Source organism: Mesorhizobium sp. 1B3 (assembly GCF_050958605.1).
Lineage (GTDB): Bacteria > Pseudomonadota > Alphaproteobacteria > Rhizobiales > Rhizobiaceae.
Map to the genome: position 1 here is coordinate 226,800 of NZ_JBJHDO010000010.1, position 55,500 is coordinate 282,299.

Consider the following 55,500-nt stretch of genomic DNA (forward strand, 5'->3'; position numbering starts at 1 on the left):
ACCGTGCTTACGTCGGTCTTCAACACGGCCCAAGGGGCGGGTTCCCTGCCGGGCGTCCTCGGCCCGCTTTCCTCCTTCGTGCCTTATCTCCAGCCCTTGATGATCGGTCTGGCCATTTGGGGCGGCTTCGGCAAGTTCGACAAGTGGTTCAAGAAGGTCCCGAGCTGAACCCGATAGATACGAGCGCCCGCGCCTTCATTCGAACGTCGTCTGCTTTGGATTCGCACTTTCTTGAGCAGCCGGCCGCGGGGGGTGGCGCCCTTCCTCTCCCCCCGCGCCAAGCGCGGGGGAGATGGGGCTCGGCGAGGCCGAGACGGAGAGGGGGATCTGCCAAGCAGGGCTGTCGGGGCCGTTCACGATCTGTCAACGACTGACCGGGTTTGGTCACGCCTTATTCGTCGATCTCCTCGACCAGCACGGTCGCGGAACCCTGGTTGTTCCGATAGAAGTAGTTCGACAGGCCGGGCAAGGCGACCATCGCGTCATTGACGAATATGTAGAGCTCGCCAGAGGTGCGCGGCGTGACCTCGGCGACGAGCGTGGTGTTCGCGGATGCTTCCTGCCCGGGGCGCGTCCGCACAGGAGCCAGCACATATTCATCGTTTCCATATCGCCCGACGCGCACGATCGGCTTGAACCAGGGTTGGCTCCACCAGCGCTTCATGAGTGTTCCCAGATAGTGTGCCCATCCGCCTTTCACGCCGAGCGTGCCGGCATCGAGCCCGGCGTCTGCCCACGGTTTGTCTATCGTGACGGTCACCTTGTATCGCATGCCGGCCTGAATCCAGTTTTCCGTGTCCTGGCAGATCGAGCCGGTCGAGAACGCGACCGGCCTGCCCGCCAATGGCAGCGGGTCGTCGTGGTTCTGCAGCGGCGCGGGGCAGTAAGCGCCCGCGGAATTGGCGCCCTCGAAGACCAGCTTGTTCGCCATCATGGCTATCAAGCCGAGGGAAAGGGCCAGGAAAGCGGCCGGCAGGATGTATTCCTTCAAGGCGTTGTAGAGCCAATTCGCGAAGCGGTTCATGCGCACGGCGCGCGCAAAGGCGAGCAGGGATGAACTGTCGTCGTGTCTTGCAGGTCGCAGGCGCTGGAACAGGAAAACCGACGCACAGGCGAGGCAGCCGATGAGGAGGCCGAGCGCGCCGCGATTGCCCGCCAGGCCTACCGCCGCGGCGGCAATGCCGAAGGCCAGCGTTCCCGACAGTGCGACGCGCTGCAGAGCCTCCTTTCGCTGCGACGGCGCGGACGCCGCCACGACGTTGCCCCATGCGGCCGCCGCACGGTCATGTATGCGCTTTCGCAAGACCGCGTTCAGGCCGAGGCAGGCGCCGAACGCAGCGGCCAAAAGGATAGCCTGCGCGGGATGTTGCCGAATAGCATCCAGCCAGGGAGAGGCAAAGCCCGGCAGAAGCCCCTTGAAAAGACCGACGACCGGACCGATCAGGCCGCGCGATACCACGTCTGCCTGATCGATGATCTTATGGGTGAAGTAACCGGCGAGGAGCGGGTAACTTGCCGCCAGCAGAGCCAGGCCCAACATCACGTAATAAAGGCCGCGGCGCCACCATACGGTGTCACGCATCAACTGCACCCGCTCGCCATGACCGAATGCGCCGGCCTGCTCCAGCTTCGCCAGAACGTCACGAAACTTCTGTTCCATCTGGGCGAGGTCGCGCTTGCGGCCGGCCGGCAATGGCAGCTTGTCTTCCGCGGTTGCATCGTCGGTTGTCGCTGCTGCTTCCGCAGGGCCGCGGAACGGCAGTTTGTCGCCCGTCGGGGATAGAACCTCCATTTTCCTGGGAAGGGAAAGCGGTGCGTAGCTGTCCGCTCCTTCGGCCATGCGCATGAGCACGCTGGAGTCGACGAGCGGCACGGCCGACCTGCCCATCAGCCAACCCGCGGCGCGGGGATGGTAGCGATAGAAGATGCCAAACCCGGCGCGCGAATCGTAGATGCGGCCGCTGGTCGAGGCGTAGTCCCAATAGTCCGCGACAATGTCCGGTTTGAAACGGAGGCCGCTTTCCGCGGCCTCGCCGATCATCCAGCACAAGGGTATGTGGGCCAGCCGGTCATCCGGATACCCGCCGCCGATGTTGGAGTGGGAGCCGGCGAACCAGACCTGGCGCAGCCGTGGCGGAGCGCCGTCCACGCTCGCCGTATCCCTTGTACTCTCGTCCCAGCGGATCGGGAAGAAAGTCCGCCTTTCGTCGTCGATGCTGAAGGCCTGGCGGGCGCGATCGACTGAGTCCAGCAGGTTCTTCCTCTCGAAGGTCATCGGCCAGACCCATTTGTCGACCGCTTTCGTCAGTTCATCGACCGGAAGGCCGTATGCAGCGACCGTGTCCCAGACGCCGAGAAAATGGATTCGGATGCGCTGGCCCGATCGCAAGTCCGCCGGCTTGGGTTTGACGTCTTCGTAGTTGCGGCTGCCTGTCAATTCGCTCCAGGCGGCGACGGCGTTGTCGCGAACGAGTCGGCTCAGCCAGACCCAGAACTGCCATTTCGGAACGGGAAAGGCCTTCGGTCGAAAGGCCCGATATGCGGCCAATGCGTTGCGATCGAGCTCTTCCTCCGACTTGAAGTTCACCAGGCCTTCCCTGGTGATCAGTCCGACGAGGACACGCACGGTGAAGGCGCCACGGCTGAAGCCGAATGCATAGATCCGATCGCCTTCCCGATAGTTGAGGCAGAGGAACTTGTAGAGCGCCAGGATACGTCGTTTGACGCCGAAGCCGAGGGCAAGGCCGACAACCTCGAAAGGCCTGAAGCTGGACGTGCCAACCCCGTCGGCGAAAACCGCGATCTGGTCGCCATCGCTCAGATCGAGCGCCTGATAGAGGCGCCAGACATTCGTCTTGAACAGCTTCGCGGCGCTGTTGCCGGTTCCATCGGCCAGTACGACGAGATTCCTTCCCATAATCGGCCTCGTGTGCACAGGCAGGACTGGGAAGATCCTGCTGTTATGAGTGCTTTATTCTATCACATCGGCGGCCGGGCGATGAATATTTCTGGATTTATTACAGTTCATGTACTTAAGCTTTAAGATATAATCTCGTACGGATTTACGTCGAAAGACGAGAGACATCTACCAGGGATGCTGATGCGTTTCGGGCAGTCTCACGCGTGTATCGAGTTTCGCGAGTACAGAAACTTGTTGCCTTCACTTCCTGCAATTTCTAGCATTTCGCCCATGGCCGTTTGGCTTGGATCAATGTGTCTCTCTGTGCGGCTCGTGTAACCCTGCGAATGTCGTTCACCAGACGAGGAGATGCGGAATGCCGAGTGTGAGGCCGGGGAGGGTTCGCCCATATCCGTCCCCGACAATCTCTGCCCTGCTGTTTCCCCGTCGTGCCCCCGTGGTGCGCCCCAAACTTTCTCATACGTGCCGACAGAGGATCTATGTGACGGCCGTCCGGCCGTCAGGGATGCAAACGATCTGGCCGGATCGCCGGCGACACGGAAAGGGCCGCCTCGATGACACATACCCGCAAAAGCTGGCTTCTCGCCGCCCTGCTCGCCATCGTCGCCATCGCTGGCTATTATGCGTGGCAGACGTTCAATAGCGGCGGTCTGCCGGCCGGCTTCGCCAGCGGCAACGGACGGATCGAGGCGGTCGAGATCGACGTATCGACCAAGACTCCGGGGCGCATCAAGGAGATCCTCGTCAACGAGGGGGATTTCGTTCAGGCCGGCCAGACGCTCGCCCGCATGGACACGGAGCAATTGGAGGCGCAGCGCCGACAGGCAGAAGCGGAATTGCGGCGCGCCGTCATCGGTGTCGACACAGCGAAAAGCGTCGTTACGCAGCGCGAGGCGGAGCGCACGGCAGCCGAAGCAGTCGTTGCGCAGCGCGAGGCCGAGCGCGACGTTGCCGACAGGCGTTTTGCTCGCTCCCAACAGCTGGTACGTACCAACACGATCTCGCAGCAGGTGCTGGACGATGACCGTGCGACCGCTCAGGGGGCCAAGGCCGCCCTCGGCGCGGCGCAGGCCCAGCTGGCGGCCTCTGAAGCCGCGGTGGGCGCCGCCAAGGCGGCTGTGGTCGATGCCGAGGCCGCAGTCGAGGCAGCCAAGGCGGCTATCGACAGCATCACCGCCGACATTAACGACGCGACGCTCGTTTCGCCGCGCGACGGCCGTGTCCAATATCGCGTAGCCCAGCCGGGTGAGGTGCTGTCGGCAGGCGGTCGCGTGTTGAATCTCGTCGATCTCGGGGACGTGTACATGACGTTCTTCCTGCCCACTGCGCAGGCCGGACGGGTGCCGATCGGCGCCGAGGTGCGCCTGGTTCTCGATGCGGCGCCCCAATATGTAATCCCCGCCAAGGTGAGCTATGTCGCCGATGTCGCGCAGTTCACGCCGAAGACTGTCGAGACCGAGGAGGAGCGCCAGAAGCTCATGTTCCGGGTCAAGGCCCAGATTTCTCCGGAGCTGCTGCGCAAATACATCCAGCAGGTCAAGACCGGCCTTCCCGGCATGGCCTATGTCCGGCTCGATCCGGAAGCCGAGTGGCCCGGCAACCTCGGAAACGTCGTGCAATGAGCGGACCCGCGCCTGACGGAACGTCCGGCGATGAAGGTCCGGTCGTCCGCCTCGATGGCGTGGGACTTTCCTACGGCACGACGCGAGCGCTCGACGGTATCACTCTCGACATGCCGGCCGGATGCATGGTCGGGCTCATTGGACCTGACGGGGTGGGCAAGTCGAGCCTGCTGTCGCTGATCGCCGGAGCCCACGTCGTTCAGAAAGGGCATGTCGAGGTGCTTGGCGGCGACATCGCCGACGCGGGTCATCGGTCGCGTACCTATCCGCGCATCGCCTACATGCCGCAGGGTCTCGGCAAGAATCTCTACTCGACGCTTTCGGTCTTTGAGAACGTCGATTTTTTTGGACGCCTCTTCGGGCACGACAGGCGGGAGCGGGAGCGCCGCATCGCCGAACTTCTGCGCAGCACGGGGCTGTCGCCTTTCGCGGACCGGCCTGCCGGCAAGCTGTCGGGCGGCATGAAGCAGAAGCTGGGCCTTTGCTGCGCCCTCATCCACGATCCCGACCTCCTGATCCTGGACGAACCCACGACCGGTGTCGATCCGCTTTCGCGACGCCAGTTCTGGGAACTCATCGACGCGATTCGGAGCAGCCGTCCCGGCATGAGCGTCATCGTGGCCACCGCCTATATGGAGGAGGCCGCGCGCTTCGACTGGCTGATGGCGATGGATGCGGGCCGCGTTCTTGCTACCGGCACGCCGACCGAGCTGCTGGAGAAGACCGGCGAGCCCAATCTCGATGCGGCTTTCATCGCCCTTCTGCCCGAGGAGAGACGCCAGGGGCACCACGAGGTCGTCATTCCTCCGCGCCAGGTGGGTGCCGACAGCGATATCGCGATCGAGGCGGAACACCTCACCATGCGCTTCGGCGATTTCACGGCCGTCGACAATGTCAGCTTCCGCATCGCCCGCGGCGAGATATTCGGGTTTCTCGGCTCGAACGGTTGCGGCAAGACCACGACGATGAAGATGCTGACCGGGCTACTCCCGGCGAGCGAGGGCACGGCGCGCCTGTTCGGCCGGGAGGTGGATCCCCGGGACATGGAGGTGCGCCGTCGTGTCGGCTACATGTCGCAGGCTTTCTCGCTTTATTCCGAGCTGACCGTAAGGCAGAATCTCGACCTTCATGCCCGGCTCTTCGGCATGACGAACGAAGCCATACCCCAGCGCATCGACGAGATGGTCCGGCGCTTCGACCTTGTCGAGGTCGTGGACAGCTTGCCGGACGCGTTACCTCTCGGCATGCGCCAGCGCCTGTCATTGGCCGTGGCGTTGATCCACTCTCCCGACATCCTCATCCTCGACGAGCCCACCTCCGGCGTCGATCCTGTGGCGCGCGACGGCTTCTGGCAGATCCTTTCCGACCTTTCGCGCCGGGACAATGTGACGATTTTCGTCTCGACCCATTTCATGAACGAGGCCGAGCTCTGTGACCGTATTTCCCTCATGCATGCGGGCAAGGTGCTCATCTCCGACACGCCGAAAGCGATCGTAGAGAAGCGGTCGGCCGCGACACTGGAGGAAGCCTTTGTCGCCTACCTCGAGGACGCGATCGGCGAGGGCGGCGCACCCGCGCAAGCCGTGCCGGAGCCAGAACCCGTAGTCGAGGTGGTTGAAGAGCATGACGAGCGAGGCGGTTTCCGGCGCTTTTTCGACCCGCGTCGGATGTTCGCCTATACCCAGCGGGAGGCTTTGGAGTTGCAGCGCGATCCCATCCGCGCGACCCTTGCCGTTCTGGGCAGCGTCATCCTCATGTTCGTGATCGGTTATGGCATCAACATGGATGTCGACGACCTTACGTTTGCCGTGCTCGACCGCGACGACACGACGGTGAGCAGGGACTATGTGCTGCAGATCGCCGGATCCCGCTATTTCATCGAGAAGGAGCCGATCACCGACTACGAGGATCTCGACCGGCGCATGCGCGACGGGGAGATCAGCCTCGCCATCGAGATCCCACCCAATTTCGGGCGGGACGTGACGCGCGGCCAGAATGTCGAGATCGGCGTCTGGATCGATGGCGCCATGCCTTCCCGTGCAGAAACAGTGCGCGGTTACGTGCAGGGGCTGCATGCGACCTGGCTGACCCAGAAGGCGCGCGAGCTTTACGGCGATGCGGCAACCATCGGAAATTTTCAGCTCGAGATTCGCTACCGCTACAATCCCGACGTGCAGAGCCTCGTCGCCATGGTGCCTGGCGTCATTCCGCTCCTGCTCCTCATGATCCCGGCCATGCTCGCAGTGCTCAGCGTCGTGCGCGAGAAGGAACTCGGTTCGATCGTCAATTTCTACGTCACGCCGGTGACGCGCCTGGAATTTCTCCTCGGCAAACAGCTTCCATACGTTGCACTCGGCATGCTGAACTTCGTGATGCTTACGGCCTTCGCGGTGTTCATCTTCCGGGTGCCCTTCACGGGCAGCCTGCTGGCCTACAGCGTGGCTGCCTTTCTTTACGTCATCGTCACGACGGGCATGGGGCTGTTGATCTCCGCCTTCATGAAAAGTCAGATCGCGGCGATCTTCGGAACAGCGCTGATCACCCTCATCCCCGCAGTCCAGTATTCCGGGCTCATCGATCCGGTTTCGTCGCTTCAAGGGGCGGGAGCCTTTGTCGGCAAAATCTACCCGACCACCTATTTCGTGACGATATCGAGGGGCACCTTCTCCAAGGCTCTGGAATTCGCCGACCTCTGGTCGTCGTTCATTCCGCTCCTTATCGCCATTCCAGTGCTGCTCGGACTCGCAGCGGCGTTCCTCCGGAAACAGGCGGGGTAACCGGCATGCGCATGAGGAACATCGTCCAACTCGGCATCAAGGAACTGCGCGGTCTCTCGCGCGATCCCATGCTGATGGTGCTCATCGTCTACGCCTTCACCTTGTCGATCTACACAGCGTCGAGGGCGATGCCGGAGACGCTGAACCATGCTGCTATCGCCGTGGTCGACGAGGACCAGTCGCCGGTCTCGTCCCGGATACTGACGGCGTTCTATCCTCCCTATTTCACCGTGCCGCAGCTAATCACTCAGCAGGAGATGGACAGCCGCATGGATGCCGGTCTCGACACGTTCGCCCTCGATATCCCTCCCAACTTCCAACGCGATCTGCTCGCCGGGAAATCTCCGACCATCCAGCTCAATGTCGATGCCACCCGGATGACGCAGGCCTTCACCGGCGGAGGCTACGTCCAGCAGATCGTCACCGGCCAGGTCGACGAATTCGCCGATCGCTATCGCAGCGTGTCCGTTCTGCCTGTCGAGCTGGCGCTGCGCGCCCGGTTCAACCAGGAGCTGAACAAGGGCTGGTTCGGCGCGATCACCAATGTGATCTCGTCCATCACCATGCTGGCGATCGTGCTGACAGGGGCGGCCCTGATCCGCGAACGCGAGCACGGCACGATCGAGCACCTGCTTGTGATGCCGGTGACGCCGACCGAGATCATGGTGAGCAAGATCTGGTCGATGGGACTGGTGGTTCTGGCGGCGGCAGCTTTCTCGCTGATCTTCGTTGTCCAAGGCCTGCTCGAAGTTCCGGTGCAGGGCTCGATGGCGCTCTTCCTGTTCGGCGCCGCGCTTCACCTTTTCGCGACCACCTGCATGGGCATCTTCCTCGCGACGATAGCCGGCTCGATGCCACAATTCGGCCTGCTGCTGATCCTGGTCCTTTTGCCGCTGCAGGTCTTGTCGGGCGCCACGACTCCTCGTGAGAGCATGCCCGACATCATCCAGAACATCATGCTGGCGGCGCCCAACACGCATTTTGTGATATTGGCGCAATCGATACTGTTCCGGGGCGCCGGGCTCGCCGTGGTGTGGCCGCAGCTGCTCGCGCTCGCGGTGCTCGGCATGGTCTTCTTCCTCTTCGCGCTGACCCGCTTCCGGCGTTTCCTGAGGTGACCTTCAGCCCGCGAAGGGTTATGACCCCCGCGGGCGGCAACGCCGCGAGGGAAGGGAACCGGCCAGGCCCATGCTCGAGAGGCGCGACAACTATCGGGATCTCTATGGCGACTTCCGCTGGAAGATTCCGGAACGTTTCAATATCGGCGTTGCCGTATCGGATGCATGGGCGGTGCGCGATCCCGAACGCATCGCGCTTTTCGACTACCAACCGGCGGGCGAAACGAGGACGCTGAGTTTCGCGCAGCTCGCCCAGCAATCCGATGCCTTCGCCAACGCGCTCAGGGCTCGCGGCGTCACGCGCGGGGATCGTGTCGCGCTGCTCCTGCCGCAATCCTTCGAGACGCTGATCGCCCATGTCGCGGTCTACAAGCTCGGCGCGATCGCCGTTCCTCTGGCGCTGCTGTTCGGCATCGAGGCGTTGGAATACCGGATGCAGACGGCAGGGGTGAAGGCGGTGATCACCAACGCCGCCGGCCATGCCAAGCTCAAGCCGATTGCGGCCCGGCTGACCGCGCTCGAGTTTATCGTGGCGGTGGAAGGCGCCGACGATGACGCGGCGGGTTTCCGCCAGCTCGTCGCGGATCATGCCGGACCTTTCCAGGCCGAGGATACGGGACCGGACGATCCAGCGATGATGATCTTCACCTCCGGAACGACCGGACCGCCCAAGGGTGCCCTGCACGGCCATCGTGTTCTGCTTGGACACCTTCCCGGGGTCGAGATGGCTTATGATTTCCTGCCGGCGCGTGGTGACCTCATGTGGACGCCGGCCGATTGGGCCTGGGCTGGCGGCCTCCTCAACGCATTGCTGCCGTCGCTCTATCTCGGCGTCCCCGTGGTCGCTTCGCGCTTCACGAAATTCGATCCCGAGGCGGCGCTCATGCTCATGGAGAGGATGGGGGTGCGGCTCGCCTTCATTCCTCCAACCGCGCTCAGGATGCTGAAGAGCGTCTCCGGCATAGCCAGGCGTTTCCGGCTCGATCTGCGCGCCGTATGCTCGGCCGGCGAGGCGCTCGGCCGCGAGACCTATGATTGGGCGCGAACCGAGCTCGGCCTCGTCGTGAACGAGTTCTACGGGCAGACCGAATGCAATCTCGTGCTCGGGTCCTGCGCCTCGATCGGCGTCACCCGTCCCGGCGCCATCGGCCTGCCGGTGCCGGGACACCGTGTGGCGATCATCGGCGAGGACGGGCGGCGCGTGGCGCCGGGCACCCCCGGCCAGATCGCGATCGCGCGGCCGGACCCGGTCATGTTCCTCGGCTACTGGCAGGCGCCGGAAGCTACGGCGAAGAAATTCATCGGCGACTGGATGATCACCGGCGACCAGGGCATCGAGGATGAAGATGGTTACGTGCATTTCTTCGGCCGCGACGACGATGTCATCACCTCGGCTGGCTTCCGCATCGGGCCCGGCGAGATCGAGGACTGCCTCACCGGCCACCCTGCCGTGGCGCTCGCGGCCGCCGTCGGCAAGCCCGACGCGCTGAGGACCGAGATCGTCAAGGCCTATGTGGTGCTGAAGGATGGTTTCACCGGTTCGCCCGAACTGGGCGACGAGATCAGCCTCTGGGTGCGCGAGCGGCTTTCCGCGCACGAATATCCGCGCGAGGTCGAATTCGTCGACTCCATGCCGCTGACGACGACGGGCAAGGTCATTCGCCGCATCTTCCGTGACCGCGCCAGCCGGGAGGTGGATGGTGAGTGAGCAATCAGCTCTTGCTTGATTGCGTTTCTATCTTTTGGTTGCAATGCAATCAAATCCGGAGATGAGCTCATGGCGTCGATTACCGTCAGAAACGTGCCGGACGAAGTCCATCGCGCCCTGCGGGTGCGCGCGGCCATGCATGGCCGCAGCGCCGAGGCGGAAATCAGAGCGATCCTGGAAAGCGCGATCCGGCCGGAGGGGCGTATCGAGCTGGGTAGCTTGCTGACCGAGATTGCTCGCGAGGCTGGAGGGGTCGAGCTGGATATCCAACGTGACAAGACGCCTTCCGAGCCGATGAGCTTCGAATGATCCTGATAGACACGAATGTGATTTCCGAGCCTTTGCGCCCAGCGCCCGATCCTGCCGTCGTCTCATGGATAGACGCACAAAATATCGAGACCCTTTACTTGGCCGCTATCAGCCTAGCGGAATTGCGTTTCGGGGTCGCCGCGCTTCCCGATGGAAAGCGCAAGGACTCTCTGCGTGAGAATGGAGCGCCGCGTCGTCTCTTTGTTTGCAGGCCGCATCTTGCCTTTTGACGCCGCAGCCTCGCAAGCCTATGCGGAAATCATGGTGCGAGCGAGGGGCGAAGGAAAACCCATTGGAAAGGCGGATGGTTACGTCGCGGCTACTGCGGAAGCGAATGGATTGACCGTTGCCACGCGTGACACGGCGCCTTTTGAAGCCGCGGGGCTTATCGTCATCAATCCTTGGAGTCGTGGTTGAATTTGGCAAGACCTTGATCGGCTTGTCATCTGCGGCCGAGCATCTCCCTCATCCTGCTGCGCAGGACACGCACGAAGTTGCGCGTCTCGCGATAGAGATGGAGCTGCGAGGCCGCCTGGCGGGCAGCGCGGTCGGCGCTGGGCGTCAATCCGATGACCATGGTCCCGAGGGGCTTCCTCTCGCTCCAGATCCGGCTCATCACCGGGTGGTCGGGCACTGCGCAGGAATCGGTGAGCGCGATGTTGGGATCCTCGAGATGATGGCGGGTGACCTCGATCATCAGCAGGGTGCCGGGCGAGAAGGCGGCATAGGCCTCGTCATAAGTGGTCTTCCATGTGTAGGCGACGCCGGCCTCGACGAAGACCACCACGCAAGCGATAATTTTGCCGTTGAGCGCCAGGGAATGGACCCGGCACAGATCCTGCTCGCCGAGCAGGTCGATCGCCTCGCGGGCGAATGCGGCGCGGAACCGGTCTATCGCCATGGCTGTGCGGCGACGGCCTTTCCAGCCGGCGGCCTCGAGCGCCAGGAACGCTTCGATGCCGAGCCTGATCTCGTCGGCTGTGCGGGCCACGCGGTGCTCCAGCTCGCCGAGTTCGCCGAGCCGCCGCTTCAGCCGGCGGAACTCGCGCAGGTGATGCGGCCTGAGCGAGTTTTTGAGATATGAGTCGCCTTCCAGATCACTTTCGAGGAAAGGGCGCTCGGTTTCGCCGGTGACCGCCAGCGGCAGGTTCCGCGCCTCGGCAACCGAGCGAAAGAGGCTGGCGACCGGGCCGTCGAGGCGCATGTCCGGCAGCACGAAGACCTTGGGCAGCTTAAGATGCGGCCGCGCCAGGATGGAGAAGAAATCCTCCAGGACACCGGCCGGATCGTCGCGGTCGAGCAGAGGCGTGCCGAGCGGCCCGAACGGGCTCGACCAGGTCCGCAAGATCGGCACGCCCAACGGGATCGCCGGCTTCTCGACGGAGAAAGGCACCAGCAGCCGCAGCCGGCTCTTGAATTCATCCCCGTCGCGGATGACGGCCAGGCGCACCTCACGGTCCTCGAGGCGGGGCATGGCCGGCGCGAGGAAACGCGGATTGAAGAAGATGTTGGGTTCGACCGTTCGACGGCAGAGGTGATCGAGTTCCCCGACCAGGTCGAAACCGGCATCGGCCGGATAGATGGCGAGCTTGCGCGCCGCGGCGCGCTCGCCCATCGGCTCCACGTGGGCCCGTTCGCCCGGATCGGTGCGCAGGCCCGCAAGGCTGGCGACCATGGGGCCCGATGCGCTGCCGGTTGTTTCCTCGAACAGGGGGACGGCCATCAGGCAGATTCCTTTGCGGTATTAGCGGTTTTGGCGGGCAGAAAGATCGCCATCGAGATGCCCAGCCGGCGCCAGACGGTGAACGACAGGGCGGCGGCTTCGAAGAGCGTCGCTACCGCTGTTGCGATCGCAGCGCCCCATAGGCCGATGGCGGGAATGAGCAGCACGCTCAGCACCACATTCACCGCAAGAGTGAGCCCATAGATCAGCGCGCAGACATTCTGGTGGCCGCTCATGGTGAGCAGGCTCTCGCAAGGGCCGACCGAAGCGCGCAGGACGACGCCCGCGACCAGCAGGAAGAGCAGCGGATAGCCGGCGTCGAAGCCGGGACCGAACAGCATCAGCATGGGCTTGCCCAGCGCCAGCACGACGACGGCCATGACAACCGATGGCCAGAAGGTCCAGGAAACGGTCGCGCGGGCGAAGGGGGCGAGCTTGGCGCGCTCTCCGTGGGTGAAGCGCGCGTAGCGTTGCGCCACGCCTGCCTTCACCGCGAAGTAGACGAAATGAACGAGGGCCAATGTCTTGGTGGTGGCGAAATAGACAGCGACGTCGTCCGGCCTCATGAAGGCGCCGACCATTAGCACGTCGGCATTGGTGAGCAAGAAGAAGAAGCTCTCGATCAGGAAGATCGGCACCGAGACGACGAACCATCGGTGAAGATCGGTGCGCCGGGGACCCACGGGAAGCTTGCGGGAGATGCGGGTGTCGACCTGGACAAGCTGCGCGAGCGTCGTCACATAGGTCGCCGCGATCGAGACGAGCAGGGTGTTGGTCGCCGTGGGCTCGTAGCCGGCGAAAAGCGCGATCGCCATGAAGGCCAGGATGAGGATCGGCCGCACGATGTAGGTCGGGGCCAGGGCGAGCAGCGCCCAGCTGTTCGCCCGCGACATGCCTTGCAGCAGGTCCGACATGGCGATCATCGGCATGCAGATCATGCCGACCAGAAAAGGTACGAGATAATAACTCTCGACATGATTGCGCAGCAGCCACACTCCGGCGGTGCCGGCGGCGGTGATGAGCGTCGAGGCGGCTAGCACGAAGATGCGGCTGGTGAAGAGCAGGCCGCGCAGCTCCGCGAGCGCGCCTTTTTCCTGATATTCAGGGATGAAGCGGATGACGGTCGTATGGATGCCGAGACAGGACAGGCTGCCGATGATGATGACCGTCGTCCAGGCGAAGACAAAGATGCCGTATTCGAAACTGCCCATCCACCGGGCGAGCAGGACCTGGCTCAGGAAGGCGATCGCGGCGCTGACGACCCGCACGACGAAGGCGATCAACGACATGCGCGTGGCTTCGCCACGCTCGTCCGCGCCGAAGAGCAGGCCGTCCATGCGGCGGAGCAATGGTCGCGCATGCTGCGCAAGACGTTCCGGCAGCAACTTCTCTGCCGCCAATGTCGCGGAAAAACGCAACTCCGAAATTCCCCGTCCACGTCCCCGTCGATACCCGCACTCCTAGCGTCGACTCTTTAAGAAACGGTGGCCGGCGGTTGCCGCCCTTCATCCACACGCTTCCTAAGCAAGATCAGCCACCGAAACTTAGCCCTTCGATGGAGAGTACAGTATTGATCTTGCATCAATTCAGGCTTCGCCTATTCTGTCTGACAAAACATATAAATCACAACTGCAACGGGAGGAGAACATGGCCGGAAAGGAACTTTCGCGGAGGCGTTTTCTAAAGGGCACAACTGTGGCCGGTGGTGCTGCCGTAGGCACTGCTCTGGCCGCGCCCGCGGTGCTGGCGCAAGCGCCGATCACGTTGAAGATGCAGTCCTCCTGGCCGGCATCGGACGTTTTCCAGGAAATGGCGAAGCAATATGTCGACCGTGTCCAGGAAATGTCCGGCAACCGTATCAAGATCGATCTTCTTCCAGCGGGCGCGGTGGTCGGCGCCTTCCAGGTTCAGGATGCCTGCCATGACGGAACAATAGATGCCGCCCACACGGTTCCGGTCTATTGGTACGGCAAGAACAAGGCCGCTTCCCTGTTCGGCACGGGTCCGGTTTTTGGCGGCGACGCCAACCAGATGATCGCTTGGCTCTATCACGGTGGCGGCTACGAGTTCTACCGTGAGCTGACGCAGGATATTCTCGGGCTCAACATCGTCGGCTTCCTGTCTTTCGGAATGCCGGCCCAGCCGCTCGGTTGGTTCAAGGACGAAATCACCGAGGCGGGCCAACTGCAGGGCCTCAAATACCGCACGGTCGGGCTGGCTGCCGACCTCTTCCAGGCTATGGGGGCGAGCGTCGCGCAGTTGCCGGGCGGCGAAATCGTGCCGGCCATGGAGCGCGGCGTGATCGACGGGTTCGAATTCAACAACCCGACTTCCGACATGCGCTTCGGCGCGCAGGACGTTTCCAAGAATTACATGCTGGCGTCCTATCATCAGGCGAGCGAATCCTTCGAATACATCTTCAACAGGGACAAATTCGAGAGCTTGCCTCCGGATCTCCAAGCCATCCTGAAATATGGCGTCGAGGCGGCCCATCTTGCGAACTACGCCCTGGCGATGAACCAGTATTCCGCGGATCTCCAGAAACTGGCGACTGAATCGGGCGTCAATGTAAAGCGGACGCCGGACAGCGTGCTCCAGGTCCAACTCGAGGCCTGGGACAAGATCCTGCCTCCGCTCATGGAAGATCCCTTCTTCGCGAAGGTGGTCGACAGCCAGAAAGCCTGGTGCGAGCGCGTGGTTTACTACAGCCTCCAGAATGCGCCGGATTACAAGCTGGCCTACCAGCACTACTTCCCTGGCAAGATCTGACCGGCCATTCGTCCCGCCTGTGGACCGGCGGCTTTCGTCGCCGGTCCCAGGTCATCGAATTCCGCTGAACAGTCGAGCGAGATAGACGTGGAAGCCTATATCGGGTTTGCCGACAGGTTGTCGTCATGGTTCGGGAAGGTCTTCGCCTGGAGCGTCATGGTCATGACGCTGGGCGTGGGCTACGAAGTCGTCGTGCGTTACCTCTTTCGTGCGCCGACGCCCTGGGCATTCGACCTTTCCTACATGATGTACGGCACGATGTTCATGATGGCGGGGGCCTATGCGCTTTCCCGCGACAGTCATGTGCGCGGCGATTTCCTCTACAGGCTATGGCAGCCGAGAACCCAGGCCATTGTGGAACTGGTTCTTTATATCGTCTTCTTCTTTCCGGCGGTTCTGGCGCTGGTTTTCGCCGGCTGGAAATACGCCAGCCGCTCATGGCGCTATTTCGAAGTCAGCACCATGAGCCCGGCGAACATCCCGATTTTCCAATTCAAGTCCGTAATCGTCGCCGCCGGCATATTGCTGGTGATCCAAGGCATCGCCCAGGTCTTTCGATGCATTCTCTGCCTGCGCACCGGTGCCTGGCCGAGTCCGCTCGAAGATGTGGAAGAACTCGAGAAAGTATTGATCGAAGCAAAGTCGCTCGAGGTTCTTGAGCACGGCTCCGAAGCCGTGGACATACCAAGCGGTGTGACCAGCGCACGCGACGGCGATGGGGAGGCCTCCCGGTGAGCGATCCCTTCGTCGCGGTCTTGATGCTGCTTATCCTGATCCTGGCTATTTTCCTCGGATTTCCCGTTGCATTCACGCTGGCGGCGTTGGGGGTGGGCTTCGGCTACTACGCCTATTTCGATGCGGCCCGCATGTGGGCCGGATACCGCCGTGCGGTCGAATCGGGGGCCGACGGCTGGGAACTGGCCGAAGCCTGGCTCGGCGGGCTGTTCAATAATCGTATCTTCGACCTGTTCGTGAACCAGACCTACTCGGTCATGTCGAACGATGTGCTCACGGCGATACCGCTGTTCCTTTTCATGGGTTACATCGTGGAGCGCGCGAACATCGTCGAGCGCCTGTTCAACACTCTCTTCATCGCCAGTCGCCGCATTCCGGGTGCGATGGCGGTGGCGGCACTTATCACCTGCACCCTGTTTGCCACGGCCACCGGCATCGTCGGCGCCGTCGTCACGCTGATGGGCCTGCTTGCTTTCCCCGCCATGCTGAAGGCAAAATATGACGTGCGTTATGCCTCCGGCGTGATCTGCGCCGGCGGGACGCTCGGCATCCTGATTCCGCCGTCGATCATGCTGATCGTCTATGCCGCAACGTCCGGCGTTTCGGTCGTTCGCATGTATGCAGCGGCGCTGATCCCGGGCCTCATGCTTGCCGGCCTCTACCTTTTGTACGTCGTTGGCCGCGCCGTCCTGCAGCCGCAGATCGCGCCGAAGCCTACGGACGAGCAGGTCGGCGACCACTCCTTCCTGCAGATCACGTGGATGATGATTACGTCCTTCGTGCCGCTCGCCGTGCTCATTCTGGCTGTGCTCGGCGCTATCCTGTTCGGCATCGCGACGCCGTCGGAAGCCGCCGCCGTGGGTGCGATCGGCGGGCTTGTGCTGGCTGTCGCCTACCGCGCCCTGACATGGCGAAGGCTGAAGGAATCGATCTATCTCACTGCGCGCACCTCGGCGATGGTGTGCTGGCTGTTCGTCGGCTCGGCGACTTTCGCCTCGGTCTTCGCCTATCTCGGCGGCCAGCAACTCATTAGCGATTTCGTCACTGGGCTCGACATTTCACCCCTCATGTTCCTGCTGGTCGCGCAACTGATCATCTTCATCCTGGGTTGGCCGCTCGAATGGACGGAAATCATCGTCATCTTCATTCCGATCTTCCTGCCGCTGCTGCCGCATTTCCAGATCGATCCGCTGTTTTTCGGCATCCTCGTCGCCGTCAACCTGCAGACCGCCTTCCTGTCTCCGCCCATGGCCATGTCGGCCTATTATCTGAAGGGGATTGCCCCGCCATACGTACAGCTTCCCGATATCTTCCGAGGCATGATGCCTTATATGGCAATCGTCATCCTTTGCATGGTCATCATCTATCTGGTCCCGCAAACCGTCTATTGGCTGCCAAGCCTGGTCTATGGAAAGTGAATGGCATGACGATCGATCGGCTCATGGCCGCTCTGGCCTTCGCGCTCTTTGCCGCATTCCTCGCTGTGATCGTGGGTCGGGTGGGGCGAATTGATCTTACAACCGTGATCGTGATCTGCCTTGGGCTTGCTGCGTACGACCTGTGGCGTCAGCTCCGTTCGAGGCGCAACTGAACATCTGCGCGGCTATCCTTCAGAACTCGAAACGTGGCTCGCCCTTGTCCAGCAAGGTGCTTCTCGGCGTTACCTGCCACAAGGATTTGAGCGCCTCGGCAAGCGTCGCGATCAGCCGGGCGACGTCCGCCGATGCCGTCGCATGCACGGCCTCGGCCACGATCAGTACCGAACTCGTGTCCTTGCGCACCGCCGAAAGGCCGCTCTGACGGTTCGTCCAGCGCCGGGCATGGGCTTTGCCGGCGCCATCGGCGAAGACCACCTCGCGCGGCTCCGGGCGTTCGATCTCGCCGGAGAACGTCATGTATTCTTCATTTCCTGCCGCATGACGGACCTGGAGGAACGCCGTGACGTTGGCGAGATCGATCGCCGCGACAGGAATTGCGAACGCCAGCGAGACCGCGTTGCAGAGATCGACCATCGGGTGGATGCGCGGCAGAGAACCGTCCTGACGGAAGCGGCGAAGCAGGGCCTCCGAGGCGCAGCGATACTGTGTCGGCTTCAATCCCATGCGGGAAAAGATGCGACGCCAGGCCTGGATTTCGGGCAGTTCGCTTTCCGGCCCGCCGGCCAGCCGCGACCGCGCGATCTCATTGAAGCGGTTCACGCTCGGCCCGACATCCGCATACGGGGTGATCCCTTGGACGTGAAGTACGCCGGCCGAGAGTTCTGGAAACTCCTCCCAAATATCGCTGGAATGGCTGAACTGCATGAAAGATTCTCCCTCAGATCCGCGGACGAGCCTTCGATATTTGCAGGAATGCGAGACCCAGCACAGCCGAAAGCACACAGGCGATACCGGCCACCTGGGCAGCCGTGACGGCTTCACCGAGTAGGACGGCGGCGAGGACCACAGCGGATACCGGCGCGAGCGCGGTGAAGAGCGAAGCCTCGGCGCCGCTTACCCGTGCGGCACCGGCGTACCAGAGCAGGAACCCGCCGACGGTCGGGATGAGAGCATAGTAGGCCACCGCCGCCAGGGCTTCTGCCGTCAATGCGCCGATGTCAGGCATTTCGAGGAGGGCAAAAGGTAGGGCAACCACCATTCCAAAGCCGGTCATGATGGTGGACAGGGCGAGGGGAGGGATGTCTAGCCGCAGCCGCTTGTTGAGCAGGATGAACAAGCCCTCGCAAATGACCGCGCCAAGGACCAGAAGGTTACCGATCGTCGTATGGCTGCCTTCCCTTCCGGGCGGGAAGGTGATGGAGAGGACGCCTGCGGCGGCGAACGCGATCGCTGTCAGCAGGAAGGCCCGTGGCCGCTCGCCAAGCACCAACACGGCGATCACGGCCGAGACGACAGGCAAGGTGCCGATGACCACGCCGGCATCGGCGGCAGTTGTGTAGCTCAGCCCGGAGATCAACAGCGTCGTGTAGCCGACGCTGCCGGCGCCGGCCTGAAGGAGGAGCAGCAGCCAACCGCGCCGGCCGGCCTTCGGCAAGCCGGTGCCGGTTAAGCGCATGAGGGCGAGGAAGATGGGCAGCGCGATGGCGAAGCGCAGCGCCGTGGCTGTGAAAGGCGGCAGGTCGAAAGCGATCACCTTGCTGGCGATGACAGTGCTTCCCACCGTCACCATAGCGAGAGACAGGTAGAAATAGCCCAGAAGCTTGTCCGGCATGAACGCATCCCCGATCGTCGGATGCGCCATGGAAATTCATCGGCGCCTGTTCGTCTTGAACGAAATTGCGGGGCTTGCCTTCACCCGGCTACTGCGAAGGCATAGGCGCCGGGCGAAACACCAAAGTTACGGACGAAGAGACGCGTCATATGGCTCTGGTCGGCGAAGCCGCTGGCGGCCGCCGCCTCGGCGAGAGGCATACTTTCGGCGATCAGCCGCCGGGCGAGGTCGATCCTGCGCTGCATGAGGTAGGCATGAGGGGTGAGCCCGGTTACCCGGGCAAAGGCCCGCACGACCTGGAAGCGGCTGAGGCCGCTTTCCTGCGCGAGATCAGAGAGCGAGAGCGGCCGCGCCGGAGCGTCATCGATCATGCTCAGGGCGCGACCGACAGCATCGGGAATTGGCTGCTCCCGACGCTCAATCATTAGGCCGGCCAGCAGCAGCAGGAGTTCTTCGCATCGAAGGTCGGCCGCGCCGCCGGCAGCGCCCGTGACCGCCTCGAACAGATCGTCGAATGTGCGTGCAACACGCGCATCCGTCATGGCCGGCCGGGAAAATTCGAAGGCGTTCGTCCTGCCCTCGCTCATGTCGACGATCGCTGCAGAGACCAACGACGGCTCGATGTAGAGCATCCTCCAGGAACGACCGGCGTCGCCGATCGGCGCGCCGTCATGGACTTCACCGGGATTGACGGTAATCGTATCGCCGGGCCCGGCCTCGACCGTTCCGCGGCCGCTCAGCGAACGCTGTGCGCCATTATCAATGACGCCGATGCCGAACTGCGCATGGGTGTGTTTGGGGAAATGGTGCCGTGTCCCGGCCACGACCGCTTCGACGCCGGTGATCGCGCAAGGGAGAATGCTGAACTGGCCTTTGATCATCGGGCGATCCGAGGCCAGCTCCTTTGCTTGCCAATGTCAGGCGAAGGCGCCGTGGCAGTGCTTGTATTTCTTGCCTGAGCCGCACGGGCAGAGCTCGTTGCGGCCGACCTTGCCCCATGTCTTGGGATTCTGGGGATCGCGTTCCTCGGCCGGCACGACGCTCTGCGTTTCCTGCATGACGGCGAGCGAGGCTCCGCCGAAATCGTCCTCGCCGGTAGAGCCATCGACATGATGGCCGTGCATCTCGGGCGCCTGGGGCGGCGGGGCATCGGCAGCCTCGCGCACCAGCTCGACGCGCATGAGCTGCGCGGTCACCGCTTGGCGCAGATTGCCGAGCATGGCCTGGAAGAGCTCGAAGGCCTCGGACTTATACTCGTTCAGCGGGTCGCGCTGCGCGTAGCCACGGAAGCCGACGACGGAACGCAGGTGATCCAGATTGACCAGATGCTCGCGCCAGAGATGATCAAGTGTCTGCAGCACGATCGAGCGCTCGACATAGGCCATGATGTCGGAGCCGAAGCGCTCGGCGCGATCCTTCGCCGCGTCGTCGGTGAGCTTGGTCAGACGCTCGCGGATGTCGTCCTCGGCGATGCCTTCCTCTTTCACCCACTCCTCGATCGGCAGGTCGAGGTTGAGATATTGCAGGACGCCTTCCTTGAGGCCCGCCGCATCCCATTGCTCGGCATAGGCCGTCTCGGGGATGTGCTTGGTGACGAGTTCGTCGATGACGTCGGCGCGCATTTCAGCGACGGTCTCGGTGAGGCTTTCGCCATCCATCAGCTCGAGACGCTGCTCGAAGACCACCTTGCGCTGGTCGTTCATCACGTCGTCATATTTCAGCAGGTTCTTACGGATGTCGAAGTTGCGCGCCTCGACCTTCTTCTGTGCCTTTTCCAGCGCCTTGTTGATCCATGGGTGGATGATCGCCTCGTCCTCCTTGAGGCCAAGCTTCTGCAGCATGCCGTCCATGCGCTCCGAACCGAAGATGCGCATCAGGTCGTCCTGCAGGGACAGGTAGAATTTCGAGCGGCCGGGGTCGCCCTGGCGGCCGGAGCGGCCGCGCAACTGATTGTCGATGCGGCGCGATTCGTGGCGTTCGGTGGCGAGAACGTAGAGGCCGCCGGCGGCGAGCGCCTGTTCCTTCAGCCGCTGCACGTCGGCGCGGATCTCCTTTTCCTTCTCCTCGCGCTCCGGCCCGGCCGGCATGTCCGCCAATTCCTGGGCGATGCGCATGTCGGCGTTGCCGCCGAGCTGGATGTCGGTACCGCGGCCGGCCATGTTGGTGGCAATGGTGACGGCGCCAGGCTTGCCGGCCTGAGCGACGATGAAAGCTTCTTGCTCGTGATAGCGCGCATTCAGCACCTGGAAGCCCTTGATGCCTTCCTTGTGCAGCCGCTCGGCGAGGAGTTCAGATTTCTCGATAGAGGTCGTGCCGACCAGGATCGGCTGGCCCTTGGCGTTGGCGTCGCGGATCTCCCTGACGATCGCGCGGTATTTCTCCTCGACGGTGCGATAGACCTCGTCGTCCTCGTCGAGACGGCGCACGGGCAGGTTGGTCGGGATCTCGGCCACGTCGAGGCCGTAGATGTTGCCGAACTCCTCCGCTTCCGTCGCCGCCGTTCCGGTCATGCCGGCAAGCTTGTCGTACATGCGGAAATAGTTCTGGAAGGTGATCGAGGCGAGCGTCTGGTTCTCGGGCTGGATCGCCACGTGTTCCTTGGCTTCGAGCGCCTGGTGAAGGCCTTCCGAATAGCGGCGGCCCGGCATCATGCGACCGGTGAACTCGTCGATGATGACGATCTCGCCGTTGCGGACGATGTAATCCTTGTCCTTCTGGAAGAGGCGATGCGCCTTCAGCGCATTATTGACGTGGTGGACCATGGCGACGTTCTCGACGTCGTAGAGGTGGTCGCCCTTGAGCAGGCCTGCGGCCGACAAGAGGTTCTCTACCTTCTCGGTGCCTTCCTCGGTGAAGGTTGCGGTGCGCTGCTTCTCATCGATCTCGTAATCCGCCGGCTGGAGCTGAAGGATGAAGCGGTCGACCGTATTGTACATTTCCGACCGGTCTTCCAAGGGGCCCGAAATGATGAGCGGCGTGCGGGCCTCGTCGACAAGGATGGAGTCCACCTCGTCGACGATCGCGTAGTTGTGATCGCGCTGCACCATCTGGGCGCGCTCGTACTTCATGTTGTCGCGCAGATAGTCGAAGCCAAGCTCGTTGTTGGTGGCATAGGTGACATCGCAGGCATAGGCCGCGCGCCGTTCCTCGTCGGAAAGGCCATGGACGATGACGCCGGTGGTCAGACCCAGGAATGAATAGATACGGCCCATCCAGTCCGAGTCGCGCTTGGCGAGATAGTCGTTGACCGTGACGACATGGACGCCCTTGCCGGAGAGCGCATTGAGGTAGACGGGAAGCGTGGCGACCAGCGTCTTGCCTTCGCCGGTGCGCATCTCGGCGATGTTACCGGAGTGCAGCACCATGCCGCCGATGAGCTGTACGTCGAAGGGCCGCAGGCCGAGCACGCGCTTGGCGGCTTCGCGCACCGTGGCGAAGGCCGGCACCAGGAGGTCGTCGAGCGAAGCGCCGTTGGCGATATCCTTTCGGAATTGGTCGGTCCGGGCTCGCAACTGCTCGTCGGTGAGAGCCGCGAGCTCATTCTCCATCGCATTGATGGCTTCGACCCTCGGCCGCATCGATTTGACGCGGCGATCGTTTGAGGAACCGAAGATCTTTCGTGCTAGCCCGCCGAAACTGACCATCAAAGGCCCTTTCAATCCCATTTAGGCCCGCGCGGTGACGCAGGCGAACCTCTGCATTTGTATGCATCTGCAGGGTTTTATAACAGAAAAGCGTCCGGAAATCGCTTCTGGACGCCAAGATGAAGGACAGATAAGAGGGGCCCCCGGCGATGTCAACGTGGCATCACGGACCTCGCCGGAGCTAAATTCCGCCCTATTTGGCGCGTTTCAGGCGTCCATAAAATTCAACCGGAGCAGCCGAATGTCCCTCCCGATCCGCCGCGCGTTGATCGCGCAATTCGCCTTCGCCGCAGGTCTTCTGGCTTTTTCGGCGGTCCCGGGCCTTGCCCAGGACGACAAGGTGGTCGCCACCATCAACGGCCAGAACATCACCGAGGCCGACCTGGCGCAAGCCGAAAGCGATCTCGACCAGCAGTTTTCACGTCTTCCCGCCGAGCAACGCCGCGCCGCCGCGCTTTCGGCGATCATCGAGATCCGGCTGTTTTCCGAAGACGCCGTGAAGAAAGGCCTCGACAAGGATCCGGCTTTCCAGCGGCGCATGGCTTTTCTCAAGGAACGTGCGCTCCACGCGGCCGAGGTCGAGTCCGAGATCGCCACGAAGATCACCGATGAGGAGATTCGCGCCCGCTACGACAAGGAGGTGGCAGCAACGCCGCCGGTCAACGAGGTCAAGGCTCGTCACATCCTGGTCAAGACCAAGGAAGAGGCCCAGGAGATCGTCAAGCGGCTGGACGCCGGTGACAAGTTCGAGGACATCGCCAAGGAGAAGTCCACCGACACCGGCTCTGGCGCCAATGGCGGCGACCTCGGCTATTTCGCTCCAGGTCAGATGGTGCCGGAATTCGAGAAGGCTGCCTTCGCGCTCGAAGTCGGCAAATACACGGCCGAGCCCGTGCAGTCGCAGTTCGGCTGGCATATCATCAAGGTCGAGGACAAGCGCGCCCAGCAGCCGCCTGCGTTCGATTCCGTGAAGGAACAGTTCCGCTCGCTCATCCTGCGCGAGAAGTACTCCGCACTCGCCGACACGCTGCGCGGATCCGCCAAGGTCGACATCGCTGATCCCGAGTTGAAGAAGGCCGTCGAGGAAGCCGACAAGGCCCAGTAGTTCGCGCGAGCCGCCCAAGCAGGTTTCGGAAAAGTGTCCTACGGTTTTCCGGCCAAAAAACCTGCGGCAAGAGAAGAGGCTAAGCAGGTGAAGCCACGCAGACCTGCTTGGCGGATCAGAGCGACCGGATCGGGCCGCCTCCGGTCACGGAAAAGCGCAGGGTGAGCGGGCGCCCTGCGACGGCGCCGCCCATCCCGTCGGTCAAAGGCAGCGGCAACGCCCGGTCGAGCGCCGTGAGGACCGAGGCGACGAAGGCGCGTTGTTCGTTCGAATTGCCGGAAAGCTTGGACCATGTGGCTCTTGGCCTGCCGATCAGCGTGCCGTCCCGGCGCAACGAGAACAGAAGGGTGATTTCCATGCCTTCGCTGCCCGCCGGCGGCTCCCAGCAGGCATAAAGCGCCTCCCCTGTCTCGCGAAGCGTATCGACGGGCTCGCGACTGCCGCACGGCCGGTTGCCTTGCGGAGTTGCCGGGGCAATTGCAAGGGCGAGCTCGAAGGCGGCAATGGAGATGATCGTCAAAATTCGCATGGTCGCTGTCATGATAGCACGGCTCATGGGCAGTTCTGCCATTGTTCCGGATCATGCTCTGAAACGCCTTGCGCCCGTTCAAGGAGTGAGGCAAACGAGGTTTCCTTCCCCATAGCCTCCATCCGAGGATCCTCGATGTCCACCACCGTCTCCCCGCTTGCCCCGAAAACCGAGCCGAAGATGCCTGCGATCGAGGGTGTACGCATCGCCACGGCGGAGGCCGGCATCAAATACAAGAGCCGGACCGACCTGTTGCTCATGGTCTTTGACGAGGGCACCGAGGTCGCCGGTGTCTTCACCCGCTCCAAATGTCCATCGGCGCCGGTCGATTTCTGCCGGCAGAACCTGCCGGCCGGGGGGGCCAGGGCGCTGGTCGTCAATTCCGGCAATGCGAACGCTTTCACCGGCAGGAAAGGGCGGGAAACGACGGAGATGACCGCCGAAGCGGCCGCGAAGGCCGCGGGCTGCGAGACCGGGGACGTCTTCCTGGCTTCGACCGGCGTGATCGGCGAGCCGCTCGATGCCGGCCGCTTCAGCCACCTTCTCGCCGACATGGCCAAGCGCGCCGAACCCGGCCTGTGGAAGGACGCCGGCAAGGCCATCATGACCACCGACACCTTCCCGAAATACGCGACCGCCACGGTGAAGATCGGCGACGCCGACGTCATCATCAACGGCATCGCCAAGGGGGCGGGGATGATCGCGCCCGACATGGCGACCATGCTCTCCTTCATCGCGACGGATGCGCCGATCGCGGCCCCGGTTCTGCAGGACATGCTATCGAAGGGCGTCGGCAAGAGCTTCAATGCGGTGACGGTGGACAGCGACACCTCTACCAGCGACACGCTTCTGCTCTTCGCGACGGGCGCGGCGGCGCGGCGCGGCGTGCCCGCTATCACCGATCCCCGGGATGCGCGGCTCGGGCAGTTCCGCCGGGCACTCAACCGCGTCCTCAGGAACCTCGCGCTCCAGGTCGTGCGCGACGGCGAGGGTGCGCGCAAGCAGATCGAGGTGACCGTGACTGGCGCCAAGTCGGCCCGCTCGGCCAAGCGCATCGCGCTGTCGATCGCCAATTCACCGCTGGTCAAGACGGCGGTCGCCGGCGAGGACGCCAATTGGGGCCGCGTCGTCATGGCCGTGGGCAAGGCGGGCGAGCCGGCCGATCGCGACCGGCTCTCGATCTGGTTCGGCGACAATCGACTCGCCTTCAACGGCGAGCGCGACCCGGATTATTCGGAAGCGGAAACGTCTGCTTACATGAAGCGCGACGAGATCCGCATTCGTGCCGATATCGGCATAGGCAGGGGCAAGGCGACCGTGTGGACCTGCGACCTCACCAAGGAATATGTCGCCATCAACGGCGATTACAGGTCGTGACAGGGCCCGAACTGCCGCTGGTCCGCCGTTTCGAGGCGGCCGGCTTCCGTGCCTGGCCGGCGGCGTCCGTTCATTATGACGGCACCTGGGTCGTGCGGCTGACCGCAGGCCATCCGGCCAAGCGACTCAATTCCGTCAACCCGCTCGATCCCGGCGACCTGACAGGCCTCAACGAGCGTGTCGGCCGCGCCTCGCGCCGTTTCGAGGCTTATGGCCGCCCGCTGACCTTCCGGCTGACACCACTATCGGGCGATCGCCTCCAGGCCTATTTCGACGAGCAGCGCTGGAGCGTCTTCGACGAGTCCCTGGTGATGCGCCTGCCGCTCGCCGGGACCGCCGCTGTGGATGCGGCGATCGACCATATCCCTCTCAAGGACATCAGCCGCTTCATCGGCGCAGCGATGAAAGTTCATCATTTCGAGCCCACGTTGCGGCCTGGCCTTTCCGAGATCATCGGCGCGATCCGCGCAGAGGTGGGCCTGTTCGTGCTGGAGGACGGGGGCGAACCGGTCTCATCGCTGATCTGCGTGCAGGACGGGGAACTGGCGGGCCTGTTCGAGATCGGGACGGCGGCGGCGCGGCGCGGCAACGGATATGCCCGGCGTACCATTCTTTCGGCGCTGAAATGGGCGAAGCTCAGGGGCGCGCGCCAGGCCTGGCTGCAGGTAGGTGCCGACAACGAACCGGCCCTCGGCCTTTACCGCTCGCTCGGCTTCCAGGATGTCTATCGCTATCATTACCGCCAGCCTCGGAATCCGACCGATGAGTGAAAAGAAAATCGTCCTTGTGGCTGCCTGCGCCCTGATCGATGCCGACGGGCGCGTGCTGATTGCCCAGCGCCCCGAAGGCAAGCCCCTTGCCGGCTTATGGGAATTTCCAGGCGGAAAGGTCGAGCCGGGAGAGACGCCCGAGCAGACGGTCGTGCGCGAGCTCGCCGAGGAAATCGGTGTCGAAACCAAGGTGCCGTGCCTTGCGCCGCTCACCTTCGCCAGTCACGAATACGAGACGTTCCATCTCTTGATGCCGCTTTTCGTGTGCCGCCGCTTCTGGGGTACGCCTGTGCCCAGGGAGGTCCAGGCGCTGAAATGGGTAAGGCCGCTTCAGTTGCGCGATTATCCGATGCCGCCGGCCGATGCCCCGCTGATCCCGTTTCTGATCGACCTGTTGTGAGGAGCGGGCATCCTCGATGGCCTTTGGGGTGAACGGGGAATGGTCAAAGCGAATGGACACAGTACGGGCTAACCGAAGCCGCTCCATTCACCATTGACCATTCTCAGCCGGACGGCCGTTAATCGATCCTTCAGCAAACGATGAAAATTTCAGGCGGTCTCGGGTCGTGGGCCCGGACGTTTGGGGTTCGCGCGAAAGGAAGGTTCCCACATGCATTCCGGCGAAGAGCGCGGTTTTAATCTCGGCGCTGCCGGTTCCGGCGCGCTGCGCGTGGCGCTGCTATTCGGCTTGATGGGGGTTGCCCTGACGCTGATCGTCGTGCCGCTCGCGGAACGCAGGACCGGATCGCTGGTCGCCGGCGAGCTCGACATGATGACCACGGGATCGATCCGGTCGGATGACACCTATACGATCCGCCGGAGCGTCCTCCAGCCTTCGCGGGACGCGGTCTGCATCATCCGGTCAGACGGCAGCCGCAGCGGTGAGTGCTGAAGTCTTCACCACCGGTTAAGCCTGTCACGTCAACCTTCCTTAACCGCCGGTAGCCATGATGGGGATCGAACCCATGTGGAAGCCCCCATGCTCAAGCGTTTCCTCAAAGACGAGTCCGGCGCAACCGTCGTGGAATATGGCTTAATCGTCGCGATAATCTGTGCCGCCATCATCACGGGTGCCGTCGAGGTCGCCGACGGTCTCCGGTCGCTTTGGGGCAACAGCGACAGCGAGTTGCGGCAGGCGCTCAATTAATCCGGCTTGGGCTTCCCGCTTTTCTCCTCCAGCACCTTGGTGAGCGACACCTGTCCCGAGCCGGGTTGGAGTGGCTTCTGCTGCGAGGCATGCGGCGCCCAGCCTGACAACCACACCAGCGCGAAGGTCGCTCGAACCCGGCCGTCGGGGTCGGAGAAACGTTCGGCATAGATTTCAGCCGCGCGGGCGAAGAGCCGCCTCGTCGCCGGCTTGCGCGACCGATCGAGAAGCGCGTTGGTGGCGCCCATGGCGCGCAGGTCGCGGAGGAGGCCGAACATCGACTCGTAGCGCACGGTGATCGTCTCGACGTCGGCGACCGGCAGAGCGAAGCCGGCACGCTGGAGCAGGGCGCCCGCGTCGCGTATGTCGGTGAAGGGAATGACGCGGGGGCTCGCGCCCCCGCTGATCTCGGTCTCTGCCGCCAGAAGGCTCTCGCGCAGTTCCGTCAGCGTGCCGCTGCCGGCGAAGGCTGCAAGGACCAGGCCATCCGGCCTCAGAGCGCGGCGGATCTGGATAAGCAGACCGGGGATGTCATTGGCTTCCTGGAAGGACAGCAGCGACACGGCAAGATCGATGCTCTCGGGCTCGAAAGGCATGCGATCCAGGGGCGAGACGAGCCCGTCACCGCCGGCCAGAAATGCGGAATCGGTCTCGACCCGCGTCACTTTCGCCACCTTTCCGCTGGCTGCAAGCACGTCGGCCGCGGCAGGCGTGAGCGAAAACAGCGCCGCTGCATGGTCGAAACGCCGCTCGACGGTGGCAAGCCGATCGGCCAGATCCTCCGCCGCGCGATCCATCAGGAAGCTCGCTCCGGGCATAGCGGCGGCGAGCGCGCGGCGTTTTCGTCGTATGGTGAGTTCGGCATCGAAGATCGGCTGCACGGCGTGTTTTCCAGCAAATGGGCCAAAAGGCAAAGTGGCAGAGCCTCATATAGGGAGACGGTTTGGTTTCCTAGCGCGCATCACCGTGATAAATGTCCGGCTGCCCGGGCAGGTGCCGCTACGTTTCCCCTGCCTGGGTCTTGTGGGCGGCAGGTTGTCGGAAGCCCGACCGTTTCCGGAGCCTGCTTGGGTCGGTGGGGCATGTTCGACTTCAAAGGTCTGACGAAGACGATGGGCGCCATTCCGGCGCGGCTTCTGTTTCCGCCGGTCTGTGCGGGTTGCCGCAGGAAGGTTTCGGAGCCGGGCACGCTCTGCGGTGCATGCTGGCCCCGGCTGCGCTTTTTGGAAAAGCCCTGGTGCCATGTGATGGGTACGCCCTTCACCCATGACATGGGCGCGAATTTCCTGTCGGCCGCAGCGATCGCCGACCCCCCGCCCTTCGAGCGCGCGCGTGCGGCCGTCGCCTATTCCGGCGTGGCCCGTTCGATGGCGCAGGCATTGAAATACAACGACCGCGCCGATCTTGCTCCATGGATGGCGCGCTGGATGCTGCGAGCGGGCGCCGAGCTCATTGCCGATGCGGATCTCGTCGTGCCGCTGCCGCTGCATTGGCGCCGCTTCCTCGGCAGGCGCTACAATCAGTCGGCCGAACTGGGGCGGGCCTTGGCCTCCCTAAGCGGGCTGCGCTTCGAGCCCGAGGCACTGCGCCGGGCGAAGGTGACGCGCCGTCAAGTGGGCCTCCATCGCCGAGAGCGTGAGGACAATGTGCGCGGCGCTTTCCAGGTGCCGGCCGATGCGGAGATCCTTGTACGGGGCCGCCGCGTCCTGCTGGTCGACGACGTCTATACGACTGGCGCGACAGTCGCGGCCGCAACCCGGGCCCTGAAGCGCGGCGGCGCGGCGGCGGTCGATGTGCTGACCTTTGCGCGGGTGCTGCCGGGGGACTTCCGGCACGACGAGGCAGCCACTATATGACCGGAGGGTTGATATCGTGTTTGGTGGACTTTACCGGAACCGGCCATGGTTGATGTGACGATCTATACACGCGTGATGTGCGGCTATTGCGCGGCCGCGAAGAGCCTGCTCGACCGCAAGGGCGTGGCCTATACCGAGCATGATGCTAGTTTTTCGCCTGAACTTCGTCAGGAAATGATCGCGCGCGCCAACGGCCGCTACACTTTCCCGCAGATTTTCGTCGGCGACGTGCATGTGGGTGGGTCGGACGACCTTCATGCGTTGGAGGCCCAGGGCCGTCTCGACGAGCTTCTGCGCACCGGCCGGTTGAACTGAGGATCCAAGATGACTGTTTTCAAGGCCGCTGCCGTCCAGATGCGATCCGGCACAGACGTCGAGCGCAATGCGAGGGTTTTCGAGGAGATGGTGCGCCAGGCCGCGGGGCAAGGGGCTCATTATGTGCAGACGCCGGAAATGACAGGCGCCATCGTTCGCGACAAGGAGGCGCGGGCAGCGGCTTTCACCACCCAGGATCGCGACTTGATCGCGACCACTGCCGCCCGTTTGGCGGCGGAGCTCGGTATCCATCTCCATGTCGGATCCACCGCGATCCTGCGCGAAGACGGCAAGCTCGCCAACCGCGCCTTCCTGTTTGGGCCCGATGGCGGTCTGATCACCTCCTACGACAAGATCCACATGTTCGACGTCGATCTCGACAAGGGCGAGAGCTGGCGCGAGTCGTCGGCCTACGAGCCGGGAAAGCGGGGCGTGGTGGCCGACCTGGCGATCGCCCGGCTCGGCTTCGCCATCTGCTACGACCTGCGCTTCCCACAGCTATTCCGTGCCGAGGCGCAGGCCGGCGCTTCGGTGCTCACCGCGCCGGCGGCCTTCACGCGCCAGACAGGCGAGGCGCACTGGCACGTCCTGCTGCGCGCCCGTGCGATCGAAAACGGTGCATGGGTGGTGGCCGCCGCTCAAGGTGGGCTTCACGAGGACGGGCGCGAAACCTATGGCCATTCGATGATTGTCGATCCGTGGGGCCGCATTGTGGCTGAGGCCCTGCATGACGAGCCCGGGATCGTGGTCGCGGAGATCGACACGGAAGCTTCCGTCGCGGCGCGCCGCAAGATCCCCAATCTAAAGAACGCGCGCGACTTCACAGTCGAAATCGTGGAAGCCGGATTCCGGGATTTGCGGGGAGCGGCATCGTGATCCGTTTCTCACTGATCTGCGACCAGGCCCATGAATTCGAGGCCTGGTTCCGCAACAATGACGATTTCGACAAGCAGGCGAGGCGGGGCCTCGTGGAATGCCCGCATTGCGGCTCGGGCAAGGTCGAGAAGGCGCTAATGGCGCCGGCCGTCTCCACCTCGCGCAAGAAGGAAAAGATCGCGCTCGCCATGGGCGAGGCGCAGAAGCAGGCCGTGGCGCAATTGAAGGCACTGTCCGAGAAGCTGCGCGAGAATGCCGACTATGTCGGCGACAAGTTTGCCGAGGAAGCGCGCAAGATTCATTTCGGCGAGACCGACGCCCGAGGAATCTATGGGGAGGCCACCGCCGAGGACGTGCGCGGCCTTGTCGAGGACGGCGTCGATTTCATGCCGATCCCGGTTTTCCCGGATGACAGAAACTGACGTGCCCGCGGATCGGGCCGCCGAGATTACCATTCGAACGACCTTGCTCCGCTTGGCTGTGAATGGTGAGTGGTCATTAGTGAATGGTGTTGGGCGCGAACTCTCAGGAATGTTCCATTCAGCATTGATCATTCATTCACAGCCGAACGAAGCTGGCGCCCGTCTGCCATGAAACACCTTTGGAACTCGGCCTTCGGACTTCTCGTCGTCACCGGCGTGCTGCTCGGCCTGGCGCTGCCCTTGGGCAAGCTGGCGACGGAAGGCGGCGTGCCGGCCATGCTGTGGGCCTTCGTGATATCGGCGGGCGCGGGCTCGGTCCTGCTCTGCGCGCTATTGCTGGGACGCAAGCGTCCGAGGCTTACCCCGCACAAGCTTCGCTACTTCATCCTCGCGGCGGCGATCTCCTACGCAATTCCCAATCTCCTGATGTTCTCGGCGATCCCGCATCTCGGGGCGGGCTATACCGGCATCATGTTCACGATCTCTCCTGTGATCACGCTGATCCTGTCGATCCTGTTGGGCGTGCGTCGGCCAAATCTCCTCGGCATTGTCGGCATCGTGATCGGCTTTATCGGAGCGTTGGTCGTGGCGACGACGCGCGGTGAGGCGGGACAGCCGGCGGAGGTCTTCTGGGTGATCGTCGGACTTCTGATTCCCGTCAGTCTCGCGCTGGGCAACATTTACCGGACTTTCGACTGGCCCGAAGAAGCTGGACCGATCGAGCTTGCGGCCGGCAGTCATCTGGCGGCTGCCGCTATGCTCCTGGCGGGGTTGGTCATCACGGGCAAAGCAGTCGCTTTCGGCCTTTTGCCAGGCATTCCGCTGCTGGTGCTGGCTCAGGTGGCCGCCGCATCGGCCATGTTCGCCTTCTTCTTCCGCCTGCAGGCCGTCGGCGGGCCGGTTTATCTCAGCCAGATAGGCTATGTCGGCGCGGCGGTCGGCCTGATCTCAGGTATGCTCTTCCTCGGGGAACGTTATGAACTGCTCACCTGGGCAGGCGCGGCGATCCTTTCGGTCGGCGTGTTCATGACGACCAAGGCTCAGGCCGAAAAAGACTGAACTCCCGCTGAAGTGGTGTCGGCGCGACGTTTCGCCAAGCCATGACGATCGCGCTTTTCAACGTTGCCTCGTCGGCCCTAGCAAGCAGGAGCTTTGTCCAGCCTTGGCGGCCCCAAGTGCCGGGCACGGGCTGAAAAACCTCCGGCTCCGCGCCTGTCAGCATCTCCTGCTGTTCGGGTGTCAACTTCACGACGATATGATCCCCCGCTGGCGACGTCATGAAGATGCGGTTGCGGATCCGGAAGTCCGGTTTGCCGAAATGCGATTTCTCGATAGTTTCCGGCAAGGCGAGGGCGAGGTTGCGGGCGTCGGCGACATTCATGGCGGGATGATGCCATGCCCGCCAGCTACGCGTCTTGAAGGAATGTTACGTCAGTCGTCAGACGGAAGGTTTTTCGGCGAGAATCATGTAATTGACGTCAAGATCGTCGGATTTCTGCCAGCGATCGGCAAGGGGATGATAGGTCACGCCGGTTCGGTCGACGACGGTGAGGCCCGCCTTGCCCAAGGCGGCCTCCAACTCATCCGGTCGCACCAGCTTGCCGTATTGATGCGTTCCCCGCGGCAGCCAGCGCAGCACATATTCGGCCCCGATGATGGCGAGCCCCAGCGCCTTGAAGGTGCGGTTGATGGTGGCGATAAACATGATGCCGCCCGGCTTCACCATGTCGGCGCATTTGTCGAGGAACAAGTCGATGTCGGCGACATGCTCGACCACTTCCATGTTGAGGACTACGTCGAACTTCTCGCCTGCATCGGCGAGCTCCTCGGCCGTCGTGGCGCGGTAGTCGACGGTTACATTCGATTCGGCGGCATGCAGCTTCGCCACCTCGATATTCGTGGCGGCCGCGTCGGCGCCGACGACCTCGGCACCCAGACGTGCCATAGGCTCGCAGAGCAGCCCGCCGCCGCAGCCTATGTCGAGGAAGCGCAACCCCTCGAAGGGCCTTGCCGCGCGCGGATCGCGACCGAAACGTTCGGCGACATGGTCACGGATCCAGGCGAGCCGGACCGGATTGAATTTGTGGAGCGGCTTGAACTTGCCGTTGGGGTTCCACCATTCCGCTGCCAGGGCGGCGAAGTGTTCCACTTCGGAAACGTCGATGGTAGTTCGTCGAGCCTCGGCCATGGGCAGTCTCCTTCGCGGACACAAGGAAGTCGGGTGTGCGCGGGAGAATGTCAAGGCAACATATTTTTTTACCGCGGCTGACAAAAGTGATGGGAGAAGCCGCCGTCAGGACAATCGGTTGCTTTCGGCGAGCCGGGACAGCCTCGCCGCATAGTCGGCCCAGCCGGTATCCAGAAGCCGGCGTGTCGCCATCGGCACGCGACCCTCGTGGGTGAGCACGAAACGGACGAAACCGGCACGTTCTTCGAGCGTGAAGACCACACGCCCCGGCGGGGCCTGTTCCGTGCAGTCGAAGGACCAGACCATGCGACGTGGAGCTTGGATTTCGATCACCTCGACATCTGTCCAGCCCCGCCAGCCGAGGGCTTCATCGCCTCTGATGCAGAAGCGATGCCCCGCACGCGGCTGGAAATCGACGGCGAAGAACCACTGCGCGATGAGATCAGGCCGCGTCAGGCAGGCCCAGACGGTTGCCGGCGACGCCTTGATGTCGCGCTCAATCCTGATGGCGATCGGCTTCAGCATCGATCTTCTCCGCCAGTTCCTGCAGCAGGTTCGTTCGCTCTTCCCAGAATGCGGAAAGCCGCGTTGCCCACTCTGTGATCTCGCGCAGCGGAGCGGCCTCCAGCCGATAATAACGTTGGCGCCCGGCCACGCGGCGCGACACCAGTCCGGCTCGCCTCAGCGTCTGGAGGTGGAGCGATATCGCGGCGACCGTCACGCCGGCGCCGTCGGTGAGTTCCGTCACCGATCGTTCACCGGCCGCCAGTCGTTCCAGAAGGCGCCGCCTTGTGGGATCGGCAATCGCTGCAAAGGCGTCGCGCCTTGCGGTCTTCGGCACTTGCGTCCTCATTATAGTATATGCTTGAATGAAATATCGCGACCGCGGTCATCCGGTCAAGCATGCATTTCCTTGCCGATATCAGGAGGATGTTCGATGTCACAGACCAATGGAATCGTGCCCTGCCTCACCATCGACGGCGCCAAGGACGCCATCGAATTCTACAGGAAGGCTTTTGGGGCGAAGGAGGTGAGCCGTGCCGATGCGGACGACGGCAAGCGCCTCATGCACGCGCAGATCGAGATCAACGGCAGCCCGCTCATGATGTGGGATCTCTTTCCCGAATTCGGCATGGATACCGGTGCGCCGCGCGGCGTGACCATCCATCTGGAGGTGGACGATTCCGACAAATGGTGGTCTCGCGCGGTCGATGCGGGAGCGACCGTCTCCATGCCGATCCAGGACGTGTTCTGGGGCAGCCGCTATGGCCAGCTCAAGGATCCGTTCGGCCATACTTGGTCTATAGGGTCTCCGCTGAAGAGTTGAGCCGGCCCCCAGGGCAATGCCGTAACCGGAGCTGCCCGCGGTGTCCCCGAAGGCGGTCAAGCCTTGCGAACGCTCACCGGAAATGGTGTTGCCCAGCGGGCCCGTGAGCGTGGCGTCCCGGCCGCCTGGTTGCGCCCGGCGATCCCCAGCACGCTAAATGAAGCCTGCCCCCGGAGAACCGGCGTCTGGGCGATATAAGTTGGGCCGAAGAACACGAGATTTCCGCCTCCCTCCAGCCTCCCAGAACAGTATTGGGACGGGAACAGCCAATCCGAGACGGTCGCGAACAAGCACGACGGCCGGCAGCCTGCGCCTTATTGAACTCAGGCTTCTATGCGCGTGCGGCCTGCCGCAGGCACGTTACTGTCACAAAGGCGGTCGGGCACAGTGCGGCGGGCTTCCCCTGCGCCGATTCGCGCCGGGGCGGCGCTGTCTGGCAGCTTGCGGAACCGGGGCGTTTTGGCTATGAGGCCACCGCATCCGGCGCCTTCGCGGCGCTGTCGTTCGAACACTTCCGCCGGCTGCGACTTCGGCGGCCTCAGAAAAGGCAATCCGCTTCCATGGCGCGCATCGTGATGAAATTCGGCGGAACTTCCGTCGCCGACATCAGCCGCATCCGCAATGTGGCGCGGCATGTCAAACGCGAGGTCGATGCCGGCCACGAGGTTGCCGTGGTGGTTTCGGCCATGGCCGGCAGGACCAATGAGCTGGTTGGCTGGACCCGCGAAGCCTCGGCGCTTCATGACGCGCGCGAATACGATGCCGTCGTCGCCTCGGGCGAACAGGTCACGGCCGGCCTTCTGGCCATCGTTCTGCAGTCGATGGGTGTCAACGCCCGCTCCTGGCAGGGCTGGCAGATCCCGATCCGCACCGATAACGCCCATGGCGCGGCGCGCATCACGGACATAGACGGCTCCTTCCTGGTCAAGCGGTTCGGCGAGGGCCAGGTGGCTGTCGTCGCCGGCTTCCAGGGGCTTGGCCCGGACAACCGCATCGCCACGCTCGGCCGCGGCGGCTCCGACACCAGCGCCGTCGCCATTGCCGCCGCGGTGAAGGCCGACCGCTGCGACATCTATACCGACGTGGACGGGGTCTACACCACCGATCCACGCATCGAACCGAAGGCGAGACGGCTTGCAAAAATCTCCTTCGAGGAGATGCTGGAGATGGCGTCGCTGGGCGCCAAGGTGCTGCAGGTCCGCTCGGTGGAACTCGCCATGGTGCATCGTGTCCGCACATTCGTGCGGTCGTCCTTCGAGGATCCCGATGCGCCGGGCATGGGCGATCTCCTGAACCCGCCCGGAACGCTCATTTGCGACGAGGAAGAAATCGTGGAACAGCAGGTCGTTACCGGAATTGCCTACGCTAAGGACGAGGCGCAGATCTCGTTGCGCCGCGTCGCCGACCGGCCGGGTGTCGCGGCCGGCATCTTCGGTCCGCTGGCGGAGGCCAACATCAATGTCGACATGATCGTCCAGAACATCTCGGAGGACGGCAAGTTCACCGACATGACCTTCACCGTGCCGTCGGGCGACATCGAGAAGGCGCTTACGGTTCTCGATCGGGTCAAGAAGACCATCGGCTTCGACGTCGTCCAGTCGGAAACCGGCATGTCGAAGATTTCGGTGATCGGCATCGGCATGAGGAGCCATGCAGGCGTCGCAGGGACCGCGTTCCGGGCGCTCGCTGAAAAATCGATCAATATCCGGGCGATCACCACCTCGGAGATCAAAATCTCCATCCTTATCGACGGTGCCTACACCGAACTCGCAGTTCGGACTTTGCATTCCGTTTACGGTCTGGATAAGCAGTAGTAGACCGGAATAAAATCGCGGCGTCACGGGTTGCCTTGGAAGGCGGTCGTCGGCGGCCGCCGAAAGAGGCCTCTAACGATGCGTGATCAAGCCGCCGGACCGCGCGTGCTTCTGAAACGCCTCCGCGAGTTGATGGCGGAGGCGCTGGAGCCGCAAGAGCGGCTCGACCGCATCGTGCGTGAGATCGCCGGCAACATGGTGGCCGAGGTCTGCTCGCTCTACGTCCTGCGCGCCGACGCGGTTCTGGAGCTTTACGCCACCGAAGGCCTCAATCCCGGCTCGGTCCACCTTGCGCAGCTCCGGCTGGGCCAGGGGCTCGTCGGCACCATCGCCGCTAGCGCGCGGCCGCTCAATCTGTCGGACGCGCAGCTTCATCCGGCCTTCGCCTATCTGCCGGAAACGGGTGAGGAGATCTATCACTCCTTCCTTGGCGTGCCGGTTCTGCGCGCCGGCCGCACCTTGGGTGTGCTCGTCGTTCAGAACCGCACCAAACGGCATTACCGCGACGACGAGCTCGAGGCGCTGGAAACCACCGCCATGGTGATCGCCGAAATGATCGCCACCGGCGATCTCGCGCGGCTCACCCGGCCCGGCCTGGAACTCGACCTGCGTCGTCCGGCAAGCTTTTCCGGCCTTTCCTTCAACGAAGGCGTCGGCCTCGGCCACGTCGTGCTGCACGAGCCGCGCATCGTCGTCACCAACCTGTTCAACGAGGATACGGAAGAAGAGCTTCGCCGTCTGGACGAGGCGCTCGGCTCACTCAGGCTTTCTATCGACGACATGCTGTCGCGCCGCGACGTCGCCTTCGAAGGCGAGCATCGGGCCGTGCTCGAAGCCTATCGCATGTTCGCCAACGACCGCGGCTGGGTCCGCCGTCTCGAGGAGGCGGTGCGCAACGGACTGACGGCCGAGGCGGCTGTCGAGAAGGTGCAGAGCGACATGCGCGCGCGCATGCTGCACATGACCGATCCCTATATGCGCGAGCGTATGAGCGATTTCGACGATCTCGCCAACCGTCTGCTGCGCCAGCTTATGGGGCATGGGCCGGAGGTGCTCGCCGCTGCGCTGCCCAAGGATGCGGTAATCGTGGCGCGCTCCATGGGAGCGGCCGAGTTGCTCGACTACCCCCGGGACAAGCTGCGCGGTCTCGTGCTGGAGGACGGCGCGGTCACCAGTCATGTCGTCATCGTTGCCCGTGCCATGGGCATTCCGGTAGCCGGTCAGATGAAGGGCGCCGTCTCCATGGCGGAGAATGGCGATGCCATCATCATCGATGGCGACGAGGGCCGCATCCATCTGCGGCCGCAGCCCGACGTCGAGGCGGCCTATGCCGAGAAGGTGCGCTTCCGGGCCCGCCGGCAGGAGCTCTATCGCGAGCTGCGCAACAAGCCGTCGAAAACCAAGGACGGTGCGCGCGTCGATCTGATGATGAATGCCGGCCTTTTCGTCGACTTGCCGCAGCTCGCCGAATCCGGCGCTGCCGGCATCGGCCTCTTCCGTACCGAGCTGCAATTCATGGTCGCGGCGACTTTCCCGCGCGCCGAGGCGCAGGAAAAACTCTATCGCGATGTGCTTGACGCGGCGAAGGGCAAGCCTGTCACCTTCCGCACCATCGACATCGGCGGCGACAAGGTCCTGCCTTATTTCAAGAATTCGGTGAATGAAGAGAACCCCGCGCTCGGCTGGCGGGCGATTCGCCTCACGCTCGATCGCCCGGCGCTGCTGCGCACCCAGATCCGCGCGCTGCTCAAGGCAGCCGGAGGGCGCGAACTGCGGGTGATGCTGCCCATGGTGACCGAGCTCGGCGAGATTTTCCAGGCCCGCGAGATCATCGATCGGGAAGTGCGCCACCTCTCCCGTTTCGCCCACGACCTGCCGAACATCCTGAAGCTCGGCGCCATGATCGAGGTGCCTGCGCTGCTCTTCCAGCTGGAGGAGCTGATGCGCGCCGTCGATTTCGTGTCGGTCGGCTCGAACGACCTGTTCCAGTTCGTGATGGCGACCGACCGCGGCAACACGCAGCTTTCCGACCGCTTCGACCCGCTGTCGGTGCCGTTTCTGCGCGTCCTCAAACAGATCGTCGACGCCGGCAAGGCCATGGATACGCCAGTCACGCTCTGCGGAGAGCTTGCCGGCAAGCCGATCTCGGCGATGGCCCTGGTCGGCCTGGGCTACCGCTCCATCTCCATGTCGCCTGCTGCGATCGGGCCGGTCAAGGCAATGCTCGCGGAACTGCAACTCGATAGGCTCGAGGCTTTCCTGACCGACGCGCTCTCCAGGCCGGACGCCGGCCGCAACACCCGCGAGGAGCTTGCCGCCTTCGCAAGGGAAAACAACATTCCTATTTGACCCGGTGATATGATCAGTCTGCCGCGCGACCGTATGGACCAGCTCGTCAAGCGTTTCGACATGCTCGAAGCGCAGATGGCTGCCGGGCCCGACCCCGAGGCCTATGTGAAGATGGCATCGGAGTATGCCGAGCTTCAGGACATGGCCGGCAAGATCCGGGAGCTGCGCGCCGCCGAGGGGGAGCTTGCCGATCTCGAGGCCATGCTCGCCGACAAGACCACCGACGCCGAGATGCGCGAACTCGCCGAAGCCGATCTGCCGGCGGTGGAGGAACGCATCGAGACGCTGCAGAAGGACATACAGATCCTGCTCCTGCCCAAGGACGCGGCGGACGAAAGAAATGCCATCCTGGAGATCCGGGCCGGCACCGGGGGCGACGAGGCCGCCCTTTTTGCCGGCGACCTTTTCAGGATGTACGAACGTTACGCGGCTTCGAAAGGCTGGCGCTTCGAAGTTGCCTCGGCCAGCGAGGGCGAGGTGGGCGGCTTCAAGGAAGTCATCGCCACAGTAGCGGGTAAGGGCGTCTTCGCGCATCTGAAATTCGAATCGGGCGTCCATCGCGTGCAGCGCGTGCCGGCCACGGAAGCGGGGGGGCGTATCCACACTTCGGCCGCGACTGTCGCGGTCCTGCCGGAAGCCGAGGAAGTCGACATCGACGTCAGGCCGGAAGACATCCGCATCGACACGATGCGTGCTTCCGGCGCCGGCGGTCAGCACGTCAACACCACTGATTCGGCCGTGCGGATCACGCATTTGCCGACCGGCATCGTCGTCGTCCAGGCAGAGAAGTCGCAGCATCAGAACCGCGCCCGCGCCATGCAGATCCTGCGCGCCCGGCTCTACGACATGGAACGCTCGAAAGCGGCGGAGGAACGCTCCGAATCGCGGCGGCTCCAGGTTGGCTCCGGCGATCGCTCGGAGCGCATCCGCACCTACAATTTCCCGCAAGGGCGCGTCACCGACCACCGTATCAACCTGACGCTCTATAAGCTCGACCGCGTCATGGAAGGCGAAATGGACGAGATCGTCGACGCGCTGATCGCCGATCATCAGTCCAGGCTGCTCGCCGAGTTCGGCTAGCCGTATCGACAACAAATGATGCCCGGCAACCACCCCGAAGCAACGATGACCGAGAGCCCATGACTGACGCCACGCTTGGCAGAGTGCTCCGCATGGCTAGAGCCGAGCTCGCCGCCGCGGGCATCGCCGATGCGGCACTCGACGCCAGGCTGATTGTCGAGCATTTTTCAGGTGCCTCGCGAACAGAGACGATTACGAACCCCGAACGGCCGCTCGATGCGGCAGTCACCGGGGCCATCATGGCGGCGGTGGCGCGGCGTGTGCGGGGAGAGCCGGTGCACCGTATCATCGGTTACCGCGAATTCCACGGCTTGCGACTCGCCTTGTCGCCTGAGACGTTGGAGCCGCGGCCTGATACCGAAATACTGGTCGACACGATGCTTCCTTTCCTGCGGATGGTCGCCGGCAAGGGCGAGGGCTGCCGCATTCTCGACCTGGGGACCGGCACCGGCGCGGTCGCGCTTGCCCTGCTGAAGGAGGTGCCCGAGGCCGAAGTCGTCGGCGTCGACATTTCCAAGGGCGCGCTCGACACTGCAGCCGCCAACGCACGGGCGGCGGGGCTTGCTCCGCGTTTCCGGCCGCTGCGTTCGGACTGGTTCTCGGCTGTTTCAGAAAAATTTCATGGAATTGTCTCGAATCCTCCCTATATATCCACTGCGGAACTGAACGATTTGCAGCCTGAGGTCAGGTTGTATGATCCGCTCAGGGCGCTTGATGGCGGCGCAAACGGGCTTGACGCCTACCAAATCATTGCGACAGGCGCAGGAGCGCATCTCGAAGAAGGCGGCCATATAGGCGTCGAGATCGGCTATCGGCAAAAGGACGAGGTCACTGGGATCTTTCGCGCGGCGGGCTACCGGCTGGTAGCGGCAGCGCGCGATTTCGGCGGCAATGACCGGGTGCTGGTGTTCGGCTTAGGAAAGCTTGCATGAACACCTTGCCGCACCGCAGAAATAAAGCTTGGCAACCCAGGCGAATACCGCTAGGGTCGAGCAACCGGATGAGACGAAGCAGGCAGTGCTGTTATCAATTCGGTTTCCAAATGAAACAAGCTGCCTTCTTGCGTGAGTGACGCCTTAGCTTCGTGCGGGGATCGTCCGGCAAGACATGAACCGGAACAGGATGGCACGTGGCGCCAGCGCAGACATTGCGGGCGAACACCGGCAGGACGGTACGGACCGGCGGGCAATGATGCGCCGCCGTTTGCGAACAATTTTCCAGATGTGAGATCGGGATGAGGCCACAACAGCAGAACAGGCGCATGCGTGGGCGCAACAACAATAACAACAACAATAACCGCAAGGGTCCGAACCCCCTTACCCGCAACTATGAAAGCAACGGGCCGGACGTTAAGATCCGTGGCTCCGCGCAGCAGATCGCAGAAAAGTACGCCGCGCTGGCGCGTGATGCGCAGAGCGCCGGCGACAGGGTGATGGCGGAGAACTATCTCCAGCACGCCGAGCACTATAATCGCATCATCGCGGCCGCGCAGGCGCAGATGCCGATCCATCAGCAGGCGCGCGACAATCGCGAGGAACTGGACGAAGAGCTCGACGACGAGGTGGAGGGCGCTCAGCAGGAAATCCGGGCGGCGCCGCAACAGCAGCCCCAACAGAACCAGCCGCAGCCGCAGGCTCAGCCCGTGGACGGGTCTGGCCCGCAGCCGGTGATCGAAGGCATGCCCGCCGAGGTGGCGCTCAATCAGGAGGCCGCCGAGTCGAACGGCACTCGCGAGCCGCGCGCCAACGGCAATCACGTCGCCGCCGGCGGCGAGGAAGAGGCCCCGGCGCGCCGCCCGCGCCGTCCGCGCCGTCCGCGTACCCGGCCCGAGCTCACCGAGCAAGCCAATGCCGGCGAAGCCGAGCCGAACGGCAATGTGGCGTCGCCCGAGCCTTCCGCCCACGAGGCGTCGGATCCGGCCACCGCTGCGCAAGGTTAGGGCAACAGGATTTCAGGACTGGGACGGCGGAGAATTTCTCCGCCGTTTTTTTGTTTCTCCGCAAGCTCTTCATCTCCTTGAGCAAGGAAGGTGACCGCCCCATATCAGGCGCGTAGGAGCCAGGCTCTCAGGGGCGGGCTCGTCACCTTAGGCTGATCCGGTGCCGCCAAGCGGGCCGGTGATGGAACGGAGACAGTTATGAATATCGAGAAATATTCCGAGCGCGTGCGCGGTTTCATTCAGTCGGCACAAACCGACGCGCTGTCGCGCAATCACCAGCAATTCACCCCGGAACACATCCTCAAGGTTCTCGTCGATGACGAGGAAGGGCTCGCCGCATCGTTGATCGAACGCGCCGGCGGCAATGCGCGCGACGTCAGGTTGGGCGTGGATGCGGCGCTGCAGGCCATGCCGCGCGTCGAGGGCGGCAATGGGCAGCTCTATATGGCTCAGCCGCTCGCCAAGGTTTTCACCACTGCGGAGGAACTGGCGAAAAAGGCGGGCGACAGCTTCGTCACCGTCGAGCGCCTGCTTACCGCGCTTGCCGTGGAGAAGTCCGCCAAGACTTCCGAAATTCTGGCCAAGGCAGGCGTCACGCCGCAGGCCTTGAACCAGGTCATCAACGACGTGCGCAAGGGGCGAACCGCCGACACGGCCAGCGCGGAACAGGGCTATGACGCGCTGAAGAAATATGCGCGCGACCTCACCGCCGATGCCCGAGCGGGCAAGCTCGATCCGGTGATCGGCCGCGATGACGAGATCCGTCGCACCATCCAGGTCCTGTCGCGCCGGACCAAGAACAATCCGGTGCTGATCGGCGAGCCCGGCGTCGGCAAAACCGCGATTGCTGAAGGGCTGGCGCTCAGGATCGTCAATGGCGACGTGCCGGAATCGTTGAAGGACAAGCAGTTGATGGCGCTCGACATGGGCGCGCTGATCGCGGGGGCGAAGTATCGCGGCGAATTCGAAGAGCGCCTGAAGGCCGTGCTTTCGGAAGTGACGGCCGCCGACGGCAACATCATCCTGTTCATCGACGAGATGCATACGCTGGTTGGTGCCGGCAAGGCTGATGGCGCGATGGATGCGTCCAACCTGCTGAAGCCCGCTCTCGCGCGTGGAGAACTGCATTGCGTCGGCGCGACCACGCTCGACGAGTATCGCAAGCATGTCGAGAAGGACGCTGCGCTCGCCCGCCGCTTCCAGCCGGTTTTCGTCAACGAGCCGACGGTCGAGGATACGGTCTCGATTCTGCGCGGGCTGAAGGAGAAGTACGAGCAGCATCACAAGGTGCGTATCTCAGACTCCGCGCTGGTCGCCGCCGCCAATCTATCGAACCGCTACATCACCGACCGCTTCCTGCCGGACAAGGCGATCGACCTGGTAGATGAAGCGGCGTCGCGGCTGAGGATGCAGGTCGATTCCAAGCCCGAGGCTTTGGACGAGGTCGACCGCCGCATCATGCAGCTGAAAATCGAGCGTGAGGCCCTCAAGGTCGAAAAGGACGAGGCGTCGAAGGACCGCCTTGCCCGGCTCGAGCAGGAACTGACCAGCCTCGAAGAGGAATCCGCCGCGCTGACCGCGAAGTGGCAAGCCGAGAAGCAGAAGCTGGGCCTTGCGGCGGATCTGAAGAAACAGCTCGACGAGGCGCGCAACGAACTTGCCATCGCCCAGCGCAAGGGCGAGTTCAGCCGCGCCGGCGAGCTTGCCTATGGCAAGATCCCGGAACTCGAGAAGAAGCTGGCGGAAGCCGAGGCGCAGGACGGCAAGGGCGGCGGCATGGTCGAAGAGACCGTGACGCCCGACCACGTCGCGCATGTCGTGTCGCGTTGGACAGGCATTCCGGTCGACAAGATGCTGGAAGGCCAGCGCGAGAAATTGCTGCGCATGGAGGACGAACTCGCCAAGCGCGTCGTCGGACAGGGCGAGGCCGTACAGGCCGTGTCCAAGGCAGTGCGGCGCGCCCGCGCGGGGTTGCAGGATCCGAACCGCCCGATCGGCTCTTTCATGTTCCTGGGCCCGACGGGTGTCGGCAAGACCGAGCTGACGAAGGCGCTCGCGTCCTTCCTGTTCGACGACGAGAGCGCGATGGTGCGCATCGACATGTCGGAGTTCATGGAGAAACATTCCGTTGCCCGCTTGATCGGCGCGCCTCCTGGCTATGTCGGTTACGAGGAAGGCGGCGCGCTGACGGAAGCGGTTCGGCGCCGGCCTTACCAGGTCGTGCTGTTCGACGAGATCGAGAAGGCGCATCCCGACGTCTTCAACGTGCTGCTGCAGGTGCTCGACGACGGCCGCCTGACCGACGGTCAGGGTCGCACGGTCGATTTCCGCAACACGCTGATCATCATGACGTCGAATCTCGGCGCCGAGTATCTTGTCAATCTCGGCGAGGGCGAGGATGTCGACAAGGTGCGCGACGAGGTGATGGCCGTGGTCAAGGCTTCGTTCCGGCCGGAGTTCCTGAACCGTGTCGATGAGGTGATTCTGTTCCATCGGCTGCGGCGGCAGGATATGGGCCGCATCGTCGAGATCCAGCTCCAGCGCCTGGAGAAGCTGCTCTCCGACCGCAAGATCACCCTGTCGCTCGATCAGGAGGCTATCGATTGGCTGGCGAACAAGGGCTATGATCCTGCCTATGGCGCACGCCCGCTGAAGCGTGTCATGCAGAAGGAACTGCAAGACCCGCTGGCCGAGAAAATCCTGCTCGGCGAGATTCTCGACGGTTCCACCGTCAAGATCACGGCTGGCTCCGACCGGCTGAACTTCCGGTCGAAGGCGACGGTCGCGGAGCCCGAGAAAGCGGAAAAGGCCGCTTAGATCATTTCGCAGCCGACCGGATTCGGTCGGCGACGCGAGAATGCGGCAAAAACAAAGACCTAAAGCGTGTCACCCGACTCCGATTGCCAGCGACACGCTTTAGGCACTTTAAGCGCCTTCCTCCGTCCTCTGGAGGGAGGCGCTTGGACAAGAGAGAGGGATGGGGAACGGGGTGGGGATGACCCTGGACGAATATAACGGTTTCTGCGGTTCGCTGCCGGCGTCCACGCATGTGGTGCAATGGGGTGGCGCCCATGTCTGGAAAGTCGGCGGCAAAGTTTTCGCCATTGCCGGCTGGCACGAGGGAAAAATCCCGCACATCACGTTCAAATGTTCTGACCTCGCCTTTTCAATTTTGAAGGAACAGGACGGGCTGCGCCCTGCTCCCTATCTCGCCTCGCGCGGCATGAGTTGGATACAGCGACAGACCGATGAAGCCATGGACGACGAGGCGCTCAGGGATTACCTGCGCGAGAGCCACCGGCTCGTCTGCCTGAAGCTGACGCGCAAGGCGCGCGCCGAACTGGGGCTTTCCCCCTCATGAGGAACTCAAAGGCGGCCGGCTGTGTTGTGCTCGTGATCCCGGCGGCCATTTTCATGCCCTGTTCATCGTCGAGGGTCGATTTGGCCGGTGGGGGCAGTTAGCGGGTTCTTGGGCTTTTGTCCGCGGGACGGCGATGCCCGGCGAATGGAGAGATTTGAGCAATATGTTCCGCAAGATCATCGTCTTATCGGCCGTTCTGGTGGGCGCCTCCACGATCGATGCGGCGGCTGCGCTGGCCGAACGGGAAGGCACACGTGATTCGCGGCATCGGCCGGCCGCTGCGGCGTCCCATGCCGATGGCCTGCATCTTGCCCAGACGGGCGATGTCGAAGTCTACTATGACGGCCAGGGGCGGCGCGTCATCGTCGATGCCTTCACGGGCGAGATCCTCTCCATCGACCGACCCCGCCGCCAAAATGGCCGTGAAGGCCAGCGCCGCGCCGAGCGCGAGCGCGAGTTGCGCCACCCCGGGCGCTATTATCTGGATGACCCCGAGGACATGGAGCGCTTCCGTCGCGACCAGGGCCTGTTCGCGCCGCCGGTCGACGAATATGGGGAGTATCCGCCCGAGGCATATCCCGAGGCGCCGCGAGAACGCTATCGCGATCCCTATAACGAGCCTTATGAAGAGCAACCGCCGATCCTCGCCTATCCATCAGATCCCAACCAGGGTTCGATCCTCGGTGGTCCGATCGAGCGTCGTTCCCTGCCGGATGCGCGGGAATGGTCCGAAACGGCACCGCCGAGCGAGACCATCATCGAGCCGGCACTGCCGCGCTCCGAGCCGCTGACGAGCTTCGCAGCGCGCGACGACGTCGCCGCCCTGCAAGTGCTGCTCGATCGCGCGGGTGCCTCGCCGGGTGTCATCGACGGCCGGTTCGGTTCGAATGTCGACAAGGCGCTCGTCGTGTATCGTGAGATCACGGGCGAGAACCTGAAATCGACCGACGCGGAAGGCATCAAGAAGGCGCTCGCCGCCAGTGGCGGCGATCCCTTCACCACCTACGAGATAACGGCTACCGACGCTGCCGGCCCCTATGTGGCTTCGGTTCCCGCCGACTACGGAGAGAAGGCCAAGCTCGACAAGCTCAGCTACACTTCTGTCGCGGAAATGCTGGCCGAACGTTTCCACATGGACGAGAACTATCTCAAGGCCCTCAATCCCGAGGCCAATTTCAATCGCCCGGGCACAATCATCAAGGTCGCCAATGTCGGCGCCAACGTCAAAGGCGAGGTTGCCAGGATCATTGCCGACAAGGGCCGCAAGCAAGTGCGCGCCTATGCGGCGGATGGGAAGCTGATCGCCGCCTATCCCGCCACGATCGGCTCGACCGACACGCCATCGCCGACAGGCACACATGCGGTTTCGCGCATCGCCTTCGATCCGGAATACACGTACAATCCGAAGATCAACTTCAAGCAGGGCAACAACAACAGGGTCCTCAGGATCCCGCCCGGCCCCAATGGACCGGTGGGCTCGATCTGGATCGCGTTGGACAAGCCGACCTACGGCATCCATGGCACGCCAGATCCTTCGAAGATCGGCAAGACGGAAAGCCATGGCTGCGTGCGCCTGACCAACTGGGACGCGCAGGAGCTCGCCAAGCTCGTGAAGCCGGGCGTCCCCGTAGACTTCATGGAGTAGGTCAACTGGGGAACGCCGGCGGTTCGTTCCGCTGGCGTCTCGACCCCGTGCCTTAACCCAAGGCAGACCTCCCGTCATCCGATCGCGTTCCCGGAAACCGCCGTTCATGCCGATGATGCGGCGCGGCTGCGAATACACGCGCCGCGGCTGCAATCAATCACGTCATCGGAATACCGCCACACTTGTTACTCCCACCGCTCGATTTCTGGTGCCAGACTATCTCACGAGCAGCCACGAGCGATGAGCAGCGAATAGCCCTGCGCATCAGTTCGCGGCGCGGAAATTGGCCAAATCAGGAGGTTTCGAAGCCATGACGACACCAGCCGAGAACGGACGAAAGGCCGGACAGCCTGCCATGCATACACCACCGATCGCGACGGCGCAGGAGTGGGAGGCGGCCCGCCAGCGGCTGCTCGTGAAGGAAAAGGAGCAGACCCGCGCCCGAGACGCCCTGGCCGCCGAGCGCCGGCGAATGCCGTGGATGGCCGTCGAGAAGACCTATGCCTTCGACGGTCCGGCAGGGAAGGTCAGTCTGCTCGACCTGTTCGAAGGCCGGCGTCAGCTGATCGTCTACCGTGCCTTCTTCGAGCCCGAAGTGTTCGGCTGGCCCGACCACGCCTGCAGGGGTTGTTCGATGGTGGCGGACCAGGTCGCCCATGTCGCGCACCTGAACGCCCGTGACACCACCCTCGTCTTCGTCTCGCGTGCGCCTCAAGCGGACATTGCGCGGCTGAAGGCGCGGATGGGCTGGGAGATGCCGTGGTTCACCATTACGGACAGCTTCGACGCCGATTTCGGCGTGGACGAGTGGCACGGCACGAACGTGTTCTACCGCGATGGCGATCGCGTGTTCCGCACCTACTTCGTCAACAATCGCGGCGACGAGCAGATGGGAGGCACCTGGAACTACCTCGACATCACGCCGCTCGGCCGGCAGGAGGTCTGGGAAGACTCGCCCGAGGGTTATCCCCAGACACCGACCTACAAGTGGTGGAACTGGCACGACAGCTACGTTGCAGATGCAGAGCCCGACAAGAAATGGGTCGAGGTGTCGGACGCCGGAGAGGCGGCGTTCCGCAACCAACAGCCAGGCACCAAATCATGAGCCAGGCCTGTTCCGGCGGATCCGACGGGCAGGCGCCTCGCCGGAACGCCGGTGCGGCCTGGATGGCTGACGGGCTGGCCCTCGCGGCAGCGCCGACTTTCGCTATCATGGCGCTGTTGACCGGCGTCTTGGACAGTGGCCCGGCGGAGATGCTCTGCTCTGCCAAGCACGTATCGCCGCTGAGCGGCATGGCCATGATGTACCTGCTGATGAGCGTCTTTTATGCGACCCCGTGGCTACGGCTGATTCTCGCAAGCGTCCGCCGGTCGGCCTGAAGGGGCGCTCGCGCGGATCAGGACTGCGTCGTCACCGATCGACCAGACCTGATCGTGGCTCCTGGTCGTGGCTCCGGCATTTCACGTCGCTGGCGTTTGGCGCAGGCGCCGTCCGAGAGGCTAGTCTCCAGCCATGGAGATCACCGTCGCAGAGCCCGGTCGGAACGGGAAAACCTTTTGTCCCCCGCCGAACCGGCGTTTCGCGCTTGTCGCCGCGATCCTGGCGTCCAGCATGGGTTTCATCGACGGTTCGGTCGTTTCGCTTGCCATGCCGGCGATCCGCGCCGATCTCGCTGCTTCGCTGGTCGACGCCCAATGGATCGGCAACGGCTACATGCTGTTCCTCTCCTCGCTGGTGCTGCTCGGCGGTGCGGCCGGCGATGTGTTCGGCGTCCGTAACATCTTCGCCGGCGGCATCGCTTTCTTTATCGTCACCTCGCTCGCCTGCGCGCTGGCCCCGGATGCGACAACGCTGATCGCCATGCGCGCCCTGCAGGGCGTCGGCGCCGCTTTCATGGTGCCGGGCAGCCTTGCGCTCATCGCCAAAGCCTATCCGCCCGATACGCGCGGCCGTGCCATCGGCCTGTGGGCGGCCTTCTCCTCGCTGACGACAGCCGGCGGCCCCTTCGTGGGAGGCATGATGCTGTCCTTCGGCGCGGATTGGATGTGGCGGCTGATCTTCGCCATAAACGTGCCGATCGGGGTCGTCGCGCTGGCCATGCTGTTTGCCCGGGTTCCCCAGGATCGGCCGCCGGAGAAGCGCCGCCTCGATATTTTCGGGGCCGTGCTCGCCACCGCCGGCCTCGGTCTGATAGCCTGGGGGCTGACCAGTTTCGGCGAACCGGCGCAACATCTGGTCTCGCCCTGGGTCTGGCTCGTCGCGGGCGCCGCGATCTTCGTTTTCTTCATTGCCTGGGAGAAGCGGGTCGCGATGCCTATGGTGAAGCTCGAACTGTTCCGCTCCAAAGCGTTCTCGGGTGCGAACGTCTACACCCTTATCCTGTTCTTCGCCTTCAGCGCGGTTCTGTTCTTCCTGCCCATGACGGTCGTGACGGCCTGGGGCGCCTCGGAATGGCAGGCGAGCCTGCTTGTCGTTCCGCTGTCGCTCTTCATCGCTGTCTTTTCCGGCAAGGCGGGGCGGATAGCGGACCGCAATGGGCCGCGCCTGTTGCTGACTGCCGGAGCGGCGCTGGTTGGTCTTTCCTATGCCGGCCTGGCAGCCACGATGCCGCTGATGCTGATGTGGAAGGTGACTTTCCCGATCCTCCTGCTGCAAGCCATTGGCATGGCGATGCTGGTCTCCCCATTATCGACGGCAGTCATGCAGGCGGTCCCAGATTCCGATACAGGGCTTGCCTCTGGCGTGAACAATGCGGTCGCCCGCGCCGCAGGCCTGATGGCGGTGGCGGCGCTGGGCGCGGTGGCTAGTCTGGTCTTTACATCGACGATGGGCGGTGCGGCGATAGCGGAATTCGGGGCGCGCCCGGAGGCAGCATTGCCGGCCGATGTCGAGGCGCAGCGCATCGTCGCGACGAATCGCGCTTTCCAGGCGATCGCCGCGCTCTCGGCGGTGACCTGTCTCGCGGCGGCCGCTATCGCCTGGGCGACCCAGCCTTCGTGGAAGAAGGTGGAAGATTGAGCCGGCGAAGTGCTCGCTTGAGAAAGACGCTCATCTCCCGAGCAGCCTGGATATCGCCACGGCCCTGCGCCGTCTCGATGCCGATCTTCCACGCCGCCACGGCATCCTTTTCGCGCTTGGCCTCGAGGAGCGCCTTCCCCAGCGATTTCCACGCTGCGGAATAGGACGGGTTCTGCTGCGTCGCCCGTTCGAGATGCCGAATCGCGGCTTCGAAATCGCCTTCCTCCAGATACTCGATGCCCAGGCTGAAGCGCAGCAAGGCCGTATCATGTCCCGCTGCCAGCTTCCGCTCCAGTGCTTCTCGCATGGCTATCGCGCCCCCTCATGGAGGTGGCCATAGCGGCGATTGGCCCAAAGCAACGGGCGGGATCGCGCCGGCACATCCGTGGCGATAATGGCGCCGACGAAAAGCTCGTGATCTGCTGCAGCAATGGCGCCCGCCAGATCGCAATCCATCGCCGCCGCGGCACCGATCAGATGCGGGCGACCCGAAGGCCAGGCGCCCCACACACCGATGAGATGGCGCTGCGATGGCTCGACCTTGCCGGCGAAGGCGTCGGCCACGAGTTCCTGCCCGCGCGACAGCATGGCGAGCGAAAACCCGCCCGTCGCGCGGATCGCCTTCGCCAGCGGGCAGCCGCCCTTGACCGAGACGAGCACGGTAGGGGGCTCGGCCGAGAGCGACAGGACGGCAGTCGCCGTCCGGCCGTGAAGTGTTTCTGCGTCATTGGCACCGATGACGCAGACGGTCGACGCCATGCGGGAGAACGCCTCGGCGAAGGCCGTGCGCGGAATCGCCGGCTTCCCGGTTGGAATGAGATCCAGGTGATGCGGCACCGTCATTTATCGACGAACGCCTTCTCGATTACGAAATGCGCCGGCGTGCCGTGGCTGCCCTCGACGAAACCTCGCGCATCGAGCATCGCCCTGATCTCGGCGAGCATGTCGGGTCCGCCGCAGATCATGATCCTGTCCGCCGCGATATCGAAATCGGGCAGGGACAGATCCTTGAACAACTTGCCGGACCAGATGAGATCGGTCAGCCTGCCGCGGTTGCGATAAGGTTCGCGCGTCACCGTGGGGTAATAGACGAGCTTGTCGCCGATGACTGGGCCGAGATAGGTATCGCCAGGCAGGTCCTTGGTGATGAAATCCGTGTAGGCGAGTTCGGCGATGTGGCGAACGCCATGCGCGAGTATCACCCTCTCGAACCGCTGATAGATTTCCATGTCCTTGATGACGGACAGGAACGGCGCGAGGCCTGTGCCTGTCGACAGCAGCCAGAGCCTTTTTCCGGGCAGGAGATTGTCATGGAGCAGCGTGCCGACGGCCTTCTTGCCGACAAGCACACGGTCGCCCTCGCGGAGGTTCTGCAGCCGCGAGGTCAGAGGGCCGTCGGGCACCTTGATGGAGAAGAATTCGAGGATCTCGTCATAGTTGCCGCTGGCGATCGAATAGGCGCGGGTGAGCGGCTTGCCGGCGATCTCCAGTCCCATCATCGTGAACTGGCCGCTCGAAAACCGGAAACCGGGATCGCGGGTCGTCCGGAAGGAGAACAGCGTATCGGTCCAGTGCCGCACGGCCAGAACCGTTTCTTGATGGAAGTTGCTCATGGATACGAAAGTCTTTCGTCAATCACCGCTTCCGGCGTGGGCGGCGGACATGGAACCGATATCGGTGCGATGCCGTGGTGCCGCCCGCGCTCGACGCAACGGCCCGAAATCGGTTCGGGAAGCACGTTGCGTCGATTGAAGCTTTCTTCGCGCCGAGGTCAGGCGGCCTTGAGCGCCGCTTCCGCGAATTCGTAGTTCGCCAGCCTGTCGAGGAAGTTCGTCACATAATCCGGACGGCGATTGCGGAAGTCGAGATAATAGCTGTGCTCCCAAACATCGAGACCGAGCAGCACCTTGCCCTCACCCGTCGCAAGCGGGTTGGAGCCGTTGGGCGTTTTCGTCACCTTCAGCCTGCCGTCATTCGCCAGCACCAGCCAGGCCCATCCGGACCCGAACTGGCCGACGGCTGCCGTCTTGAAAGCCTCCTTGAAGGCTTCGGCGCTGCCGAAGTCGCCGACGATCTTGGCTTCCAGGGCACCTGGCATGCGGCCGCCATTGGGCGAAAGCACCTGCCAGAACAGGATATGGTTCCAGTGCTGGCCGGCATTGTTGAACACCGGAGCGAGATCGGCCTTCCCGTTGCTGTAGGCAATGATCTCCTCCAGCGACTTGCCTTGCAGTTCGGCATTCTTCTCGACGAAGCCGTTGAGGGCGGTCACATACGCCTGATGGTGCTTGCCATGGTGGAGCTCAAGGGTTTCCGTGCCCATGCCGGCTGCCGCGAGAGCATCGGTCGCATAGGGAAGGGCGGGCAGTTCGAAGGCCATGGTGGAATTCCTTTTCCATTTGCGCATGCGCGTTCCAGCGTTCCGTCGCTTGCATCCCGGCGGCGCATGTCGTATTTTCCAAGACAACTCTTTCTAAATTTGTCGCGATCAATATGTCAAGCGATGCCTTGCTAAATTCAAAGGGATGGAACGCGCGCACGCCGGCGCAGCGCATTCTGATGACGCTCAAGATGCATGGCCCGCAAACCGCGCCTGAGATCGGCAAGCGCTTGTCCATAACGGGAGAAGCGGCTCGGCAGCAGCTCGTGCGGCTGGCCGAGGAGGGGCTGGTAGCAGCACGCTCCGAAGCGCGAGGCGTCGGCCGGCCCTCGCAATTCTGGAAGCTGACACCGGCCGGCAACGGCGAATTTCCCGATACCCATGCCGAACTCACGGTGCACCTTCTGCGCACCATCCAGAGCCGGCTCGGCGATGCCGCGCTGGACGCGATTATATCGGCACGCGAAGAAGAAACGCGCGAAGCCTATCTCCGTGGAATGGAGGGGGCCGACGATCTTCGCGAACGGGTAGACCGCCTGGCACGTATCAGGTCGGCCGAAGGTTACATGGCGGATTGGCAGGAAATGCCGGATGGCAGCCTGCTCTTCGTCGAGAACCATTGCCCGATCTGCGCGGCGGCGACCGCATGCCAGGGGTTCTGCCGGGCCGAGGTAGCGGTGTTCGAGAGCGTGCTCGGGCCCGACGTGCGGGTCGAGCGTCTCGAACATATCATCGCGGGTGCCCGGCGCTGCGCCTACGCCATCGCACCTGCGGACCTGGCATAGACCTGCGCCTGCTTTCCGCCGCTTGTCGCTGTCGCGGCGTGCCTATATGTTCCGGCCGCCATGGTGCCGAAGCAAAGACATCCCAGAGACTGCACGGAGGGAACGCCTAAGGCGGCCTCTTCGGCTCGTCTTGCCCTGGATTTGGATAGAGTGCGCTGGTGATCGAGTTAAGGTCGGTTACCCATCGCTTCGGCGACCGGACGGTGCTGAAGGAAGTGGATCTCGTTCTCGCCGAGCGGCGGATCGCGGTGATCGGAGCCAATGGTTCGGGCAAGAGCACTTTCGCGCGTCTCTTGAACGGGCTCTTGCTGCCCAGCCAGGGCAGCGTCCGCATTGACGGGATCGATACGCGCGAACACGGCAAGGAAGTTCGCAGGAAGGTGGGGTTCGTGTTCCAGAACCCGGACAACCAGATCGTCTTCCCGGTCGTCGAGGAGGATCTGGCTTTCGGCTTGAAGAACCTGAAGCTGTCGCGCGAGGAGGTCCGCGCCAGGGTCGATCGGGCGTTGGAGCAATACGGCCTCGCCGAATACCGCAACCATCCGGCCCATCTCTTGAGCGGTGGCCAGAAGCAGCTCCTCGCGATCTCCGCCGTTCTGGTGATGGAGCCGAACTACGTCGTGTTCGACGAGCCGACGACGGCGCTCGATCTCAGGAACAAGCGAAAGATCACGCGCTTCATCCATGAGCTCGCCCAAGCCTCCATCGTGGTGTCGCACGATCTCGACCTTCTGTCCGACTTCGATCGCGTGATCGCCTTCGACGAGGGCAGGGTGGTTCTCGACGGCTCGCCCCGTGACGTGATCGGCCGCTATATCGAGATGATGGAATGACGATCGGCGTCTACATTCACGGCGAAAGCGCGCTGCATCGCGTGGCGCCGGGCGGCAAGCTCGTCGCCCTGCTGATTCTCGGCACGCTGATCATCCTTGTCGGGAACCCCTTTGCTCTCGCCGCGCTGCTCGTCGCTGTGCTCGGGCTCTATCGACTGGCCGGATTGTCCTTGCGAACGGCCTGGCAGCAGCTTCGACCCGCACTCTTCCTGTTCGCCATCCTCTTCGCCGTGCAATGGGCCTATCACGGACCGCTCGAGGGTGCGGTTGTGATCGCCCGCTTTGTCATCCTTATCCTTTTCGCCGCGCTGGTGTCGCTGACGACACGGGTCTCGGACATGCTCGATACCGTCATGTCGGCTGTGCGGCCGCTTGCCCATGTCGGAATCAGCCCGACCAAGGTCGGTCTCGCCTTCGCGCTGGCGATCCGCTTCATTCCGGTCATCGCCGAGCAGTTCGCCGAGATCCGTGAGGCGCAACGGGCGCGAGGATTGGAACGCAGCTACCGCGCCATCGCGATTCCGCTCATCGTGAGGACACTGAAAATGGCGACGGAGATCGGGGACGCCATCGAGGCGCGTTCCTTCGATCCGGACGACGCCCGCAAATTTGCCATCCGCCGGGCCAAGCGATCCAGGCCGGCGGCCTTGCAGTCCGATACCCGAAAGGAGACATTATGAGCAGCCGGGATCTCGTCTACATTGCGCTCTTTGCGGCGATCACTGCCGCCCTTGCTCTCTTCCCCCCCTTCATGCTGCCGGTCGGCGGTGTGCCGATCACCGCCCAGTCGCTCGCGCCGATGCTTGCCGGCTGTATCCTCGGGGCACGGCGAGGAGGACTTGCGCTTCTCCTTTTCATCGTGCTCGTCGCCATCGGTCTGCCCCTGATGCCCGGCGGGCGCGGCGGCTTCGGCGTGATCATGAGCCCGAGCGGCGGCTTCATCCTGGCCTGGGCTGTGGGAGCCTTCGTCGTCGGCTATCTCGTGGAGCGTAGCTGGGGGCGGCTCAACCTGGTCACGGCCGGCCTTGCCTGTGTGGTGGGCGGCATCCTCGTCGTCTATCTCATCGGTATTCCCTGGATGGCAGCGTTCGCCGGCATTTCGCTGGCCAAGGCGACGGCGGTGTCGGCCGCCTATGTTCCAGGCGATCTGATCAAGGTGGCCGTGGCGGCCGCGGTGGCTGTGACCGTCAAGAAGTCCTATCCTCTGATCGAGGCGAAGACCGCCTGAGGCTGTTTGCGACTTCGAGGTGATGCAGAATGATAAATATGCGCGGGCATCACCTCCTCTGCGTTCTCACCTTCCAGGGCGCGGGGTACAATCCGCGCTTCACCCGTAATCTCGCGGCGATCGTCGAGCGGCTTTCCGCCGGTGAGGAGATCCTGATCGTTGCCGGCCCCGACGATATCTGCGCACCCGTCCTGGACGATGCCGATTCCCATTGCGGCCTTGTCCGTGTCGAGGCACGCGACGCGCTTGCGCTCGATGCCGTATCGGCCCTAATCGGCCGGCCGCTTTCCCCCGGAGATACGCTCTATCTCGATGCTCCGACTGTTCAGGCGCTTCGTTCTTCTTTCGCCGAAGGGACGGTCCGGGCGGCGTGCGAAGACTGCGACTGGCATGGCCTGTGCAGCAGGATCGCGGCACATGGGTTCGGTTCCACAAAACTTCTGCCTGTTTCGTAGGCAGTTTTAGATCCCTGGATAAGCCGCCGGCAGAGGAAGCTGGCCGAGCACTCCCGCGCGGCCTTCATTCCGCGTCACGAATCTCGTTCCAATATCCCCTAGGCAGTCCCGGCTGTTCCTCCCTTCGAATAAGACATTGTTAAACATTCATTTTTCGGCGGGATC

55 protein-coding genes and 1 pseudogene (1 of these 56 cut by a window edge) are annotated in these 55,500 nt (G+C 63.4%); 39 read left to right on the forward strand and 17 right to left on the reverse strand.

Going from position 1 to position 55,500, the window contains the following annotated elements; all coding sequences use genetic code 11:
• Positions 1-168, forward strand: the final stretch of a protein-coding gene (locus tag ACCO56_RS24615) for a glycosyl hydrolase 108 family protein (RefSeq protein WP_433643522.1). The gene continues 1,521 nt to the left of window position 1, outside the view; only the last 168 of its 1,689 coding nucleotides appear in the window; its start codon lies off the left edge, out of view; it ends in the stop codon at positions 166-168.
• 223 nt (positions 169-391) lie between these two features.
• Here the strand turns inward: ACCO56_RS24615 and ACCO56_RS24620 are convergent, their stop codons facing one another.
• Positions 392-2,917, reverse strand: coding sequence for a DUF2235 domain-containing protein (locus ACCO56_RS24620; RefSeq protein WP_433643523.1), 2,526 nt, complete (start codon positions 2,915-2,917; stop codon positions 392-394).
• A gap of 557 nt (positions 2,918-3,474) precedes the next feature.
• On the opposite strand from ACCO56_RS24620, the gene ACCO56_RS24625 reads away from it, so the two are divergent.
• The 6 genes and pseudogenes from ACCO56_RS24625 (at position 3,475) to ACCO56_RS24650 (ending at position 10,871) form a co-directional block, all read left to right on the forward strand.
• Positions 3,475-4,542, forward strand: a complete 1,068-nt coding sequence (locus ACCO56_RS24625) for an HlyD family secretion protein (RefSeq protein WP_433643524.1) — start codon at positions 3,475-3,477, stop codon at positions 4,540-4,542.
• On the forward strand, positions 4,539-7,319 hold the full coding sequence (gene rbbA / locus ACCO56_RS24630; RefSeq protein ID WP_433643525.1) for a ribosome-associated ATPase/putative transporter RbbA: 2,781 nt from the start codon (positions 4,539-4,541) through the stop codon (positions 7,317-7,319). Before ACCO56_RS24625 ends, rbbA begins: the two co-directional genes overlap by 4 nt.
• Before the next feature lie 5 nt (positions 7,320-7,324).
• Positions 7,325-8,437 (forward strand): ABC transporter permease, encoded by a 1,113-nt coding sequence (locus tag ACCO56_RS24635; RefSeq protein WP_433643526.1) that lies wholly within the window; start codon positions 7,325-7,327, stop codon positions 8,435-8,437.
• A gap of 70 nt (positions 8,438-8,507) precedes the next feature.
• Positions 8,508-10,145 (forward strand): AMP-binding protein, encoded by a 1,638-nt coding sequence (locus ACCO56_RS24640; protein WP_433643527.1) that lies wholly within the window; start codon positions 8,508-8,510, stop codon positions 10,143-10,145.
• Positions 10,146-10,214: 69 nt separating this feature from the next.
• The gene (locus ACCO56_RS24645; protein WP_433643528.1) at positions 10,215-10,454 is read left to right on the forward strand and encodes a FitA-like ribbon-helix-helix domain-containing protein; all 240 of its coding nucleotides are present in this window, start codon (positions 10,215-10,217) and stop codon (positions 10,452-10,454) included.
• A pseudogene (locus tag ACCO56_RS24650) lies at positions 10,451-10,871 on the forward strand (type II toxin-antitoxin system VapC family toxin). Before ACCO56_RS24645 ends, ACCO56_RS24650 begins: the two are co-directional and overlap by 4 nt.
• Before the next feature lie 25 nt (positions 10,872-10,896).
• Here ACCO56_RS24650 and ACCO56_RS24655 read toward each other — a convergent pair.
• Both ACCO56_RS24655 and ACCO56_RS24660 read right to left on the reverse strand, forming a co-directional pair.
• A complete protein-coding gene (locus ACCO56_RS24655; protein ID WP_433643581.1) occupies positions 10,897-12,180 on the reverse strand; it encodes a GNAT family N-acetyltransferase in 1,284 nt (427 codons plus the stop codon).
• Positions 12,177-13,595: a lipopolysaccharide biosynthesis protein gene (locus ACCO56_RS24660; RefSeq protein WP_433643529.1), complete on the reverse strand. Its 1,419-nt coding sequence runs from the start codon at positions 13,593-13,595 to the stop codon at positions 12,177-12,179. The genes ACCO56_RS24655 and ACCO56_RS24660 overlap by 4 nt, the downstream gene beginning before the upstream one ends.
• Before the next feature lie 229 nt (positions 13,596-13,824).
• On the opposite strand from ACCO56_RS24660, the gene ACCO56_RS24665 reads away from it, so the two are divergent.
• The 4 genes from ACCO56_RS24665 to ACCO56_RS24680 all read left to right on the forward strand — a co-directional run bounded on the left by ACCO56_RS24665 (position 13,825) and on the right by ACCO56_RS24680 (position 17,272).
• Entirely contained in the window at positions 13,825-14,946 is a 1,122-nt protein-coding gene (locus ACCO56_RS24665; RefSeq protein WP_433643530.1) for a TRAP transporter substrate-binding protein, read from the forward strand.
• Positions 14,947-15,033: 87 nt separating this feature from the next.
• Positions 15,034-15,681, forward strand: coding sequence for a TRAP transporter small permease subunit (locus ACCO56_RS24670; RefSeq protein WP_433643531.1), 648 nt, complete (start codon positions 15,034-15,036; stop codon positions 15,679-15,681).
• Positions 15,678-17,099, forward strand: a complete 1,422-nt coding sequence (locus ACCO56_RS24675) for a TRAP transporter large permease (protein WP_433643532.1) — start codon at positions 15,678-15,680, stop codon at positions 17,097-17,099. The genes ACCO56_RS24670 and ACCO56_RS24675 overlap by 4 nt, the downstream gene beginning before the upstream one ends.
• Positions 17,100-17,104: 5 nt before the next feature.
• A complete protein-coding gene (locus tag ACCO56_RS24680) occupies positions 17,105-17,272 on the forward strand; it encodes a hypothetical protein (protein WP_433643533.1) in 168 nt (55 codons plus the stop codon).
• Between the two features lie 19 nt (positions 17,273-17,291).
• On the opposite strand, the gene ACCO56_RS24685 is transcribed toward ACCO56_RS24680, so the two are convergent.
• From ACCO56_RS24685 to secA, 4 genes are all read right to left on the reverse strand, one after another.
• Positions 17,292-17,984, reverse strand: coding sequence for a B3/B4 domain-containing protein (locus ACCO56_RS24685; protein WP_433643534.1), 693 nt, complete (start codon positions 17,982-17,984; stop codon positions 17,292-17,294).
• Positions 17,985-17,997: 13 nt separating this feature from the next.
• Entirely contained in the window at positions 17,998-18,891 is an 894-nt protein-coding gene (locus ACCO56_RS24690) for a DMT family transporter (RefSeq protein ID WP_433643535.1), read from the reverse strand.
• 80 nt (positions 18,892-18,971) lie between these two features.
• Positions 18,972-19,772: an AraC family transcriptional regulator gene (locus tag ACCO56_RS24695; RefSeq protein WP_433643536.1), complete on the reverse strand. Its 801-nt coding sequence runs from the start codon at positions 19,770-19,772 to the stop codon at positions 18,972-18,974.
• Between the two features lie 36 nt (positions 19,773-19,808).
• Complete coding sequence (gene secA / locus ACCO56_RS24700) at positions 19,809-22,535, reverse strand: preprotein translocase subunit SecA (RefSeq protein WP_433643537.1); 2,727 nt, start codon at positions 22,533-22,535, stop codon at positions 19,809-19,811.
• 241 nt (positions 22,536-22,776) lie between these two features.
• Between secA and ACCO56_RS24705 the strand changes: the two genes are divergently transcribed.
• Positions 22,777-23,640 carry a peptidylprolyl isomerase gene (locus ACCO56_RS24705; RefSeq protein WP_433643538.1) on the forward strand — a complete coding sequence of 288 codons (864 nt, stop codon included), beginning with the start codon at positions 22,777-22,779 and terminating at the stop codon, positions 23,638-23,640.
• Between the two features lie 115 nt (positions 23,641-23,755).
• Here ACCO56_RS24705 and ACCO56_RS24710 read toward each other — a convergent pair whose 3' ends face one another.
• Positions 23,756-24,196, reverse strand: coding sequence for a hypothetical protein (locus ACCO56_RS24710; RefSeq protein WP_433643539.1), 441 nt, complete (start codon positions 24,194-24,196; stop codon positions 23,756-23,758).
• Between the two features lie 108 nt (positions 24,197-24,304).
• Between ACCO56_RS24710 and argJ the strand changes: the two genes are divergently transcribed.
• The 5 genes from argJ (at position 24,305) to ACCO56_RS24735 (ending at position 27,463) form a co-directional block, all read left to right on the forward strand.
• Positions 24,305-25,546, forward strand: a complete 1,242-nt coding sequence (argJ, locus tag ACCO56_RS24715; protein WP_433643540.1) for a bifunctional glutamate N-acetyltransferase/amino-acid acetyltransferase ArgJ — start codon at positions 24,305-24,307, stop codon at positions 25,544-25,546.
• Positions 25,543-26,316, forward strand: coding sequence for a GNAT family N-acetyltransferase (locus ACCO56_RS24720; RefSeq protein ID WP_433643541.1), 774 nt, complete (start codon positions 25,543-25,545; stop codon positions 26,314-26,316). The genes argJ and ACCO56_RS24720 overlap by 4 nt, the downstream gene beginning before the upstream one ends.
• A complete protein-coding gene (gene mutT / locus ACCO56_RS24725) occupies positions 26,309-26,716 on the forward strand; it encodes an 8-oxo-dGTP diphosphatase MutT (protein WP_433643542.1) in 408 nt (135 codons plus the stop codon). The genes ACCO56_RS24720 and mutT overlap by 8 nt, the downstream gene beginning before the upstream one ends.
• 210 nt (positions 26,717-26,926) lie before the next feature.
• The gene (locus ACCO56_RS24730) at positions 26,927-27,208 is read left to right on the forward strand and encodes a hypothetical protein (RefSeq protein ID WP_433643543.1); all 282 of its coding nucleotides are present in this window, start codon (positions 26,927-26,929) and stop codon (positions 27,206-27,208) included.
• A gap of 87 nt (positions 27,209-27,295) precedes the next feature.
• Positions 27,296-27,463: a Flp family type IVb pilin gene (locus ACCO56_RS24735; protein WP_433643544.1), complete on the forward strand. Its 168-nt coding sequence runs from the start codon at positions 27,296-27,298 to the stop codon at positions 27,461-27,463.
• On the opposite strand, the gene ACCO56_RS24740 is transcribed toward ACCO56_RS24735, so the two are convergent.
• Complete coding sequence (locus ACCO56_RS24740) at positions 27,460-28,344, reverse strand: class I SAM-dependent methyltransferase (RefSeq protein ID WP_433643545.1); 885 nt, start codon at positions 28,342-28,344, stop codon at positions 27,460-27,462. The two genes, ACCO56_RS24735 and ACCO56_RS24740, sit on opposite strands and share 4 nt — an antisense overlap.
• A 201-nt stretch (positions 28,345-28,545) precedes the next feature.
• Here ACCO56_RS24740 and ACCO56_RS24745 point away from each other — a divergent pair, with 201 nt between their 5' ends.
• The 5 genes from ACCO56_RS24745 (at position 28,546) to ACCO56_RS24765 (ending at position 31,991) form a co-directional block, all read left to right on the forward strand.
• Positions 28,546-29,319 carry a ComF family protein gene (locus tag ACCO56_RS24745; protein WP_433643546.1) on the forward strand — a complete coding sequence of 258 codons (774 nt, stop codon included), beginning with the start codon at positions 28,546-28,548 and terminating at the stop codon, positions 29,317-29,319.
• A gap of 45 nt (positions 29,320-29,364) precedes the next feature.
• Positions 29,365-29,634: a glutaredoxin 3 gene (gene grxC / locus ACCO56_RS24750; RefSeq protein ID WP_433643547.1), complete on the forward strand. Its 270-nt coding sequence runs from the start codon at positions 29,365-29,367 to the stop codon at positions 29,632-29,634.
• 9 nt (positions 29,635-29,643) lie between these two features.
• Positions 29,644-30,510 carry a carbon-nitrogen hydrolase family protein gene (locus ACCO56_RS24755; protein WP_433643548.1) on the forward strand — a complete coding sequence of 289 codons (867 nt, stop codon included), beginning with the start codon at positions 29,644-29,646 and terminating at the stop codon, positions 30,508-30,510.
• Positions 30,507-30,932 carry a DUF1178 family protein gene (locus tag ACCO56_RS24760; RefSeq protein ID WP_433643549.1) on the forward strand — a complete coding sequence of 142 codons (426 nt, stop codon included), beginning with the start codon at positions 30,507-30,509 and terminating at the stop codon, positions 30,930-30,932. Before ACCO56_RS24755 ends, ACCO56_RS24760 begins: the two co-directional genes overlap by 4 nt.
• A 168-nt stretch (positions 30,933-31,100) precedes the next feature.
• Complete coding sequence (locus ACCO56_RS24765) at positions 31,101-31,991, forward strand: DMT family transporter (protein WP_433643550.1); 891 nt, start codon at positions 31,101-31,103, stop codon at positions 31,989-31,991.
• Here ACCO56_RS24765 and ACCO56_RS24770 read toward each other — a convergent pair.
• The 4 genes from ACCO56_RS24770 to ACCO56_RS24785 all read right to left on the reverse strand — a co-directional run bounded on the left by ACCO56_RS24770 (position 31,957) and on the right by ACCO56_RS24785 (position 33,961).
• Positions 31,957-32,313, reverse strand: a complete 357-nt coding sequence (locus ACCO56_RS24770; RefSeq protein ID WP_433643551.1) for an MmcQ/YjbR family DNA-binding protein — start codon at positions 32,311-32,313, stop codon at positions 31,957-31,959. The two genes, ACCO56_RS24765 and ACCO56_RS24770, sit on opposite strands and share 35 nt — an antisense overlap.
• 57 nt (positions 32,314-32,370) lie before the next feature.
• Positions 32,371-33,120: a bifunctional 2-polyprenyl-6-hydroxyphenol methylase/3-demethylubiquinol 3-O-methyltransferase UbiG gene (gene ubiG, locus ACCO56_RS24775; protein ID WP_433643552.1), complete on the reverse strand. Its 750-nt coding sequence runs from the start codon at positions 33,118-33,120 to the stop codon at positions 32,371-32,373.
• Between the two features lie 105 nt (positions 33,121-33,225).
• Positions 33,226-33,645: an SRPBCC family protein gene (locus ACCO56_RS24780; protein ID WP_433643553.1), complete on the reverse strand. Its 420-nt coding sequence runs from the start codon at positions 33,643-33,645 to the stop codon at positions 33,226-33,228.
• Positions 33,617-33,961, reverse strand: a complete 345-nt coding sequence (locus ACCO56_RS24785) for an ArsR/SmtB family transcription factor (protein ID WP_433643554.1) — start codon at positions 33,959-33,961, stop codon at positions 33,617-33,619. The genes ACCO56_RS24780 and ACCO56_RS24785 overlap by 29 nt, the downstream gene beginning before the upstream one ends.
• Before the next feature lie 96 nt (positions 33,962-34,057).
• Between ACCO56_RS24785 and ACCO56_RS24790 the strand changes: the two genes are divergently transcribed.
• The 12 genes from ACCO56_RS24790 (at position 34,058) to ACCO56_RS24845 (ending at position 49,654) form a co-directional block, all read left to right on the forward strand.
• The gene (locus tag ACCO56_RS24790) at positions 34,058-34,447 is read left to right on the forward strand and encodes a VOC family protein (protein ID WP_433643555.1); all 390 of its coding nucleotides are present in this window, start codon (positions 34,058-34,060) and stop codon (positions 34,445-34,447) included.
• A gap of 560 nt (positions 34,448-35,007) precedes the next feature.
• On the forward strand, positions 35,008-36,261 hold the full coding sequence (locus tag ACCO56_RS24795; protein WP_433643556.1) for an aspartate kinase: 1,254 nt from the start codon (positions 35,008-35,010) through the stop codon (positions 36,259-36,261).
• Positions 36,262-36,339: 78 nt separating this feature from the next.
• Positions 36,340-38,610 (forward strand): phosphoenolpyruvate--protein phosphotransferase, encoded by a 2,271-nt coding sequence (ptsP, locus tag ACCO56_RS24800; RefSeq protein WP_433643557.1) that lies wholly within the window; start codon positions 36,340-36,342, stop codon positions 38,608-38,610.
• Positions 38,611-38,619: 9 nt separating this feature from the next.
• Positions 38,620-39,690: a peptide chain release factor 1 gene (gene prfA, locus ACCO56_RS24805; RefSeq protein WP_433643558.1), complete on the forward strand. Its 1,071-nt coding sequence runs from the start codon at positions 38,620-38,622 to the stop codon at positions 39,688-39,690.
• A gap of 92 nt (positions 39,691-39,782) precedes the next feature.
• Positions 39,783-40,622 (forward strand): peptide chain release factor N(5)-glutamine methyltransferase, encoded by an 840-nt coding sequence (gene prmC, locus ACCO56_RS24810; RefSeq protein ID WP_433643559.1) that lies wholly within the window; start codon positions 39,783-39,785, stop codon positions 40,620-40,622.
• 296 nt (positions 40,623-40,918) lie between these two features.
• On the forward strand, positions 40,919-41,629 hold the full coding sequence (locus ACCO56_RS24815) for a DUF4167 domain-containing protein (protein ID WP_433643582.1): 711 nt from the start codon (positions 40,919-40,921) through the stop codon (positions 41,627-41,629).
• A 198-nt stretch (positions 41,630-41,827) separates the two neighbouring features.
• Positions 41,828-44,446 carry an ATP-dependent chaperone ClpB gene (gene clpB / locus ACCO56_RS24820; protein ID WP_433643560.1) on the forward strand — a complete coding sequence of 873 codons (2,619 nt, stop codon included), beginning with the start codon at positions 41,828-41,830 and terminating at the stop codon, positions 44,444-44,446.
• 178 nt (positions 44,447-44,624) lie between these two features.
• The gene (locus ACCO56_RS24825; RefSeq protein ID WP_433643561.1) at positions 44,625-44,990 is read left to right on the forward strand and encodes an MmcQ/YjbR family DNA-binding protein; all 366 of its coding nucleotides are present in this window, start codon (positions 44,625-44,627) and stop codon (positions 44,988-44,990) included.
• Between the two features lie 163 nt (positions 44,991-45,153).
• Positions 45,154-46,635, forward strand: a complete 1,482-nt coding sequence (locus ACCO56_RS24830; protein WP_433643583.1) for a L,D-transpeptidase family protein — start codon at positions 45,154-45,156, stop codon at positions 46,633-46,635.
• Between the two features lie 310 nt (positions 46,636-46,945).
• Positions 46,946-47,740 carry a DUF899 domain-containing protein gene (locus tag ACCO56_RS24835; protein ID WP_433643562.1) on the forward strand — a complete coding sequence of 265 codons (795 nt, stop codon included), beginning with the start codon at positions 46,946-46,948 and terminating at the stop codon, positions 47,738-47,740.
• Entirely contained in the window at positions 47,737-48,015 is a 279-nt protein-coding gene (locus tag ACCO56_RS24840; protein ID WP_433643563.1) for a hypothetical protein, read from the forward strand. Before ACCO56_RS24835 ends, ACCO56_RS24840 begins: the two co-directional genes overlap by 4 nt.
• A gap of 232 nt (positions 48,016-48,247) precedes the next feature.
• Entirely contained in the window at positions 48,248-49,654 is a 1,407-nt protein-coding gene (locus tag ACCO56_RS24845) for an MFS transporter (protein WP_433643564.1), read from the forward strand.
• Here ACCO56_RS24845 and ACCO56_RS24850 read toward each other — a convergent pair.
• From ACCO56_RS24850 to ACCO56_RS24865, 4 genes are all read right to left on the reverse strand, one after another.
• A complete protein-coding gene (locus ACCO56_RS24850) occupies positions 49,608-49,961 on the reverse strand; it encodes a tetratricopeptide repeat protein (protein WP_433643565.1) in 354 nt (117 codons plus the stop codon). The genes ACCO56_RS24845 and ACCO56_RS24850 overlap by 47 nt on opposite strands.
• 2 nt (positions 49,962-49,963) lie before the next feature.
• Positions 49,964-50,497, reverse strand: a complete 534-nt coding sequence (locus ACCO56_RS24855) for a flavin reductase family protein (protein ID WP_433643566.1) — start codon at positions 50,495-50,497, stop codon at positions 49,964-49,966.
• Positions 50,494-51,267, reverse strand: coding sequence for a ferredoxin--NADP reductase (locus tag ACCO56_RS24860; RefSeq protein ID WP_433643567.1), 774 nt, complete (start codon positions 51,265-51,267; stop codon positions 50,494-50,496). The genes ACCO56_RS24855 and ACCO56_RS24860 overlap by 4 nt, the downstream gene beginning before the upstream one ends.
• A gap of 158 nt (positions 51,268-51,425) precedes the next feature.
• Positions 51,426-52,034, reverse strand: coding sequence for a superoxide dismutase (locus ACCO56_RS24865; RefSeq protein ID WP_433643568.1), 609 nt, complete (start codon positions 52,032-52,034; stop codon positions 51,426-51,428).
• Between the two features lie 179 nt (positions 52,035-52,213).
• Between ACCO56_RS24865 and ACCO56_RS24870 the strand changes: the two genes are divergently transcribed.
• From ACCO56_RS24870 to ACCO56_RS24890, 5 genes are all read left to right on the forward strand, one after another.
• Positions 52,214-52,819, forward strand: coding sequence for a helix-turn-helix transcriptional regulator (locus ACCO56_RS24870; RefSeq protein WP_433643569.1), 606 nt, complete (start codon positions 52,214-52,216; stop codon positions 52,817-52,819).
• Between the two features lie 155 nt (positions 52,820-52,974).
• Positions 52,975-53,652 carry an energy-coupling factor ABC transporter ATP-binding protein gene (locus tag ACCO56_RS24875; RefSeq protein WP_433643584.1) on the forward strand — a complete coding sequence of 226 codons (678 nt, stop codon included), beginning with the start codon at positions 52,975-52,977 and terminating at the stop codon, positions 53,650-53,652.
• The gene (locus ACCO56_RS24880) at positions 53,649-54,332 is read left to right on the forward strand and encodes an energy-coupling factor transporter transmembrane component T family protein (protein WP_433643570.1); all 684 of its coding nucleotides are present in this window, start codon (positions 53,649-53,651) and stop codon (positions 54,330-54,332) included. Before ACCO56_RS24875 ends, ACCO56_RS24880 begins: the two co-directional genes overlap by 4 nt.
• A complete protein-coding gene (locus ACCO56_RS24885) occupies positions 54,329-54,880 on the forward strand; it encodes a biotin transporter BioY (RefSeq protein ID WP_433643571.1) in 552 nt (183 codons plus the stop codon). The genes ACCO56_RS24880 and ACCO56_RS24885 overlap by 4 nt, the downstream gene beginning before the upstream one ends.
• Before the next feature lie 29 nt (positions 54,881-54,909).
• Positions 54,910-55,335 carry a DUF1284 domain-containing protein gene (locus ACCO56_RS24890; RefSeq protein WP_433643572.1) on the forward strand — a complete coding sequence of 142 codons (426 nt, stop codon included), beginning with the start codon at positions 54,910-54,912 and terminating at the stop codon, positions 55,333-55,335.
• The last annotated feature ends 165 nt before the right edge of the window (positions 55,336-55,500 follow it).

Excerpts from the sequence above, each read along its gene's own strand:
- ACCO56_RS24620 (WP_433643523.1), bottom strand. The coding sequence starts at position 2,917 with ATGGGAAGGAATCTCGTCGTACTGGCCGATGGAACCGGCAACAGCGCC.
- ACCO56_RS24625 (WP_433643524.1), top strand. The coding sequence starts at position 3,475 with ATGACACATACCCGCAAAAGCTGGCTTCTCGCCGCCCTGCTCGCCATC.
- rbbA (WP_433643525.1), top strand. The coding sequence starts at position 4,539 with ATGAGCGGACCCGCGCCTGACGGAACGTCCGGCGATGAAGGTCCGGTC.
- ACCO56_RS24635 (WP_433643526.1), top strand. The coding sequence starts at position 7,325 with ATGCGCATGAGGAACATCGTCCAACTCGGCATCAAGGAACTGCGCGGT.
- ACCO56_RS24640 (WP_433643527.1), top strand. The coding sequence starts at position 8,508 with ATGCTCGAGAGGCGCGACAACTATCGGGATCTCTATGGCGACTTCCGC.
- ACCO56_RS24645 (WP_433643528.1), top strand. The coding sequence starts at position 10,215 with ATGGCGTCGATTACCGTCAGAAACGTGCCGGACGAAGTCCATCGCGCC.
- ACCO56_RS24665 (WP_433643530.1), top strand. The coding sequence starts at position 13,825 with ATGGCCGGAAAGGAACTTTCGCGGAGGCGTTTTCTAAAGGGCACAACT.
- ACCO56_RS24680 (WP_433643533.1), top strand. The coding sequence starts at position 17,105 with ATGACGATCGATCGGCTCATGGCCGCTCTGGCCTTCGCGCTCTTTGCC.
- ACCO56_RS24685 (WP_433643534.1), bottom strand. The coding sequence starts at position 17,984 with ATGCAGTTCAGCCATTCCAGCGATATTTGGGAGGAGTTTCCAGAACTC.
- ACCO56_RS24690 (WP_433643535.1), bottom strand. The coding sequence starts at position 18,891 with ATGCCGGACAAGCTTCTGGGCTATTTCTACCTGTCTCTCGCTATGGTG.
- ACCO56_RS24695 (WP_433643536.1), bottom strand. The coding sequence starts at position 19,772 with ATGATCAAAGGCCAGTTCAGCATTCTCCCTTGCGCGATCACCGGCGTC.
- secA (WP_433643537.1), bottom strand. The coding sequence starts at position 22,535 with ATGGTCAGTTTCGGCGGGCTAGCACGAAAGATCTTCGGTTCCTCAAAC.
- ACCO56_RS24705 (WP_433643538.1), top strand. The coding sequence starts at position 22,777 with ATGTCCCTCCCGATCCGCCGCGCGTTGATCGCGCAATTCGCCTTCGCC.
- ACCO56_RS24710 (WP_433643539.1), bottom strand. The coding sequence starts at position 24,196 with ATGAGCCGTGCTATCATGACAGCGACCATGCGAATTTTGACGATCATC.
- argJ (WP_433643540.1), top strand. The coding sequence starts at position 24,305 with ATGTCCACCACCGTCTCCCCGCTTGCCCCGAAAACCGAGCCGAAGATG.
- mutT (WP_433643542.1), top strand. The coding sequence starts at position 26,309 with ATGAGTGAAAAGAAAATCGTCCTTGTGGCTGCCTGCGCCCTGATCGAT.
- ACCO56_RS24730 (WP_433643543.1), top strand. The coding sequence starts at position 26,927 with ATGCATTCCGGCGAAGAGCGCGGTTTTAATCTCGGCGCTGCCGGTTCC.
- ACCO56_RS24735 (WP_433643544.1), top strand. The coding sequence starts at position 27,296 with ATGCTCAAGCGTTTCCTCAAAGACGAGTCCGGCGCAACCGTCGTGGAA.
- ACCO56_RS24745 (WP_433643546.1), top strand. The coding sequence starts at position 28,546 with ATGTTCGACTTCAAAGGTCTGACGAAGACGATGGGCGCCATTCCGGCG.
- grxC (WP_433643547.1), top strand. The coding sequence starts at position 29,365 with ATGGTTGATGTGACGATCTATACACGCGTGATGTGCGGCTATTGCGCG.
- ACCO56_RS24755 (WP_433643548.1), top strand. The coding sequence starts at position 29,644 with ATGACTGTTTTCAAGGCCGCTGCCGTCCAGATGCGATCCGGCACAGAC.
- ACCO56_RS24765 (WP_433643550.1), top strand. The coding sequence starts at position 31,101 with ATGAAACACCTTTGGAACTCGGCCTTCGGACTTCTCGTCGTCACCGGC.
- ACCO56_RS24770 (WP_433643551.1), bottom strand. The coding sequence starts at position 32,313 with ATGAATGTCGCCGACGCCCGCAACCTCGCCCTCGCCTTGCCGGAAACT.
- ubiG (WP_433643552.1), bottom strand. The coding sequence starts at position 33,120 with ATGGCCGAGGCTCGACGAACTACCATCGACGTTTCCGAAGTGGAACAC.
- ACCO56_RS24780 (WP_433643553.1), bottom strand. The coding sequence starts at position 33,645 with ATGCTGAAGCCGATCGCCATCAGGATTGAGCGCGACATCAAGGCGTCG.
- ACCO56_RS24790 (WP_433643555.1), top strand. The coding sequence starts at position 34,058 with ATGTCACAGACCAATGGAATCGTGCCCTGCCTCACCATCGACGGCGCC.
- ACCO56_RS24795 (WP_433643556.1), top strand. The coding sequence starts at position 35,008 with ATGGCGCGCATCGTGATGAAATTCGGCGGAACTTCCGTCGCCGACATC.
- ptsP (WP_433643557.1), top strand. The coding sequence starts at position 36,340 with ATGCGTGATCAAGCCGCCGGACCGCGCGTGCTTCTGAAACGCCTCCGC.
- prfA (WP_433643558.1), top strand. The coding sequence starts at position 38,620 with ATGATCAGTCTGCCGCGCGACCGTATGGACCAGCTCGTCAAGCGTTTC.
- prmC (WP_433643559.1), top strand. The coding sequence starts at position 39,783 with ATGGCTAGAGCCGAGCTCGCCGCCGCGGGCATCGCCGATGCGGCACTC.
- clpB (WP_433643560.1), top strand. The coding sequence starts at position 41,828 with ATGAATATCGAGAAATATTCCGAGCGCGTGCGCGGTTTCATTCAGTCG.
- ACCO56_RS24825 (WP_433643561.1), top strand. The coding sequence starts at position 44,625 with ATGACCCTGGACGAATATAACGGTTTCTGCGGTTCGCTGCCGGCGTCC.
- ACCO56_RS24830 (WP_433643583.1), top strand. The coding sequence starts at position 45,154 with ATGTTCCGCAAGATCATCGTCTTATCGGCCGTTCTGGTGGGCGCCTCC.
- ACCO56_RS24835 (WP_433643562.1), top strand. The coding sequence starts at position 46,946 with ATGACGACACCAGCCGAGAACGGACGAAAGGCCGGACAGCCTGCCATG.
- ACCO56_RS24840 (WP_433643563.1), top strand. The coding sequence starts at position 47,737 with ATGAGCCAGGCCTGTTCCGGCGGATCCGACGGGCAGGCGCCTCGCCGG.
- ACCO56_RS24845 (WP_433643564.1), top strand. The coding sequence starts at position 48,248 with ATGGGTTTCATCGACGGTTCGGTCGTTTCGCTTGCCATGCCGGCGATC.
- ACCO56_RS24850 (WP_433643565.1), bottom strand. The coding sequence starts at position 49,961 with ATGCGAGAAGCACTGGAGCGGAAGCTGGCAGCGGGACATGATACGGCC.
- ACCO56_RS24855 (WP_433643566.1), bottom strand. The coding sequence starts at position 50,497 with ATGACGGTGCCGCATCACCTGGATCTCATTCCAACCGGGAAGCCGGCG.
- ACCO56_RS24860 (WP_433643567.1), bottom strand. The coding sequence starts at position 51,267 with ATGAGCAACTTCCATCAAGAAACGGTTCTGGCCGTGCGGCACTGGACC.
- ACCO56_RS24865 (WP_433643568.1), bottom strand. The coding sequence starts at position 52,034 with ATGGCCTTCGAACTGCCCGCCCTTCCCTATGCGACCGATGCTCTCGCG.
- ACCO56_RS24870 (WP_433643569.1), top strand. The coding sequence starts at position 52,214 with ATGACGCTCAAGATGCATGGCCCGCAAACCGCGCCTGAGATCGGCAAG.
- ACCO56_RS24880 (WP_433643570.1), top strand. The coding sequence starts at position 53,649 with ATGACGATCGGCGTCTACATTCACGGCGAAAGCGCGCTGCATCGCGTG.
- ACCO56_RS24885 (WP_433643571.1), top strand. The coding sequence starts at position 54,329 with ATGAGCAGCCGGGATCTCGTCTACATTGCGCTCTTTGCGGCGATCACT.
- ACCO56_RS24890 (WP_433643572.1), top strand. The coding sequence starts at position 54,910 with ATGATAAATATGCGCGGGCATCACCTCCTCTGCGTTCTCACCTTCCAG.